The organism is Archangium sp. (genome assembly GCF_036277355.1).
In the GTDB taxonomy this organism is placed as follows: Bacteria; Myxococcota; Myxococcia; order Myxococcales; family Myxococcaceae; genus Archangium.
Genome location: NZ_DASUNC010000191.1, coordinates 1 through 57,671 on the forward strand (window position 1 = coordinate 1; position 57,671 = coordinate 57,671).

The 57,671-nt window shown below is 70.1% G+C and carries 45 protein-coding genes, 3 tRNA genes, 1 pseudogene and 2 riboswitches (1 of these 51 running past the window's edge); of the genes and pseudogenes, 17 read left to right on the top strand and 32 right to left on the bottom strand.

Annotation, left to right across the window (positions count from 1 at the left end; genetic code table 11):
• Positions 1–357, top strand: a pseudogene (locus VFZ09_RS46620) (hypothetical protein); the annotation flags it as partial.
• Positions 358–456: 99 nt separating this feature from the next.
• Positions 457–1,050 carry an immunity 52 family protein gene (locus VFZ09_RS46625; RefSeq protein ID WP_329734367.1) on the top strand — a complete coding sequence of 198 codons (594 nt, stop codon included), beginning with the start codon at positions 457–459 and terminating at the stop codon, positions 1,048–1,050.
• Between the two features lie 441 nt (positions 1,051–1,491).
• Here the strand turns inward: VFZ09_RS46625 and VFZ09_RS46630 are convergent, their stop codons facing one another.
• The 3 genes from VFZ09_RS46630 to VFZ09_RS46640 all read right to left on the bottom strand — a co-directional run bounded on the left by VFZ09_RS46630 (position 1,492) and on the right by VFZ09_RS46640 (position 6,732).
• On the bottom strand, positions 1,492–3,060 hold the full coding sequence (locus VFZ09_RS46630; protein WP_329734311.1) for a mucoidy inhibitor MuiA family protein: 1,569 nt from the start codon (positions 3,058–3,060) through the stop codon (positions 1,492–1,494).
• A 12-nt stretch (positions 3,061–3,072) separates the two neighbouring features.
• Positions 3,073–5,304, bottom strand: a complete 2,232-nt coding sequence (locus tag VFZ09_RS46635) for a mucoidy inhibitor MuiA family protein (protein WP_329734312.1) — start codon at positions 5,302–5,304, stop codon at positions 3,073–3,075.
• A 78-nt stretch (positions 5,305–5,382) separates the two neighbouring features.
• The gene (locus VFZ09_RS46640) at positions 5,383–6,732 is read right to left on the bottom strand and encodes a glycoside hydrolase family 1 protein (RefSeq protein ID WP_329734313.1); all 1,350 of its coding nucleotides are present in this window, start codon (positions 6,730–6,732) and stop codon (positions 5,383–5,385) included.
• Between the two features lie 313 nt (positions 6,733–7,045).
• On the opposite strand from VFZ09_RS46640, the gene sthA reads away from it, so the two are divergent.
• Entirely contained in the window at positions 7,046–8,473 is a 1,428-nt protein-coding gene (sthA, locus tag VFZ09_RS46645; protein WP_329734314.1) for a Si-specific NAD(P)(+) transhydrogenase, read from the top strand.
• Here the strand turns inward: sthA and ahcY are convergent.
• Both ahcY and metK read right to left on the bottom strand, forming a co-directional pair.
• A complete protein-coding gene (gene ahcY / locus VFZ09_RS46650) occupies positions 8,439–9,746 on the bottom strand; it encodes an adenosylhomocysteinase (protein WP_329734315.1) in 1,308 nt (435 codons plus the stop codon). The two genes, sthA and ahcY, sit on opposite strands and share 35 nt — an antisense overlap.
• A gap of 93 nt (positions 9,747–9,839) precedes the next feature.
• Positions 9,840–11,021, bottom strand: a complete 1,182-nt coding sequence (gene metK / locus VFZ09_RS46655; protein WP_329734316.1) for a methionine adenosyltransferase — start codon at positions 11,019–11,021, stop codon at positions 9,840–9,842.
• Positions 11,022–11,265: 244 nt separating this feature from the next.
• On the opposite strand from metK, the gene VFZ09_RS46660 reads away from it, so the two are divergent.
• From VFZ09_RS46660 to VFZ09_RS46705, 10 genes are all read left to right on the top strand, one after another.
• Positions 11,266–11,841: an ABC transporter substrate-binding protein gene (locus VFZ09_RS46660; RefSeq protein ID WP_329734317.1), complete on the top strand. Its 576-nt coding sequence runs from the start codon at positions 11,266–11,268 to the stop codon at positions 11,839–11,841.
• Positions 11,842–11,938: 97 nt separating this feature from the next.
• Positions 11,939–14,038, top strand: coding sequence for a gliding motility protein (locus VFZ09_RS46665; protein ID WP_329734318.1), 2,100 nt, complete (start codon positions 11,939–11,941; stop codon positions 14,036–14,038).
• A 159-nt stretch (positions 14,039–14,197) separates the two neighbouring features.
• Complete coding sequence (locus VFZ09_RS46670; RefSeq protein WP_329734319.1) at positions 14,198–16,855, top strand: efflux RND transporter permease subunit; 2,658 nt, start codon at positions 14,198–14,200, stop codon at positions 16,853–16,855.
• A gap of 122 nt (positions 16,856–16,977) precedes the next feature.
• Complete coding sequence (locus tag VFZ09_RS46675) at positions 16,978–18,591, top strand: FGGY-family carbohydrate kinase (RefSeq protein WP_329734320.1); 1,614 nt, start codon at positions 16,978–16,980, stop codon at positions 18,589–18,591.
• Positions 18,592–18,616: 25 nt separating this feature from the next.
• Positions 18,617–20,143 (top strand): pyridoxal phosphate-dependent decarboxylase family protein, encoded by a 1,527-nt coding sequence (locus VFZ09_RS46680; RefSeq protein WP_329734321.1) that lies wholly within the window; start codon positions 18,617–18,619, stop codon positions 20,141–20,143.
• A 117-nt stretch (positions 20,144–20,260) separates the two neighbouring features.
• Complete coding sequence (locus tag VFZ09_RS46685; RefSeq protein ID WP_329734322.1) at positions 20,261–20,614, top strand: response regulator transcription factor; 354 nt, start codon at positions 20,261–20,263, stop codon at positions 20,612–20,614.
• Positions 20,615–20,720: 106 nt separating this feature from the next.
• Positions 20,721–21,347: a DUF47 domain-containing protein gene (locus VFZ09_RS46690; RefSeq protein WP_329734323.1), complete on the top strand. Its 627-nt coding sequence runs from the start codon at positions 20,721–20,723 to the stop codon at positions 21,345–21,347.
• On the top strand, positions 21,347–22,372 hold the full coding sequence (locus tag VFZ09_RS46695) for an inorganic phosphate transporter (protein ID WP_329734324.1): 1,026 nt from the start codon (positions 21,347–21,349) through the stop codon (positions 22,370–22,372). Before VFZ09_RS46690 ends, VFZ09_RS46695 begins: the two co-directional genes overlap by 1 nt.
• 63 nt (positions 22,373–22,435) lie before the next feature.
• Positions 22,436–23,029: an MXAN_6521/LA_1396 family lipoprotein gene (locus VFZ09_RS46700; RefSeq protein WP_329734325.1), complete on the top strand. Its 594-nt coding sequence runs from the start codon at positions 22,436–22,438 to the stop codon at positions 23,027–23,029.
• A gap of 6 nt (positions 23,030–23,035) precedes the next feature.
• Entirely contained in the window at positions 23,036–23,566 is a 531-nt protein-coding gene (locus VFZ09_RS46705) for an MgtC/SapB family protein (protein ID WP_329734326.1), read from the top strand.
• Positions 23,567–23,617: 51 nt separating this feature from the next.
• Here the strand turns inward: VFZ09_RS46705 and ptsP are convergent, their stop codons facing one another.
• The 9 genes from ptsP to hprK form a co-directional block, all read right to left on the bottom strand.
• Positions 23,618–25,381: a phosphoenolpyruvate--protein phosphotransferase gene (gene ptsP, locus VFZ09_RS46710; RefSeq protein WP_329734327.1), complete on the bottom strand. Its 1,764-nt coding sequence runs from the start codon at positions 25,379–25,381 to the stop codon at positions 23,618–23,620.
• 41 nt (positions 25,382–25,422) lie between these two features.
• Positions 25,423–25,701, bottom strand: coding sequence for an HPr family phosphocarrier protein (locus tag VFZ09_RS46715; protein ID WP_073565448.1), 279 nt, complete (start codon positions 25,699–25,701; stop codon positions 25,423–25,425).
• Between the two features lie 25 nt (positions 25,702–25,726).
• Positions 25,727–26,494, bottom strand: coding sequence for a PTS system mannose/fructose/sorbose family transporter subunit IID (locus tag VFZ09_RS46720; RefSeq protein ID WP_329734328.1), 768 nt, complete (start codon positions 26,492–26,494; stop codon positions 25,727–25,729).
• On the bottom strand, positions 26,491–27,207 hold the full coding sequence (locus VFZ09_RS46725) for a PTS sugar transporter subunit IIC (protein WP_329734329.1): 717 nt from the start codon (positions 27,205–27,207) through the stop codon (positions 26,491–26,493). The genes VFZ09_RS46720 and VFZ09_RS46725 overlap by 4 nt, the downstream gene beginning before the upstream one ends.
• Before the next feature lie 4 nt (positions 27,208–27,211).
• Entirely contained in the window at positions 27,212–27,697 is a 486-nt protein-coding gene (locus tag VFZ09_RS46730; RefSeq protein ID WP_329734330.1) for a PTS sugar transporter subunit IIB, read from the bottom strand.
• 33 nt (positions 27,698–27,730) lie between these two features.
• A complete protein-coding gene (locus VFZ09_RS46735) occupies positions 27,731–28,183 on the bottom strand; it encodes a PTS sugar transporter subunit IIA (RefSeq protein ID WP_329734331.1) in 453 nt (150 codons plus the stop codon).
• A 311-nt stretch (positions 28,184–28,494) separates the two neighbouring features.
• Positions 28,495–31,137, bottom strand: coding sequence for a DUF5916 domain-containing protein (locus VFZ09_RS46740; protein WP_329734332.1), 2,643 nt, complete (start codon positions 31,135–31,137; stop codon positions 28,495–28,497).
• A 114-nt stretch (positions 31,138–31,251) separates the two neighbouring features.
• A complete protein-coding gene (gene rapZ / locus VFZ09_RS46745; RefSeq protein WP_329734333.1) occupies positions 31,252–32,118 on the bottom strand; it encodes an RNase adapter RapZ in 867 nt (288 codons plus the stop codon).
• Positions 32,115–33,080 (bottom strand): HPr(Ser) kinase/phosphatase, encoded by a 966-nt coding sequence (gene hprK, locus VFZ09_RS46750; RefSeq protein WP_329734334.1) that lies wholly within the window; start codon positions 33,078–33,080, stop codon positions 32,115–32,117. Before hprK ends, rapZ begins: the two co-directional genes overlap by 4 nt.
• A gap of 51 nt (positions 33,081–33,131) precedes the next feature.
• Between hprK and VFZ09_RS46755 the strand changes: the two genes are divergently transcribed.
• Positions 33,132–34,595: a hypothetical protein gene (locus tag VFZ09_RS46755; protein ID WP_329734335.1), complete on the top strand. Its 1,464-nt coding sequence runs from the start codon at positions 33,132–33,134 to the stop codon at positions 34,593–34,595.
• Between the two features lie 62 nt (positions 34,596–34,657).
• Entirely contained in the window at positions 34,658–35,002 is a 345-nt protein-coding gene (locus tag VFZ09_RS46760; RefSeq protein WP_329734336.1) for a histidine triad nucleotide-binding protein, read from the top strand.
• 30 nt (positions 35,003–35,032) lie between these two features.
• On the opposite strand, the gene VFZ09_RS46765 is transcribed toward VFZ09_RS46760, so the two are convergent.
• The 3 genes from VFZ09_RS46765 to VFZ09_RS46775 form a co-directional block, all read right to left on the bottom strand.
• A complete protein-coding gene (locus VFZ09_RS46765) occupies positions 35,033–35,911 on the bottom strand; it encodes a hypothetical protein (RefSeq protein ID WP_329734337.1) in 879 nt (292 codons plus the stop codon).
• Positions 35,912–37,137: 1,226 nt separating this feature from the next.
• On the bottom strand, positions 37,138–37,374 hold the full coding sequence (locus VFZ09_RS46770; protein WP_329734338.1) for a hypothetical protein: 237 nt from the start codon (positions 37,372–37,374) through the stop codon (positions 37,138–37,140).
• Between the two features lie 63 nt (positions 37,375–37,437).
• On the bottom strand, positions 37,438–39,489 hold the full coding sequence (locus VFZ09_RS46775) for a chloride channel protein (protein WP_329734339.1): 2,052 nt from the start codon (positions 39,487–39,489) through the stop codon (positions 37,438–37,440).
• A 205-nt stretch (positions 39,490–39,694) separates the two neighbouring features.
• Here VFZ09_RS46775 and VFZ09_RS46780 point away from each other — a divergent pair, with 205 nt between their 5' ends.
• Positions 39,695–40,084, top strand: coding sequence for a hypothetical protein (locus tag VFZ09_RS46780; RefSeq protein ID WP_329734340.1), 390 nt, complete (start codon positions 39,695–39,697; stop codon positions 40,082–40,084).
• Positions 40,085–40,088: 4 nt separating this feature from the next.
• On the opposite strand, the gene VFZ09_RS46785 is transcribed toward VFZ09_RS46780, so the two are convergent.
• The 6 genes from VFZ09_RS46785 to VFZ09_RS46810 form a co-directional block, all read right to left on the bottom strand.
• Positions 40,089–40,883, bottom strand: a complete 795-nt coding sequence (locus VFZ09_RS46785; protein ID WP_329734341.1) for an ABC transporter ATP-binding protein — start codon at positions 40,881–40,883, stop codon at positions 40,089–40,091.
• A gap of 22 nt (positions 40,884–40,905) precedes the next feature.
• Positions 40,906–43,743 (bottom strand): protein kinase domain-containing protein, encoded by a 2,838-nt coding sequence (locus VFZ09_RS46790; protein WP_329734342.1) that lies wholly within the window; start codon positions 43,741–43,743, stop codon positions 40,906–40,908.
• Between the two features lie 105 nt (positions 43,744–43,848).
• Positions 43,849–45,537 (bottom strand): FHA domain-containing protein, encoded by a 1,689-nt coding sequence (locus tag VFZ09_RS46795; RefSeq protein WP_329734343.1) that lies wholly within the window; start codon positions 45,535–45,537, stop codon positions 43,849–43,851.
• 95 nt (positions 45,538–45,632) lie between these two features.
• A complete protein-coding gene (locus VFZ09_RS46800) occupies positions 45,633–46,106 on the bottom strand; it encodes a ubiquinol-cytochrome c reductase iron-sulfur subunit (RefSeq protein WP_329734344.1) in 474 nt (157 codons plus the stop codon).
• Positions 46,107–46,138: 32 nt separating this feature from the next.
• The gene (locus VFZ09_RS46805; protein WP_329734345.1) at positions 46,139–46,828 is read right to left on the bottom strand and encodes a cell surface protein; all 690 of its coding nucleotides are present in this window, start codon (positions 46,826–46,828) and stop codon (positions 46,139–46,141) included.
• A gap of 5 nt (positions 46,829–46,833) precedes the next feature.
• Positions 46,834–48,126: a hypothetical protein gene (locus VFZ09_RS46810; protein ID WP_329734346.1), complete on the bottom strand. Its 1,293-nt coding sequence runs from the start codon at positions 48,124–48,126 to the stop codon at positions 46,834–46,836.
• 140 nt (positions 48,127–48,266) lie between these two features.
• Positions 48,267–48,487, bottom strand: a riboswitch (cobalamin riboswitch).
• Positions 48,488–48,579: 92 nt separating this feature from the next.
• On the opposite strand from VFZ09_RS46810, the gene VFZ09_RS46815 reads away from it, so the two are divergent.
• Positions 48,580–50,955, top strand: a complete 2,376-nt coding sequence (locus VFZ09_RS46815; protein WP_329734347.1) for a hypothetical protein — start codon at positions 48,580–48,582, stop codon at positions 50,953–50,955.
• Position 50,956: 1 nt separating this feature from the next.
• On the opposite strand, the gene VFZ09_RS46820 is transcribed toward VFZ09_RS46815, so the two are convergent.
• The 9 genes from VFZ09_RS46820 to VFZ09_RS46860 form a co-directional block, all read right to left on the bottom strand.
• Positions 50,957–51,031, bottom strand: a tRNA-Leu gene (locus VFZ09_RS46820).
• Between the two features lie 28 nt (positions 51,032–51,059).
• Positions 51,060–51,133: transfer RNA gene (locus tag VFZ09_RS46825), tRNA-Gly, on the bottom strand.
• 97 nt (positions 51,134–51,230) lie between these two features.
• Positions 51,231–51,302 (bottom strand) — tRNA-Glu (locus VFZ09_RS46830).
• 96 nt (positions 51,303–51,398) lie between these two features.
• Entirely contained in the window at positions 51,399–51,548 is a 150-nt protein-coding gene (locus VFZ09_RS46835) for a hypothetical protein (RefSeq protein ID WP_329734348.1), read from the bottom strand.
• 93 nt (positions 51,549–51,641) lie between these two features.
• Positions 51,642–52,706, bottom strand: a complete 1,065-nt coding sequence (locus tag VFZ09_RS46840; RefSeq protein ID WP_329734349.1) for an iron ABC transporter permease — start codon at positions 52,704–52,706, stop codon at positions 51,642–51,644.
• Between the two features lie 16 nt (positions 52,707–52,722).
• On the bottom strand, positions 52,723–53,601 hold the full coding sequence (locus tag VFZ09_RS46845) for a helical backbone metal receptor (protein ID WP_329734350.1): 879 nt from the start codon (positions 53,599–53,601) through the stop codon (positions 52,723–52,725).
• An 8-nt stretch (positions 53,602–53,609) separates the two neighbouring features.
• Positions 53,610–55,211: an MXAN_6577-like cysteine-rich protein gene (locus tag VFZ09_RS46850; protein ID WP_329734351.1), complete on the bottom strand. Its 1,602-nt coding sequence runs from the start codon at positions 55,209–55,211 to the stop codon at positions 53,610–53,612.
• Positions 55,208–57,202 (bottom strand): TonB-dependent receptor, encoded by a 1,995-nt coding sequence (locus VFZ09_RS46855; RefSeq protein WP_329734352.1) that lies wholly within the window; start codon positions 57,200–57,202, stop codon positions 55,208–55,210. Before VFZ09_RS46855 ends, VFZ09_RS46850 begins: the two co-directional genes overlap by 4 nt.
• A 51-nt stretch (positions 57,203–57,253) precedes the next feature.
• Positions 57,254–57,453: riboswitch (cobalamin riboswitch) on the bottom strand.
• 6 nt (positions 57,454–57,459) lie between these two features.
• Positions 57,460–57,671, bottom strand: the 3' portion of a protein-coding gene (locus tag VFZ09_RS46860) for an FHA domain-containing protein (protein WP_329734353.1). The gene runs 355 nt beyond the window's last position; the window shows 212 of its 567 coding nt (coding positions 356–567); its start codon lies beyond the right edge, outside the window; the stop codon is at positions 57,460–57,462.

Genomic DNA, 57,671 nt, shown 5'->3' on the forward strand with positions numbered 1-57,671 from the left:
GAGCACCTCGTGGCGCTGCTGCACTCGGAGGTGCCCTCCGTCTTCAAGGCCACGCCCGAGTCGCTCACGGATGCCGACTTCTACTTCTGGAAGGAGGAATTCCCGAAGAGCCGCCTGCGCGAAGCCATCGACGAGCACGCGATGCCCGCCATTGGCGCGTACCTGGGCGAGGTGCTGGTGCACAACCTGGGCGGCAAATGGATTCCGCGCCAGAAGCTCGAGGAGGCCCAGGTCCTCGTGGGCAACCGCGTGTGGCTTCCCTTCGCCCGGGCCCGCAACTACATGCGGTCGCGACAGTCGCTGCTGGACTGCTCCCTCACCTGGCTCTACCGCGTGGCGGAGCGGCACCGGGACTGAAGGGCGAAACATGAGCCTGCCCCGGTTTTGTGGACACACCTCATAAGTCGGCTACACGGGAGGTAGTGTTCATGGGGCGAAGGAAGAGGCGGAGTTTCACTGCGGAGGAGAAGGCCGCCAGGGCCATCCAACGCCTCTTCAACGAATACGGAAGCGCCCCATCGAGGCCTCCGGCGAGGCCCTCGAGAAGCGGGGCCGGCGAGGCAGGGTCGGCAGTTCGAGGAGCTCGGCTACTCTGTCTGGGCGCGGAATGGCGAGCCCGACCCCTACGACTCGTGTGGCTTCAGCTTCTACTGCGGCGGTTATAGCGAAGGGCAATCCAACTGCTGTGTGGTCAATTTGCCAGCCCGGGGGCCGAATGCGGAGCGGGTGCTGAGCGAGCCCGTTCTCGCCGAGCTGGTACGGAGCATGGTACGGGCCTGGGAGCCCGAGTCCGCCCTCGCCACCTCAACCATGCACCGTGATGCGGTGAGACCGGATGACAACGCGGAGAACTTCGTGGGCTGGATCATGTATTTCCCGCACAGCCAGGGCAGGGTTCCGCCGTTATCCGCGCCCGTGCGCTTGGAGCCGGTGGAGGACAAGGGAACGCTCATCGTCCTCACGCCCGAGCGCCTCATCGCAGAAAGTCCCGAGCACGTCGAGCCTGGCAAGCGTGTTCACGAGCTACTGAACAGGGCCGGCCTCCTGTAGCCCGGAGCGCCCTGAAACCAGCGCCACCGACTTCGTGTTGCGGTGCGGCTCAACTCGGCGAACACAATGCGGGCGCCCTGCGGCTCAGAGCTTGCCGCGCACGAGCACGGAACGGTGTCCCACCAACCCGGTCACCTCGCGTCCACCCCTCTCCGGGCTCGAAGGTGAATGTCACTGTGGGTGGGCTTGACTGGTAGACGCCTACCAGCCATGTAGTTCCGCGTGTGTCAATGTACGCCTTGAGTGGTAGACGTCTACCAGTGCTCCGGTGGTAGACGAGGTGCTGAGCGCGAGGCCGGGCGGGCCCGTGGCCACCGCTCGAGGAGCGGGCAACCGCACTCAGGGCCAGCGCACCCAGTTCCACCGCCACCTGCCGCCACGCCTCGGCGCGGTAGCTCCAGGCGTCCCACACCCGAAGAGAAGTTCGACGGCATCCCGCCCCTACAGCCCCTGCATGTCGTAGCTGGAGGGCACATCCACGTGGAAGGTGAGGTCCACGGAGCGCTGCTCCGAGGGTGCGAGCGTCAGCTTCCAGGTGACGATGCCATCCATCGCCTCGACGGCGTGGCCGGGCGTCGTCTTCTTGGCGTCCAGCTCCACCGTCACGTCGTCGAGCTCGGAGACGGGGATGTGCTCGGCCACCTCCACCACCTCGGGGCGCTGGCGGTAGTTGGCCAGGTTGAAGCGGTAGGCGTAGTGGAAGCGGCGCCGGCCACCGAAGAGGCCCTCGTCGCGGGCGATCTCCTGCACCACCACGCGCTCCACGCGCAGCGACTCCTCGAGGCCGAAGGTGAGCTGGAAGGCACCGCCCTGGGGTACCTGCTCCAACTCCTGGCGGCCAATGAAACCGGAGTCCCGGAACATGTCCACGGGGCCCGGCAGCAACGGGAAGGGCGCGCCGTTGACGAGGCGGGCCACGCGGAACACCACCGGGTGCAGCTTGGGCACGGTGCGCCAGACGAAGGAGGACTTCAGCTTCGTGCGCGCCACGCGCAGCCGCACGGCCGTGCCCTCTCCGGGCACCTGGGCCAGCTCGGGCACCAGCAGCTGCACGGAGATGCCCTGCGAGGCCGCCTGCAGCGCGCCGTCCGTCTCGCCCGGCGTCTGCCCTCCGGCCTGGGCGTGCTGCTGCACCTCGTCGCGGCGGACCAGCACCTTCTTCTCGGCGCGGCGCTCCCAGGCCCTCAGCGTGAGGGGCTTCAGCTCCGGCGGCGTCGCGTTGTCGCGGGGCCGGGCGGTGGAGAGCGCCAGCCGCACCCCGCTCCAATCCTCGCCGGTGGACTGGCTCACGGTGGCGAAGGTGGAGAGCTCCACCTGATGGGCGGCCTCGTCGGCGCGCGCCTCGTACGAGGGCGTCCAGCCCGCGCCCCCCACCACGTACTGGAGCTCCACGCGGGCGCGGCCCTCGGCGGGACAGGCCAGCCGGACCTCCACCCGCCGCTCCATGCGCGCGGCCGAGGCGGAGAGGAATCCCTCCCGGCTGCGCAGCGAGTCCAACTCCCGCTGCACCTCGCGCATGCGGGCGGCCCGGGAGGACAGCTCGGAGGCGGCGCGCAACCGGGCATCCAGCGCGGTGTCGAAGGCCTGGGTCCACGCGCGGGCATCCGGCTTCGGCTCGGTGAGCTCGCGCGCCACCCGCTTCACCGTCACCTCGGTGAGGCTCTCACCGAGCTGCTGCAACGACTGGGCACGGGCGCGGGCGTCTCCCAGCTCCACCAGCTCGCGCTCCAGCGCCTCGCGCTTCTTGCGCAGGGCCTCCAGCTCCGGGCTGAACTCCGCCTGGCGCGTGCGCTCCTCGGCCACGAGACTCTCCACGGTGGCGTCCTCGGAGCGGGCGCGGAAGCTGGAGGGATCGGCGGCGGGCGGAACGGACTCGAAGACGGCGAGCGGGCGGCCGGTGCAGGCCACCGTCTCCACGCGCGTCACCAGGGCGCGGTCCGGGTAGACGACGACGGAGGACACCTTCGCGGGGGCGGCGAGCGCCAGCATCATCAAGGGCAGGCTGTACATGGTGGCTCCTCGCTACTGCGACTGCTCCAGGCGCCAGCCCTTCGGGTGGCGGACGGTGTACAGGAAGGACACCCCCTTCTTCTCCGAGGGTGGCACCGTCAGGCGCCACAAGAGCGTGCCCTTCGCCGGGTCCTGTTCGGCGGAGGGCTCGGTGCGCACCAGCTTCACCTCCACGTCCTCGCTGCGCGACAGCGGCCACTGGTCGTGGAGCTGCACCGGGAGGGGGAAGGGGTACGGGTTGGCCACCTCGAGGGTGACGAGGTACTCGGTGACGTCGTCCTTGCCGATGAGGCCCTTCTCGCTCGTGACGAGCTTCACGTTGCGCACCGGGCGCACCGCGGAGTCGATGCCCAGGGGCAGGGTGAAGGGCTCGCCCGGGGACACGAGGGTGAGCCGGGCCTGGCCGGCGGGGTCCGCGCCGACGAAGAGCTGCGCGTCTCCCCCGGGCATCACCTGGCGCGAGGGGCTGCGCAGCTCCGCCACGAGGAAGGCATTGGGGGTGAGCGCGGGGTACAGCTTGCGCTCCACCTGCACGGGCCACGTCTCGGTGAAGAGGGGCACGCGCCGCTCGCCCTTGCCGCTGAGCACCGTCTCGCGGCGCTGCGAGGGGAAGGCCAGCGCGTAGCCGCCCGCGAGCGAGGCGGGCAGACGTGGATCCACCACGGGCCGCCGCCAGCCCTCGGGCGGCGCGAGGCCCACGGGGACATCCACCTCCACCGCGCCAGGAGCGGACCCGGCGAGGCTCTCGAAGGACCGCGAGGCACCCGCCTTGGCCCCGGGCCGGTTCGTCGCGATGCGCCGGACGTAATCCTGATCGACGCTGACGCCGGCGCTGGTGGCACCCACGTCGACCGTGGGCGGCGCGGCGACGATCGCGAGCTCCTCGGAGAAGGTCTCGGGCAGCAGCTCCACGTTCACCCGGATGGTGCGAGCCTGCCGCAGCTGGATCTCCGAGCGATGGATCGGCTTGAACGACTCCTTGTCGAAGCGCAGGGAATAGAGGCCCGGCGGGAGCTGGGGGAGGCGGTACTGGCCCTGGGCATCCGTCACCACGATCTGCTCGCCCGGGAGGTTGGGCGAGGTGGCCGTGACGACCACGTCCGCCACGGGCCGCTTCGTGTCCGCGGTCACGACGGTGCCGACGATGGTGCTGGTTCCCGCCGAGGCCTGGGACCGCGAGCGCTCGTCCGCGAAGTTCTGCTGCGCCGGTGCGGAGGCCGGCCGCGCGGGCTCGGAGGAAGCATTGCCGATGAGCGAGAGGAGGCGGGCGCGCATCCGCAGGTCCTCGTTGGGCGGCGCGGGCGGCTTGGGAGGAGCGGGAGGCGGGGCGCGCCAGGAGTCGGGGACGGAAGCGGGCGTGGGAATGAAGCGCTCGCGCTGGCCGATCTTCCAGGTGGCGAGCTCCGGCGCGGTGGTGGCGGTGGCGGGCAGGGCGGTGCTGAGCGTGAGCGCCGCGTCCTCCCAGTCCTCGCCGGACTCCTGGCTGACGCGTCCGGAGAAGGCCACCTGCACGCGGTTGGACTCCGGCTCGAGCCTCAGCTCATAGGCGGGGTACCAGCGCGCGTTGCTGGTGACATAGGTGAGGGTGACGGTCGCGGAGCCCTGGCCCGACAGGGTGGGAGCGATCTCGAGGCCCCGGCGCCGGGGCTCACCGCCGAGCCGCCGTGCTTCCTGGACGTTGCGGGACAGCTCCCTGTCCAACGCCTCCTCCCGCTGGGACACGTCGCGCAGCTTCGCCTGGAGGCGGGCGGTGGTCTCCACCACGAAGTCGGTGGCGGCGCGCCAGCCGGAGGCATCGAGCCGCGAGGCACCCTGGGGTACGCCCCTGGCGTTGGGAGGAGGAGCGGAGGACAGCGCCTCGTCCGTGACGGAGGGCCGCACCTTGGCGAGCGCGGTGAGCTGGGCGGAGTAGGCCTCGCGCTCGGCGCGGACCTGGGCGAGCTGATCATCCAGCCGCTCCAGCTCGGTGACGAGCTTGCTGGCCAGGGTGGCGGGGAGGGCCTCGGACTCGACGGAGCGGATGTCCACCCGAGTCACCTCGGCGCCCTGGGCCTCCACGCGGATGGAGGCGGGGTCCACCGAGCCATACAACAGGGGCAACTCCACGCGCTGGGTGCCGGAGAGGGCCACCCGGGCCGTGCGCACCACCCGGGCCCGATCGCTGTAGACGGTGACCGAGGTGACGGGCGCATCCACCGCCGTGAGCCACAGCGAGCTCAGGACGGACAGTCCAATAACGGGCATTCACCCGTTGTAGCGCCCTCGCCTCGGTGCCGTCACCTGCGGACGGCCCGCCTCACGCGGAGTGCGGGTGCCCGCGGCTCAGAAGGCGGCGGAGGACGGGGCCACGGCCGCGATGGGCCGCGCGGACTGCGAGGTCTCGAGCACGCGCCCCGGCTCCACGAGCACGCCGCTCTGGGCGACGCGGCGGAAGTAGTGGCAGGCGGGAGTGGGCCGGCGCTCGAGCGTCTCGAAGTCCACCGAGTAGAGGCCGAAGCGGGGCCCCCAGCCCTCGAGCCACTCGAAGTTGTCCATGAGGGACCAGTAGAGGTAGCCGCGCACGTCGGCGCCCTGGCGGACGGCGCTGAGCATCTGGCTCCAGTGGTTGTAGAGGTACTGGGGCCGCCGGTCGCCCTGGCGATCGTCGATGCCGTTCTCGGTGACCCAGATGGGCTTGCCGTACTTGTGGTGCAGCTCGACGAGCAGCTGGGAGAAGCCCTCGGAGTAGTCCTCCCAGCCGATGTCGGTGAGGCCGCGGCCGTGGACGTCGCGGTACTGGAACTGGAGGAAGGGGGGCTTGGGGATGAAGCGCAGATGGGCACGCGTGTAGTAGTTGATGCCCATGAAGTCCACGCTGTCGCGGGCGCCGTCGATGCGCTGGCGCGTGGAGGCGAGGCCGGGCATCTGGATGCGCAGCTCGCCATCGGTGAGGGCGCGGTGGAAGGCGTGGTTGTAGTTGTCGAAGGCCAGCCGGGAGAGGGCGCGGTCCAGCGGGTGCCACCAGCGGTCCGGCCGGAAGGCGAGCATGTTCTGCGAGATGCCGATCTCACACCGGCCGCACTCGCGCAGAATCTCCTCGCGGGCGGCGACATGCGAGCGGGCGATGTTGCCGAGCGCGAGCATGGCCTGGGTGCCATCCGCGATGCCGGGAGGGATGACGCCCTGGAGGTAGCCGCCGAGCAGCAGCACCATGGGCTCATTGAAGGTGATGACGAGGGCGTCGAGGCCCTCGAGGATGCGCGCGCAGATGCGGGCGTAGCGGCGGAACTCGACGACGGAGGAGGGCTCGTGCCAGGGGGTTTCGCGGTGGAACCACTGGGGGTGGGTGAAGTGGTGGAGGGTGACGACGGGCCGGATGCCGGCGGCCTTCATGCGCAGCAGGCGCTGGCGGTACTGATCGACGGCGGACTCATCCACCTGGCCGCGGACGGGCTCGATGCGGGCCCATTCGAGGGAGATACGGAACGCCCCGCTGCCCACCTCCTTGGCGAGCTGGACGTCATGGTCGAAGAGGTTCCAGTGGTCCACGCCGCGGCCGCAGCGGTGGTTGGGGTCCTTGCACTTCCCCTGACGTTCCCACTCGGACCAGTCGTTCTCGATGTGCCCTTCGACCTGATAAGCGGCGGTGGCCACCCCGAAGGTGAAGCCGCGAGGAAATTCATTGGTGCCCATGAAACACAAGCTAGGGGCCCGACTGACGAGCGGGAAGTGATCGAGCCCGCTGCGTTGACTGGTGAGAAGGCGCGGACAGCGACAGCCCCAGGTCCGTAAAGCTATCCAACAATTCCAGAGCCTGAGAACCACGGAACCCGCCGCTCCCTTGCCCCACTGCGCCCATTTCCCCTCGCCCTCCGGGAGAGGGACGGGGTGAGGGTGCCCGTCCCCGTGCTCCCCCTGCCCGGCGTCCTCTGAAGAACAGTGGGAGGCGGCCCGTCCGCGTTCAGGGCCCTTCCGCGCCACTGGACGGCTCGCGTAGGGTCCGGCCATGGCGCATTTCGACCTCGTGGTGATCGGCTCCGGCCCCGCTGGTGAGAAGGGGGCGGTGCACGCGGCGCTGCATGGCAAGCGGGTGGCGGTGGTGGAGCGGGAGCCCGTGCCCGGCGGCACGGCGGCCAACACGGGCACCATTCCCTCCAAGACGCTGCGAGAGACGTCGCTGTACCTCTCGGGCTTCCGCCAGCGCGGCCTTTACGGGGTGGAGGCGCAACTGCCGCACGAGACCACCGTCTCGGACTTCCTCTACCGGGAGCGGCGGGTGAAGGGCGGTGAGCGCCAGCGGATTCTGGAGGACCTGAAGCGCCACGGGGTGGAGCTCGTGTACGGCCAGGGCAGGCTGGCGGACGCGCACACGGTGGTGGTGAGCCGCGACGGCCAGCCGGAGCGGCGGCTGACGGCGGACGTCATCCTGGTGGCCACGGGCTCCTCGCCCTTCCGCCCGCCGCTGTATCCGTTTGGCGATCCGCGCGTGCACGACTCGGACGAGCTGCTCGACATCCAGCGGTTGCCGCGCGCGCTGGCGGTGGTGGGCGCGGGCGTCATCGGCTCCGAGTACGCCTGCATGTTCGCCGCGCTGAAGATTCCCGTGACGCTGATAGACCCCAAGGCCGAGCTGCTGCCCTTCCTGGACGATGAAGTCTCCGCGCTGCTGAAGCAGCGGATGGAGGCGCTCGGGGTGAAGATGCGGCTGGGGCACACGGTGGAGGCGGTGGAGGTGCCGCCGGACCCGAAGGCGCCCATCCGGCTGACGCTGAAGGACGGCGAGCAACTGGAGGTGGACCAGGTGTTGGTGGCCTCGGGGCGCTCGGCGAACACGGCGGGGCTGGGGCTGGAGGCAGTGGGCGTGAAGCTGGGCGCGCGAGGCCAGGTGGAGGTGGGGCCCGAGTACCAGACGGCGGTGCCCGGCATCTACGCGGTGGGAGACGTCATCGGCTTCCCGGCGCTGGCGTCCACGTCCATGGAGCAGGCGCGCATCGCGGTGATGCACGCGTTCGGGCTGGAAGACCTCAACAACAACAAGCTGTCGCCGGTGCTGCCCTACGGCATCTACACCATCCCCGAGGTGTCCATGGCGGGCGAGACGGAGGAGGCACTCCGGGCCAAGGACATCTCCTACGTGGTGGGCCGGGCCGCCTTCTCCACCAACGCGCGCGGGCAGATCATTGGCGAGCACCACGGACTGCTGAAGCTGCTCTTCCGCAAGGAGGACCTGCGGCTGCTGGGCGTGCACGTGCTGGGCGAGCAGGCCTCGGAGCTGGTGCACGTGGGGCTGCTGGCGCTGATGACGGGCGCCAGCGCCCGGCTCTTCGTGGAGACGTGCTTCAACTACCCCACGCTCTCCGAGGCCTACAAGACGGCCACCTACGACGCGCTGGAGAAGGTCAGGTCCCTTCCTGCCAGGAGCCCAGGTATTTGATCTGCTCGGGGGTGAGCTTGTCGATCTTCACCCCCATGGCCTTGAGCTTCAGCCGGGCGATCTCCTGGTCCAGGTGCTCCGGCACCGCGTAGACCTTCTTCTCCAGCTTGCGGTGGTTCTTCACCATGTACTCGCTGGCGAGCGCCTGGTTGGCGAAGGACATGTCCATCACGCTGGAGGGGTGGCCCTCGGCGGAGGCGAGGTTGATGAGGCGGCCCTCGCCCAGGACGATGATGCGCTTGCCATTCTCGAGGGTGAACTCCTCCACGAACTCGCGGAGGGACGTGCGCCCCTTGGCCATGCGGTGCAGCGTCTTCAGGTCGATCTCCACGTTGAAGTGGCCCGAGTTGGAGACGATGGCGCCGTCCTTCATCTTCTCGAAGTGCTCCTGGCGGATGACGTCGATGTTGCCCGTCACCGTGCAGAAGAAGTCGCCGATGCGGCACGCCTCGCTCATGGGCATGACGCGGAAGCCATCCATCACCGCCTCGAGCGCGGTGGTGGGATCCACCTCGGTGACGACCACGTCGGCGCCCATGCCGCGGGCGCGCATCGCGAGGCCACGGCCGCACCAGCCATAGCCGGCCACCACGAAGACGCTGCCGGCCAGCAGCCGGTTGGTGGCGCGGATGATGCCGTCGATGGTGGACTGGCCCGTGCCGTAGCGGTTGTCGAAGAGGTGCTTCGTCTTCGCGTCGTTGACGGCGATGATCGGGTACTTCAGCACGCCCTCCTTCGCCATGGCGCGCAGGCGCACCACGCCCGTGGTGGTCTCCTCGGTGCCGCCGATGACGTGCTCCAGCAGCTCCGTGCGCTCGTTGTGCAGCACGCCCACCACGTCCGCCCCGTCATCCATGGTGAGCTGGGGCCGCGTGTTCAGCGCCTCGTGGATGTGGCGGTAGTAGGTGTCGTTGTCCTCGCCCTTGATGGCGAAGACGGAGATGGCGTGGTCCACCACCAGCGAGGCCGCCACGTCGTCCTGGGTGGACAGCGGGTTGGAGGCGCACAGGGCCACGTCCGCGCCGCCCTCCTTCAGGGCGAGCACCAGGTTGGCCGTCTCCGCCGTCACGTGCAGACACGCCGCCAGCCGCACGCCCTTCAGCGGCTTCTGCCTCGCGAAGCGCTCGCGGATCTGGTTCAGCACCGGCATGGTGCGGCCAGCCCACTCGATGCGGCCGCGGCCCTTCTCCGCCTGGAGCGGATCCTGGATGTCCGCGTGCACCGGGGCCTGGTTGACCTTCGTCCGCTTCTTGAGGCTCACGACCTTCGCCATGGGAGTCCTTCCGGGGGTGGAGAAAATGAAAACGCGCGTGAGCCTTACCGGGGCTCACGCGCGTTTCAACCACTTGAGACGTTCAGCGTCGAATCAGACGGCCTTCAGCCGGGAGGTGCCGGCCGGGCCCGCCACGGCCTCGCGCAGCGCGTCCTTCTTGTCGGTGCGCTCCCAGGTGAACTCCTTCTCGGAGCGGCCGAAGTGACCGTACGCGGCGGTCTTCTGGTAGATGGGCCGCAGCAGATCCAGGTACTCGGTGATCTCACGGGGCTTGAGGCCGAACGTGTGACGGATGGCCTGCTGGATGCGCTCCTCGGGCACGGTGGCCGTGCCGAAGGTGTCCACCAGCACGCTCACGGGCTCGGCCACGCCGATGGCGTAGGAGACCTGCACCTCGCAGCGGCGAGCCAGGCCCGCGGCCACCACCGTCTTGGCGATGTGCCGGCCCATGTACGCCGCCGAGCGGTCCACCTTGGACGGATCCTTGCCCGAGAAGGCGCCGCCACCGTGACGGCCCATGCCGCCGTAGGTGTCCACGATGATCTTCCGGCCCGTCACGCCCGAGTCGCCCATGGGGCCGCCGATGACGAAGCGCCCGGTGGGGTTGATGTAGATCTTCGTCTTGGCGTCGATGAGCTTCTTGGGCAGCGCCTTGGCGATGACGTCCTCGCGGATGGCCTCGTGGATGCGCTTGTTGGAGACGTCATCCGAGTGCTGAGTGGACACCACCACCGCGTCGATGCGGGCCGGGCGGCCGTTGCGGTACTCGACGGTGACCTGGCTCTTGCCGTCCGGGCGCAGCCAGTCGTGCGTCTTGCGGCGCACGTCGGCCAGGCGCCGGGTGAGCGCGTGGGCGTAGTGGATGGGAGCCGGCATGAGCTCCGGCGTCTCGTCGCAGGCGAAGCCGAACATCATGCCCTGGTCGCCGGCGCCCTGCTCCTTCTTGTTGTCCACGCCCCGGGCGATGTCCTGGCTCTGGCCCTCGATGGCCACCATGACGCCGCAGGTGTTGCCGTCGTAGCCCATGGAGCTGTCGGTGTAGCCGATGCGGCAGATCGTGCTGCGGACGATCTTCGGGATGTCGACGTAGCAGTTGGTGGTCACCTCGCCGGCGACGATGGCCAGGCCCGTCTTCACCAGGGTCTCCACGGCCACGCGGCCCTGGGGATCCTTGGAGAGGATGGCGTCCAGCACGCCGTCGGAGATCTGATCGGCGATCTTGTCCGGGTGCCCTTCAGTGACGGATTCAGAGGTGAACAGGTAGTCGGTCGGCATGTCGTCTTCGGCTTCGGAGGGGGTACGGCCCACGTCAACGGCTTAGAAGAGCGGGGACACTAAACGTTGGGCTCCAGGGGAGTCAAACCCCGAGACAAGCGGAAAATTCGCCCGCATGGCGTGTTTCGAGCACACCGGGCAGGCGGCCTGGCCCCCGGGCCCCACGCCGGGCGCCGCGTGAATTTCGCGCGCTCCCAGCCGTTCCATTGCGCTACAGAGGCAGCCCTCTGAAGGAAGGACCTGAATGAACGCCCGTCTCCGCTCCCTGACCCTGCTGGCCACCCTCGCCTTTGCCCTCCCCGCGCTCGCCGCGCCCAATGAGACCATTGCCAAGCCGGTGAAGACCGTCGTGCAGTCCGTGCGCTACAGCAAGGATGACCTGGCCCTCAAGCAGCTCGCCAACGAGGAGCAGGGCCGCTTCCTCCTCGGCGAGGACTGGGAGAAGGGCACCGACGCCCAGCGCAAGGAGTTCACGAAGCTCTTCAACAGCCTCTTCGCGAAGATCGCCTTCCCCAAGGTGCGCGAGAACTTCAAGAACCTGGCCTCCATCACCTATGACGACCCGGCCGTGGAGGGCGACAAGGCGAACGTGAAGTCCACCGTCGTCATCGAGCACCCGCTGAAGAAGCAGGAGATGAAGCTCCAGTACACCGTGGTGAAGAGCCAGGGCGGCTGGAAGGTGCTGGACGTGGCGGTGCTCGGCGACTCGATGCTCACCGGCATCCGCGATGACCAGGTGCGGCCCATCCTGAAGCAGGGGGGCTGGGACAAGCTGCTGGAGCTGATGCGCGCGAAGGAAGCCGAGCTGAGCAAGAAGTAGAAGTAGTGGTTATTCCACCTCCGGGAGCCGGGCAGCCGGGCGCCCGGAGGTGAAGCCGGTTGTACTCGGGGACAGGTGAAGTAGAGAGGAGGGGCCGATGTCCCGTCCGCTGCCCCAGCCCGTCCCCGTGCGAGAAGGACGCTCCTCCCGCGAGGTGGACGCCTTCTGCGTGCAGTTCGCCCCACGCGCCCCGGGCCACCCGGCCGTGAGGGACCTCCAGCACCTGCTGGCCGATGTACCCACGGAGGGCCTGGAAGCCCGCCTGGAGTGGGTGGAGCGCTGCGTCGCCTGGCTGAGGGACCCCAAGCCCGCGCTCGGCTTGATGGAGCCCGCCGAGCCCGAGGCCCCCGCGGTGGTGACGCGCCTGGCCCTGTTGCTCCGGGTGCTGGAGGCGAGAGCCTCCGCCCGTGAGCCCGTGGCCGCCCTGGTGCGCGAGGTGATGGCCGCGACGAGCGGACTGAAGCTCTTCTCCCAGGTGGGCCTGCCCGCCGGACTGGGTTTCTTCGGCGAGGTGTTGGACCGGCTCGCCCGCCGCCTGTTGCCCTCGCCGCCCGAGGACCATCAGCTCTCGGAGCTGTTGCTGCGGCTGTTTCCGGACCCCGAGGACGCGGACTGGTTGGAGGCCCTGCCGCCCGAGCTGCTGGCGCGGCTCGCCGACCTGTCGCAGGGCGGCACCCTGCCTCCCGTGAGGAGCCCGGCGCTGGTGGTGCGGGCCTCGCTGGTGGATGCCCTGGGCCTGCTCGCCGTGCAGACGGCGGCCCTGGGACTGGCCGAGGACGTGAGGGACCGTTGTCCGGAGGTGTCCTTCCGGGCCTCGCCCTTCCTGAAACTGCGCCGGGTGTGCGAGGGCGTGCTGGCGCGCGACGCCGCGCCGGACTCGCTGCGGGAGCTCGGGGACGTGGTGGAGGAGTGCCGGCAGGTGGTGGCCATCGTCTCCAGCCACCTGGAGCAGTACGGGGTGAGCGTGGACCTGGTGTACCGGTTGGAGCGCATCCGCCGGAGCCTGGAGCGCATGGAGGCCATCGCCCGGGTGCTGGGCGCGGCGCCGGGCGAGGCGCGCTGGCGCGAGGGGCTCGTGCTGGTGGCGGACCTGCTGCGCCGGGCGCACACGGACCGCTCGGTGCGGGCGGTGGTGGCGAGCAACGCGCGGCTGCTGGCTCGCAAGGTCATCGAGCGCGCGGGCCACTCGGGCGAGCACTACATCTCCACCACGCGGGACGAGTACCACCACCTGGTGCACTCGGCGGCGGGAGGCGGGCTCATCACGGCCGTCACCGCCATCCTCAAGCTGTACGCGGCCACGCTCGCGCTGGCGCCCTTCTTCTACGGGCTGGCGCTGGCGGGCACCTACGTGGGCAGCTTCCTGATGATGCAGGTGACGGGCTCCACGCTGGCCACCAAGCAGCCGTCCATGACGGCGGCCACGTTGGGGAGCGCCATCGGCGGCACGGGCGGCACGGGCGGGCGGCTGTCGCACCTGGTGGAGCTGATTCCCCGCATCACGCGCTCGCAGATCGCCACGGCGCTGGCGAACATGGGCACGGTGCTGCCGGCGGCGGTGGGGCTGTCGATACTCTTCGCGTGGTGGAAGGGGCGCCCGCTGCTCAACCCGGCCCAGGCCCACTACGTGGTGGACGCGCTCCACCCGTGGCACAGCGGCACCGTCTTCTACGCGGCGCTCACGGGGGTGCTGCTGTGGCTGTCCAGCCTCGTGGCTGGGTGGGTGGAGAACTGGGCGGTGTACCGGCGCATCCCCGAGGCGCTCGCGCACCACCGGGTGCTGCGGCGGGCGCTGGGCGACACGGGGGCGAAGAAGCTGGCGGGCCTCTTCTCGCGGAACATCGCCGGGCTGGGGGGCAACGTGAGCATCGGCGTGCTGCTGGCGCTGCCTCCGGTGGTGGGCAACTTCTTCGGACTGCCCCTGGACGTGCGGCACGTGACGCTGTCCTTCGGGCAGCTGTGCCTGGCCGGCTACGCGCTGGGGCCCACGGCGGTGCTGCGGCCGGACTTCCTCGCGGCCCTGGGTGGCATTGGAGTGACCCTGGCCATCAACTTCGGGGTGTCCTTCTCGCTGGCCCTCGGCGTGGCCCTGCGGGCGCGGGACGTGCCGGTGCGGGACGTGGTGCGGCTGGTGCGGCTGATGAGCGCGCGCTTCCTGCGAGAGCCCCGCGCCTTCCTGTTGCCCCCCAGGGCCTGAGTCCACCCTGGTTGAAATCCCGGACTCGAAAAACCGGGGAATATTTTGACCGTCACCCCACCCCTCTCCCAGAGGGAGAGGGAGTCGCAGCAGCCGGGCAGCCGAGGGTTCTCACCGTGCTTCTGAACAGGGCGGTTCTCCGGTAGGGTCCGCGACCGCATGAGTGACTCGACCCACAAGACGCCCCGCTTTGCTCTCGCCTACGCCAGATTGATGGTGCGCAGGCCCGGGCTCGTCATCCTCGCGATCCTCGCGCTGACCGGCGCGGCATTGTGGGGAACCACGAAGCTGACCATCAATTCCAACCAGCTCGACCTCATCTCGCAGGACCTGCCCGAGGTGAAGGACGTCAAGCGCGTCATCGACATGGTGGGTGGCAGCGGCTACCTCATCATGGGCCTGCGCGGCGAGGACGAGGCCACGCTCAAGAAGGTCGCCGACGACATCGCGGCCGGGCTGAACGCGGACAAGGAGAACGTCCGCTTCATCACCTACAAGGTGCCCGTCGAGTTCGTGCAGCAGCAGATGGGCCTCTTCATCAAGACGGAGGACCTGGCCGAGGGCAAGCGCCGCATCATGGCGTACCTCAAGGATCAGCTGCGCCGCAACAACCCCTTCTTCATCGAGATCCAGAAGACCGAGCCGGTGAAGCTCGAGATGCAGGACCTCGTCGACAAGTACAGCAGCGTCGGCAAGAAGAGCATCCGGGATGACTACTACATCTCCAAGGACCGGAAGATGATGCTCATCCTCATCAAGCCGATGTGGGACTCCAACCAGCTCGGCAAGACGAAGGTCTACGTGGAGAAGCTGCGCAAGGACCTGGCGGCCTACTCCCAGAGCGAGAAGTCCGGCGGCGTGCAGCTCGTCGAGGACTACGACAAGATGGGCGACAAGACGCTGGTGGCCTACGGCTTCACCGGCTCCTACAAGACGGCGGTGGATGACTCGTACGCCATCGAGGAGTCGCTCGAGCCGGTGTCGCTGCTGGCGTTCGCGGCCATCTTCTTCATCACCATCCTGGCCTTCCGGAAGATCGTGCCCACGCTCATCGTGTCCATCGGCACGGTGATTGGCACCATCATCACCATGGGCTTCACCTACCTCACCGTGGGCGAGCTCAACATGATCACCAGTATCCTGGGCGCGCTGCTGCTGGGGTTCGGCATCGACTACGGCCTGCACTTCATCTTCCGCACGCGGCTGGAGCTGGGCCAGGGCAAGCCGTATGACCAGGCCATCCAGGACGCGATCGTGAACGCGGGCCGGCCGGCGCTGGTGTCCGCGGTGGTGACGTCGGGCTCGTTCTTCGTGCTGATGGTCAGCGAGTTCCGCGGCTTCAGCCAGTTCGGCTTCCTGGCCGGCTGCGGCACCTTCATCATCGGCGTGCTGCTCTTCGCCTGGAGCCCGGCGCTGCTGGCGATCGCCGGCCGCATCAACCCCGAGCTGCCCAAGAAGCTCATCGGCGAGATGAAGCCGCCGGCCACCCAGAGCGCCACCACGGGCAAGGAGCTGCGCATCCCCAAGCCGGGCCTGATGCTCGGCGTCAGCACCGTCATCGTGGCCATCCTGTGCTTCTTCGCCGTCCCGTGGAGCGACGTGGACGTGCCCACGGACAAGCCCGCCTCCTTCGCGGACCGCATCAAGGCCGGCATCCGCTTCAACTACAACAGCCGCGCCCTCATCCCCGAGGGCCAGTCGTCGGTGAAGCTGCAGGATGAGATCAGCCAGCGCTTCGACATGTCCGCCGATCCCATCGCCGTCTACAGCAAGACGCTGGAGGAGGCGAAGGCCATCTACGACGAGCTCGAGGATCCGGAGAAGCGCAAGACGAAGTACTCGGCCATCGATCAGGTGGTGAGCATCTACACCTTCGTGCCACCCCCGGAGCGCGCCGCGGCCAACGCCAAAATCCTCCAGGAGTGGCAGGAGGAGCTGAAGGACATCGACGTGGCGGCGCTGCCTCCGGAGGCGCAGGAGAAGGCGGCCCTCTTCAAGAAGATGCTGGAGGCCCGGCCCTATGACGTGCACGGGGTGCCGGAGATCTACGCCTCGCAGTTCCGCCACCTGCCGGAGACGAAGCCGGAGAACCACGGCTACCTGACGTTCATCTACCCGAGCGTGGACCTGTGGGACGGCAAGAAGATGCTCACGTTCGTGGACCAGACGAACAACATCCCCACCCCCGAGGTGAAGGATGCGCAGGGCCACGTCATCGCCGAGGCCCAGGTGCGCCGCGCGGCGGGCGCGGCCCAGCTCTTCGCGCGGCTGGCGCGCATCGTGCTCGGCGACGGCCAGCTCACCGTGATGCTGGTGACGCTGTGGATCCTCGTCATGCACTACCTGGACTTCCGCAACGTGAAGCTGGCGCTGGCCTCCGTCATCCCGCTCACGGTGGGTCTGGCGATGATGCTCGGCCTGATGACGATGTTCGATCTGCACCTGAACTTCATGAACATCATCATCCTGCCCATCCTGCTGGGCTTCGGCGTGAGTCACGGCCTCTACCTGCTGCACCGCTTCCTGGAGGGCACCTCGCCCGTGGTGGCGCTGCGCAGCGTGGGCGCGGCGGTCGCCTCGTCCACGCTGACGACGGCCGCGGGCTTCGCCGCTCTCCTGATCGCCAGCCACAACGGCCTGAAGTCCATGGGCCTCGTGGCGTGCATCGGCCTCATCACCACGCTGGTGGTGTCCTTCACGGTGCTCGCCGCCGTGATGCAGGTGATGTGGGATCGGCTGCCGCGCAAGGTGCAGGACGGCGTGGCGCATACGCCTTCCCCGTCGCCCTCCAAGGACGACGAGTCCGAGGCGGCCTGAAGCACTCCCGCTGAGACAGGGGCCCGGAAAGTACCGGGTCTCGTGAAGTGAGAAAGAGCCCGGGCTCCGGGGAAGGAGACGCGAAATGTCCCTTCCCGGCCCGGGCTCGTTACATTTGCGGGGTGCCTACTTCCGGGAACCCCTGCATCCTCGCCATCGACCTCGGGACCTCGGCCGTGAAGCTGGCGGCCGTCACCCTCCGCGGCTCCATCGTCGGCGGAGAGGTAGAGCCCCAGGCGGTCCAGCTGCTGCCCGACGGGGGCGCCGAGCAGGACCCCGAGGCATGGTGGTCCGCCATCGTCCGCGCCACCCGCCGCCTGCTCGGCAAGGGAGTCGTCTCCGCGGACGACATCGTCGGCATCAACATCAGCTCCCAGTGGTCCGGCACCGTCGCCGTGGACGAGCGCGGCAAGCCCCTGCATCCCGCCATCATCTGGATGGACTCGCGTGGCGCTCCCCACGTGCGTCGCGCCGCCCACGGCTTCATGCCCGTCGAGGGCTTCGGCCTCGCCCGCCTGCTTACCTGGGTGCGGTTGACCGGCGGCGCGCCTACCCTCTCGGGGAAGGACCCGTTCGGCCACATCCTCTATCTGAAGAGCGAGCACCCCCAGCTCTACCGCGACACCTACAAGTTCCTGGAGCCCAAGGACTGGCTCAACCTGCGGTTGAGCGGCCGCTTCGCCTCCTCCTTCGACACCATCACCCTGCACTGGGTCACCGACAACCGGGACCTCCAGCGCATCCACTACGCCGAGCAGCTGCTCCAGCTCGCGGGCCTGCCGCGCGAGAAGCTGCCCGACCTGGTGCCCGCCGCCAGCGTGCTCGGCCCGCTGCAACCCGAGGCCGCCCGCGCCCTGGGATTGAGCGAGAAGGTCCAGGTCATCACCGGCGCTCCGGACATCCTCGCCGCCGCCGTGGGCTCGGGGGCGGTGCGCGATTTCGAGCCCCACCTGTGCGTCGGCACGTCCTCGTGGATCGCCGCCCACCTGCCCTTCAAGAAGACGGACGTCTTCCACCAGATGGGCACCCTGCCCTCGGCGCTCCCGGGCCGCTACATCCTCACCAACGAGCAGGAGTCCGCCGGCCTCTGTCTGTCCTTCCTCAAGGACAACATCCTCTTCGGCCACGAGGAGCTCGCCCGCCACGGCAACACTGGAGACCCGGGCCAGGCCCCGGCGGACCTCTACCAGGTGCTCGAGAAGGCGGCCGCGAGTGTCCCCGCGGGCAGCGACCAGCTCATCTTCATGCCCTGGCTCAACGGCGAGCGCAGCCCCGTGGATGACCAGTACCTGCGCGGCGGCTTCTTCAACCAGTCCCTCAAGACGACGCGCGGACACATGGTGCGCGCCGTGCTCGAGGGCGTGGCCTACAACTCGCGCTGGCTCTTCACCTACGTGGAGAAGTTCGTTGGCCGCAGGCTGGACTCGCTCCGCATCATTGGCGGCGGAGCGCGCTCCCGGCTGTGGTGTCAGATCATGGCCGACGTGCTGGACCGGCGCATCCAACAGGTGGACGAGCCCGTGCTCGCCAACGCGCGCGGCGCGGCCTTCCAGGCGGCCCTGGCGCTCGGACACCTCACGGTGGACGAGATTCCCTCGCTCGTTCCCGTGGCGAACACCTTCGAGCCCAACCCCCAGAATCGCGGGCTCTATGACGAGCTCTTCGGCGAATTCGTGAACCTCTACAAGTCCAACAAGGCCATCTTCGCGCGGCTCAACCGCGCCCGGAGCGCCTGAGTCGAACACGGGAGCACTGCAACCCATGGATCTACCCGAGCTCGGAACGAACCTCCTCAACCGCGTCCCTCCCCGCCTGCTGTCGGCGGCGGAGCGGTACCTCAAGAACATCCCCCTGCTGCGAGACCGGCTGGAGAAGGAGACGGACTCGATGCTGGCCGACCTGGAGGGCGGACTGAAGCCCTACCGCGGCCAGACGCCCACCTTCGAAGCGCTGCCCGCCAAGGGCCTCTCGCACGAGGAGGTGCTCGAGCAGATGGAGGAGATGCGCGCGAAGGAGGAGGACCGCTGGAAGGACGGCTACGTGTCGGGCGCCGTGTACCACGGGGACTCCAGCCACATCGACTTCCTCAACCGCGTGTATGCGATCAACTCGCAGGCCAACCCGCTGCACGCGGACCTGTGGCCGAGCGCCACCAAGTTCGAGGCCGAGGTGGTGGCCATGACGGCCCACATGCTCGGCGCCGCCGAGGCCAACGCGGGCCGGGCGCCGGACGAGCACATCTGCGGCGCGCTCTCCTCCGGTGGCACCGAGAGCATCATGCTCGCGATGAAGACGTACCGGGATTGGGCTCGCGACACGAAGGGCATCACCCATCCCGAGATGGTGGCGCCCTCGAGCGCGCACCCGGCCTTCGACAAGGCCGCGCACTACTTCGGCATCAAGATGGTGCGCGTGCCGGTGGGGCCGGACTACCGCGCGGACGTGAAGGCCACGCGCAAGGCCATCACCCGCAACACCATCGTGCTCATCGGCTCGGCGCCGGGGTTCCCGCATGGGGTGATCGATCCCATCGAGGAGCTGTCGGAGCTGGCGCGCAAGCGGGGCATCGGCTTCCACACCGACGCGTGCCTGGGCGGCTTCGTGCTGCCGTGGGCGCGCAAGCTGGGCTACCCGGTGCCGGAGTTCGACTTCCGGCTGCCCGGGGTGACGACCATGTCCGCGGACACGCACAAGTTCGGCTACGCGGCCAAGGGCACGTCCGTGGTGCTGTACCGGGGCACCGCGCTGCGCTCGTACCAGTACTTCACCGCCACCGAGTGGCCCGGCGGCATCTACTTCTCCCCCACCTTCTCCGGCAGCCGGCCCGGGGCGCTCATCGCGGCCGCCTGGGCCTCGCTCGTGGCCACCGGTGAGGAGGGCTACCTGGACGCCACCCGCCGCATCCTGGAGACGGCGGACACCCTCAAGCGGGGCATCCGCGCCATCCCGGGCCTGCACGTGCTCGGAGAGCCGCTCTTCGTCATCGCCTTCGGCTCGGACGACGTGAACATCTACAAGGTGATGGAGCACATGGGCGAGAAGGGCTGGAGCCTCAACGGGCTGCACAAGCCGGCCGCGGTGCACCTGTGCGTCACCCAGCGGCACACGCAGCCCGGCGTGGCCGAGCGCTTCCTCGAGGACCTGAAGGCCGGCGTCGAGCACGTGCGCGCCCACCCGGAGGAGAAGGGCACCATGGCGCCCGTCTACGGCATGGCGGGCACCGTGCCCTTCCGCGGGCTCTTGAGCGATCTGCTCAAGAAGTACATGGACCTCATCTACAAGGTCTGATCGCTCGCGGAGCCGCCGGACGCGGCGGCTCGGTGACCCGGGCGGCGAGTGCGGCTCCGCCCCAGGTGTCACAGAAGTGTCACGAGCGCGTGAACCGCGGGCACCTACAGTCCGCGCATGCCGCACATCCTGATCGTCGATGACGAGCCGGACCTGGCGGGGCTGTTGGCGTACAACCTCGGGCGGGCCGGCTTCACCACCACCCAGGCGCATACGGGAGCGGAAGCCCTGGCGCGGGTGCACGAGGCCCTCCCGGACCTGGTCCTGTTGGATCTGATGTTGCCCGACATGGATGGAGCGGAGCTGTACCGCCAGCTCCGGGCCGGCCCGGCCACGCGCCCCCTGCGCGTCCTGGTGATCTCCGCCCGTCCGGATGCCCACGCCCGCCTCCCGGGGGCGGAGGTCATCCTCAAGCCCTTCAAGGTTCAGGAGGTGGTGGCGCGTGTCACAGCGCTGCTACGAACTCCCTGAAGCTCCCACTCATCTTTCATGCTGGTACTTATGCGCAGGTGTTGTAGTCACGCCCTCGCAACGGATGGGTGACTGGACGCGTCGAGTCCGGCCCAGGAGAAGCGCGATGCTCGAGAAGCTGATGCCCAAGTCGGATGAGTTCTTCGACGACTTCGATGCCCAGTGTGCTGTCACGGTGGAAGGCGCCCGCATGCTGCACACCCTGCTGAGCGACTTCCGGGACGTGGGCGCCCGGGTGCAGGCCCTGAAGGACATTGAGCACAAGGGCGACGAGGTGACGCACACCGCCTTCAACCGGCTGCACAAGCAGTTCATCACCCCGTTCGACCGGGCGCAGATCCACACGCTGCTGGGGCGCATCGACGACGTGCTGGACCTGACCAACGCCGCGGCGGCGCGGATCCACTACTACGAGATCCAGACGACCCTGCCGGACGCCACCGAGCTGGCGCGGCTGCTGGTGCTCAGCGCCGAGAAGGTGCAGGAGGTGGTGGCGGCGCTGCGGCTCATCAAGAAGCCCGAGCAGATCCTCGCCGGCTGCAAGGAGATCAAGCGGCTGGAGACGCAGGCGGACGAGGTGCTGCGCGCGGGCCTGGGCCGGCTCTTCAAGAGCGGCGCGGACCCGCTGACGATCATCAAGTGGAAGGAGATCTACGACCTCATCGAGACGGCCACGGACAAGTGTCAGGGAGTGGCGAACGTCATCGAAGGCGTGGTCCTGGAGCACTCGTAATGCTGCTCACGGCGGTTGTCCTCATCGTCGCGGTCGCGCTCGTCTTCGACTTCATCAACGGCTTTCACGACGCGGCCAATTCCATCGCCACGGTGGTGTCCACGCGGGTGCTGTCGCCGAACCTGGCGGTGGCGTGGGCGGCCTTCTTCAACTTCATCGCGGCGTTTGGCGGCGGGGTGAAGGTGGCCAACACCATGGGCAAGGGCATCATCGACTTCGAGATGCTGCGGGCGGCGGGCCCGCAGGCGGTGCTGCTGGTCATCTTCTCCTCGCTGATGGGAGCCATCGCGTGGAACCTGCTGACGTGGTGGTGGGGCCTGCCGTCCTCGTCCTCGCACGCGCTGGCGGGAGGAATGATTGGAGCCACGCTGCCGGTGCTCGGGATGGCGGGGCTGGTGGGCTCGGGCATCGCGAAGATCGCGGCCTTCATCGTGCTCTCGCCGCTCATCGGCATGGTGCTGGGCACGGCGCTGATGGTGGCGAGCACGTGGACGGTGCACAAGCAGACGCCGCTGAAGGTGGACACGTGGTTCCGGCGGCTGCAGCTCGTGTCGTCGGCCATCTTCTCCTACAGCCACGGCACGAATGACGCGCAGAAGGTGATGGGCATCATCGCGGTGGTGCTGTTCGGCACCATCTGGAAGGACCGGCCCTTCCACATCGACTGGTGGATGATCATCTCGTGCCACGCGGCCATCGCGCTGGGCACCTTCTTCGGAGGGTGGCGCATCGTGAAGACGATGGGACACAGCCTCACGAAGCTGGCGCCCATTGGCGGCTTCGCGGCGGAGACGGGCGGAGGCGTCACCATCATCGCGCTGGCGAAGCTGGGCATCCCGGTGTCCACGACGCACACCATCACGGGCGCCATCACGGGCGTGGGCTCGACGAAGGGCTGGCGCGCGGTGAAGTGGGGCACGGCCGGCCGCATCATCTGGGCGTGGGTGTTCACCATCCCCGCCTCGGCGCTCATGGCCGTGCTCGTCTACGGACTGTCCCGGCTCGTCGTGATGGCGGTGGGGTGAGAGTGGTGTAGAAACGGGCGCCCCTCTCCCGTGCCGGGAGCAGGGCCGGAGAGGAAATCGACGATGAACCGACTCGCGCTCGTTCTGGGACTCGTGCTGCTCGCCGGCTGTGCCACCGTGAAGAGCAGCCGCGTCCGCCCCGACTACGAGACCGTGGACAAGACCCAGGTCAAGCGTCTGGCCGTGGTCACCCAGCCGCTCCCCGACGGCAAGCAGGAAGTCGGCGAGTTGTGGAGCCTCATCGCCCGCCGCTACGTCAACCAGAACCGCGACTTCATCGCCAAGGCCAACATCGCCCTCGCCGGCAACCCCGAGGACACCTCCCACAAGGGCCTGTGCGTCGAGGGCATCGAGGGCATCCTCTGGCTCTCCCCCGACGTGAAGCGCTCCACCAGCGGCGTGGAGGCCGCCGTGAAGGCCCAGCTGCTCCGCTGCCGCGACGGCCAGGAGGTCTGGGCCGCCGAGGCCGCCGGAAGCTGGCCCTCCGAGGACGAGCGCTACAAGGAACTCACCGTCCAGTACTCCAGCGAGCTCGGCTCCGAGGTCGCCCCCTACGTCGGCCCCACCTTCCGCCTCCTCAGCGCCACCCTCGACACCCTCCCCCGCCCCACCCTCAATGACGAGGACGTCGTCGAGAAGATCGAGCTCGGAGAATAACCGCCCATGGTGGACCAGAGCACCGCCCTCCTCCGGCTCGGCATCTCCTTCGGGCTCGGGTTCGCGCTCGGCTTCGAGCGCGAGCTGCGCGGGCAGGGCGCGGGGCTGCGCACGCACATCCTCGTCTGCCTCGGCTCCTGTCTCTTCACCCTCACCAGCCTCTTCGCCGAGCAGCCGCTCGGCGCCGAGACGCACCAGGAAGTCCGGGCCGACATCACCCGCATCGCCAGCCAGGTCGTCGTCGGCATCGGCTTCCTCGGCGGTGGCGCCATCCTCCGCCATGGCACCAGCGTCCGGGGCCTCACCACCGCCGCCAACCTGTGGCTCACCGCCTCCGTGGGCCTCGCCGTCGGGATGGGTGTCCCCCTGCTCGCCGTCGCCACCGTGGGGCTCGCCCTCTTCTGCCTCGTCGGCCTGCGCTTCCTCGAGCGCGCCATCCGCCGCTTCCGGAAGAAGTACGGGCTCGTCGCCGATCGCGACCTGTCCTCCCTGGAGCCCACGGAGGACACTCCGGACCCGGGCAAGCTCCTGAAGTAGGCAGACCCTCACCCCAGCCCTCTCCCAAAGGGAGAGGGGCCTCTCACGGGCTCACGGCTGCTCGCCCAGGCGCCGGTCCATCTCCGTGCGGATGAAGCGTTCGATCTCCTCCGCCGTCGTCAGCTCCATCGCCGTCTCGAGCAGCTGCTGCGCATCGGCGCGGCTGGACTCCCGGATGATGCCCTTCACCGTGGGAATCTGCCCCGCCGTCATCGACAGCTCGTCGAAGCCGAGCGCCAGCAGCACCAGCGCGTAGATGGGGTCGCCCGCCATCTCGCCGCACATGGCCACCGGGATGCCCGCGCCCTTGGCCGCCGACACGATGTTCTTCAGCGAGCGCAGCACCGACAGGTGCAGGGGCTTGTACAGGTACGCCACGTCCCGGTTCTGCCGGTCGATGGCCAGCGAGTACTGGATGAGGTCGTTCGTCCCCACCGAGAAGAAGTCCGCCTCCTGCGCCAGCCGGTCGGCGATGAGGGCCGCGCTCGGCGTCTCCACCATGATGCCCACCTGGAAGCGCTTGCCGAGCGGCACGCCCGCGCGCCCCAGCTCCGTGCGGCAGGCCTCCAGCTCGCTCCGGGCCTCGCGCAGCTCGCTCATCCCGCAGATGAGCGGGAACATCATCCGCATGTTCCCGTGCACGCTCGCCCGCAGCAGCGCGCGCAGCTGCACCCGGAACAGCTCCCGGTTGGCCAGGCAGTAGCGGATGGCCCGCAGCCCCATGGCCGGGTTGGGCTCCTTCTCGTGCTTCGTCTTCCCCGGCACCTTGTCCCCGCCCAGGTCCAGCGTGCGGATGGTGACGGGCCGGCCGCCCATCGCCTCCAGCACCTGCCGGTAGGCCCGGTACTGCTCCTCCTCCGTCGGCGGGCTCTTGCGGTCCAGGAACATGAACTCGGTGCGGTACAGGCCAATGCCCTCCGCCCCGTGCGCCAGCAGGGAGGAGATCTCCTCCGGGAACTCGATGTTGCCCACCAGCCGGATGCGGTAGCCATCCGTGCTCTGCGCCGGCAGGTCCTTGGCCTCCAGTGCCCGGGCCTCCATCTCCGCGTGGCGGCGCATCGTCTCGTGGAAGAGCGCCAGCTGTTCCTCCGTGGGGTTGACGAGGATGAGGCCGCGCGAGCCATCCAGCGCCACCAGGTCTCCCGGAGAGATCTGCTCGCTGGCCCTTCCCGCCCCCACCACCGCGGGCGTCGAGCGGGCGCGCGCCACAATCGCCGTGTGGCTCGTCTGGCCGCCCAGGTCCGTGACGAAGCCCGCCACCCTCCCGCTGCGCGCCATCATCGCCGTGTCCGCGGGCGACAGGTCGTGCGCCACCACCACCGCGTGGTCCGGCAGCGACACCTCCTCGTCCACCACCTGCCCCATCAGGTTGCGCACCACCCGGTCCGCCACGTACTCCACGTCCGAGCGCCGCTCCCGGAAGTACTCGTCCGGGATGTTGTCGAAGAGGTGCTTGAGCTTGCGCGCCACCCGCCGCACCGCCCACTCCGCGTTGATGCGGTCCTCGACAATCAGCCGGTTCACCTCGTCCACGAACATCGGGTCGTGGAGCATCAACCGGTGCGCCTCGATGATGAGGCCGTGCTCGGGACCCTCGGAGCGCGTTATCTGCTCCTTGAGCTCGGAGAGCTGGCGGTCGGACAGCTCCAGGGCCGTCTTCATGCGCATGCGCTCGGGGTCGACCTCGGCCTCGGCCAGCCGCAGCTTGGGGGTGCGCACCCGCTTGCGGTCCAGGATGTAGGCGTGGCCCACCGCCACGCCCGGAGAGGCGCCGATGCCCTTCAGACTCAACGTGGGGGTGGCCTGGCTGCTCACGGTCCCTTCTTCGTCTGCGGCGGCTCGCCGCGCGTGTGGCTTCACTGCGACTCGCCGAACCTGTTGGCGATGAGCTTCTGGATGTCCTGGAGACACGCCTCGGCGTCGTCTCCCTTGCACGTCACCGTCACTTCCATGCCCTGCGCCGCCGCCAGCATCAGCACGCCCATGATGGACTTGGCGTTGGCTTTCTGGCCCTCGCACAGGAGCGTCACCTCGCTCTTGTAGCGGTTGGCCACCTGGACCAGCTGCGCCGCCGCCCGGGCATGCAACCCCAGGGCGTTGATGATCTCGAATGTCCCTTCGGCCACGCTCGACATTGCCAGTCCCTGTTCTCCTCTTCTTCTACAAAAAAGCCCCCGCCACACAGGCCAGCCCGGCGGCGAGGTAGAGCACCACGTAGTTCGGAACCCGCCGGGCGACCAGCAGGTAGGACACCACCCCCAGGGCCAGGCAGCCCGCGGACAGCAGGGGCGCGAAGCGGCCCCCCGCGTTGGCCCCGAAGGTGACGGCCAGCCAGGCCGCCAGTCCGCCCGCGCACGCCGCCGCCACCGCCCGCAGCTTCGCTCCCCGGGTGGGGAGATTGGCCCTCGCCACCGCCTCCACCAGCCTGTCCCCCAACGACAATCCCAGCAAGTACAACCGGGCCCGGAGCGTCAGGTGGACGAGGTTGTAGAGGACGAGGAAGAGCACCGCCGCCCACGCCGCCAGGATGGGCACCAGCGCCGCGCACACCGCCCCGGTGGCCGGTTTGAGTGACAGCCAGAAGAAGCCATCCCCCAGCGCCGCCAGCGGGCCCATGAGGGCCGCCTTGAAGGCCACCACCCGGTCCGGCGGCTCCTCGCCCCGGGCGATGCGCTGCTCGTGGTAGAGCACGCCGCCCACGATGGCCGCCGCCACGTACGGGTGGGTGTTGAAGAAGACGAGGTGCCGGCGCACCGCCTCCTCGAGGGCCTGCTTCTCCGGGTAGAGCCGCTCCAGCGCCGGGTAGATGGCGTAGGCCAGCCCCAGGTTCTGCATGCCCTGGGGGTTCCACGAGGCCTGCAGGAAGAGCGAGCGCAGGAAGACGCGCAGCAGCACTCCGCGGGTGAGGGGCGGGCTGACGGCGCTCACGGGCCCCCCCGGAGCAGGACGAGGAGCACGGCCAGGGTGACGAGGCCGGCGCCCAGGCCCGCGAAGAGGGGCGCCCGCCGGGCATGGCTGCCCCGCGCGGCGATGGAGGCCGCCACCGAGGCCATGGCCGGGTAGGCCCACGCCAGGCCCCGCAGCAGCGGCAGCGGCAGCCGCTCCAGCAAGGGCCCGAGGAAGAAGCCCGCCAGCGCGCACGCGGCGGTAATGGCCCCGAAGAGGGCGAAGTGCGGCCACATGCCCCAGAGGTTCTGCTGCATGGCCCGGGTGAGCTGGCCGGCCTCGGCCGAGGCCATGGCCTTGCGCGCCAGGCGCGACGAGTAGCGCTCCAACACCCGGTCCACCAAGAGGCCCACCCGCGCCAGCCCGATGAAGAGGAGGATGGCGATGGACCAGAGGGCCGGCGTGGAGCCCGCGCCGGTGGCGGCGGCCATGGTGGCCGCGGCGGCGGAGGTGCCGGTGGCCGACAGCGTGTCGTTGTCCGGCAGCGAGGCGCCCAGGTTGGCCGTGCCCAGGTGGAAGAGCTCCAGCAGCATGCCGATGAAGAGCCCCGAGGGCACGTCGTTGAGCAGCAGCCCCATGGCGGTGGCCGCCACCAGCGGGCGGGAGAACATGGCCTGCAGGAAGGCCTTGCGCTCCACCGCGACGAGGCCGCCCCAGACGCCGGCGAGCGCGACCTGGGTCCAGCCCACGCTCACGGCCTCATCCCGCCTTTCCCCACCGCTCTTTGAGGTCCGCCAGCTCCACCGGCTTCTCCGCCGGCACCGCCCGCGCCTCCACCTTCACGCCCTCCTCCGCCAGCCGCTGCAGCGCCTGCAGCTCCGACTCGGCGAGGAAGACGGAGGGCGACACCTGCCGCCGGCCCGTCCCAAAGTGCACGTTGCCCAGGTTGAGCTGCTCCACCTTCAGCCCGTGCGCCAGGGCGAAGGGCACCGCCGCCACGTCCCGCAGCAGCACCAGCGTCTTGATGGAGTCCTTGGAGATGCCGGCGAAGTCCACCTGCGCCAGCGGGAAGATCTGCACCTCGATGGCGCTCTGTACCGCCAGGGCCATGGCGGCGCGCACCAACGGGCTGCTGGCCGCCTCGTCGTCAGCGACGACGACGCGCGAGACCTTCAAATGCGGGAGCCAGGCCTCGACGACCTGTCCATGAATGAGGCGGTTGTCGACGCGGACCAGGGAGATCACAGCAGTCTCGAATCGCCCACCCTCGGGGGGCCGTCAAGTTCGCGGCACGGCCGGTTGCGCCTGACGCTGCTGGGCCTCGCGCAACAGGGCTGAAGCACAGGTGATGTTGCGCTGTCCGTAGGACGCCAGCTGGCTGGCCATCTCCGCCAGCGGCAGGTCCTCGGAGCGCAGGGAGTTGGCCTTGAGGAGCATGGGGAGGTTCACGCCCGCGAGCACCTCCAGCTTGCCCGACTGGCAGCGCTCCGAGCACATCATCAGCGACTCCTTGCACGGAGTGCCGCCGAAAAGGTCGGCCATGACGATGACGCCATCGCCCTGGTCCAACTCGGCCACCGCCTGCCGCATCTTCGCCCGGAGATCCTCGACGGAGGTTCCAGGCTCGATGTTGCAGGTCGCCACCGCGGGCAGCTTGCCCACGATCTGCTCAGCGGTCGCTACCAGCTCGTCCGCCAGACGTCCGTGCGATGCCACTACGAGGCCGACCATGATCACCTCTCACCAGCCCCCCCAGGGCTGGACCTGACTACGCCTGAATGGTGCGATGCGCAACCCCCACCGAAAGTTTCCGTTGGCACCCAAGCCACCACCCCACTCCCGCCCACCTTCCCTTCCTGAAGGAAGGTAAGTCAGCTTCCGGTCCCCCGCCCGCAATTTCACCGTCTTTCGGACGAGCCCCTGTCGGCTGCCAGACGAGGAGGCAGGGACGCCCCCCCTCTAGAGGGAGATGCGTGGGAGGGCGTGTGAGCGCGCAGGGGGGCAACGCTCACCCGGCCCTCACCTGGCGGGAGAGGGAGGAGTCAGCCGGCGGGGAACCACCAGCTCAGCTTGAGGGCAAAGGTGTGCCCACCGGGTGAAGTGAGCGCATCACCGAGGAACCGGGGAGACAGCGGGTCGGTCCGGGCCGAGGGGGTGGAGCGGTCCTGCTGCCACACGAGGAAGAGCGTGCTGCCGAGCCGCCACTCCCAGCGCAGCACCACGTTGCTGCGGAAGGAGCGCAGGTTGAAGTCGGGGTCGTCCAGGCGGAGCGAGGCGTCGCCGTCCACCAGCTCCACGCCCCCGTCGGCCGAGCGCGAGAAGGAGCCGTAGCGGCGCAGGGTGCCCCCGGCCCGCTCCAGCTCGCCGAAGCCGCTGAAGGAGCCACTGGAGGCGAAGGGCTCGGCGTAGGCCTCGATGCTCAGGTCCGGGGAGAGGAAGAGGTTGGCGCGCAGCCGCAGCGCCACCTCGCGGCGCTGCACGGAGCCGAAGACGTAGCGCTTGCCGAACGTCCCGGGGCCGCCTCCCTCCAGCGTGTCCACGTACTGCATGCCGTCGGTGTAGAGGAAGACGGCGGGCTCGAGGCCCAGGCGCAGGCGCCGGTGGGGCTGCAGGGTGAGCCCGGCCGACACGAAGCCGCCGTGGCTGCCCTGCTCGAAGGACCAGAGCGCGCCGGTCACGTTCCAACGCGTGGTGTCATTGAAGCTGTTCTCGAGGGAGATCTCCCCGTCCACGCCCTGCGCCGTCCGCATGAGCGGCCCGCCCCGGGTGAGCGAGTCCGACAAGGCCCGCGGCAGGTACGTCACCCGGAACTCGCCCGCCCAGAAGTTGGGGAAGGTGGCCGCGCCGGTCAGCACCAGCTCGCTGGACTGGCGCGTGAGGCCATAGTTCCAGTTGGAGGCGGCGGCCAGGCCCAGCTGCCAGTTGCGCAGCAGGCGGCCCGGGTTCGTCTCGCGGTACGTCAGGCCCAGGCGGGCGTCGAGGTCGTCCGCGGTGTTGAGCCGGCCCACGTCATTGAGCTCGAAGCCCGGGGAGAGCGCGTTGGCGCTGGCGTTCCACAGCCAGTGCTCACCGCTCACCCGCTCCACCTTGGCGCCGAGCGTGTAGCCGGACAGCGCGGTGGCCTCGGGGTCCACGCGCACGTAGGACTGGTCCGGCCGCTGGAAGAAGCGGGCGCTGGACTCCTGGAGCCGGGTGATGGCGGCGGCGTCTCCGCGCACCAGGCTGCCGCCCGCGTAGCCGGAGACGAAGTACTCGCTGCCCACGCGCAGCCGGAAGTCCGCGCCTCCCGAGTACGCCTCGCGGGTCAGCAGCCACGTGAGGCCCTGCCCCCGGCCGATGTGCCGGTACATCGTGGTGGCGGTGGCCCCCACCACCGAGCCGCCGGGGCCCAGCTCCTGCTGCGCGCGCAGCACGCCGAAGCCGGTGCGCGAGTCCAGCTTCACCCGGTCCTGCACCCCGGAGGAGAAGTCATAGGTGTCCGCGAAGGCGTCGCCGGTGAAGGCCCCCAGGGCGCCCAGCGACAGGCCCGAGGACAGCCGCCCGGTGAGCTTCGCCGCGCCCCAGATGGTGCTGGCGCGGGGGGACTCGACGAAGTCCGCGGACGCGGAGAGCCGCGGCGAGCCTCCCACGCGGCGCGAGTAGAAGTAGGCGGGCCCGTAGCCGCTGCTGTTGTTGAGGAGCTGGCTGCCCTCGGTGAAGAAGGGGCGGCGCTCCTGGAGGAAGATCTCGAAGGCGGTGAGGTTCACCTGGGCCGGGTCCGCGTCCACCTGCCCGAAGTCCGGGTTCACCGTGGCGTCCAGGGTGAGGTTGGGCCCGAGGCCAATCTTCGCGTCCAGGCCCGCGCGGCCCGAGTACGGGGCGCGGCTCTCGAAGGGCGTGCCGACGCGCGGGTTGGCCCCCGAGAAGGCCTGGAGGTCCCCGGCGAGGTAGGGCACCACCTCGATGCGGCGCGAGGGCGCCACGCCGCGGATGCCGGTGAGCTCGCCGAAGTGGGAGGACCAGCCGGTGACGTCGCGCGGCACCACCACCCAGAAGGTGTCCTCGTTGCGGCGGGGCATGTAGCGGTTGATGTTGAGGCCCCACACCTGCTGCTCGGCGGCGTTGAAGCGCAGCTGCGAGAAGGGGATGCGCAGCTCTGCCACCCAGCCCTCGGACGTCTGCGTGGTGCGGGCCTCCCAGACGGGGCTGTAGGAGGAGTCGCGGACGTACTCGTGGTCCTGCGGGTGGTACCAGTCCACGCGCACCCCGGCGGCGGTGACGGCGAAGCTGTAGGCGGTGCGCCGGTCCCGGTACGTGTCCAGCGAGATGATGAGGCGCTCGGCCGAGCCGCTCTCGTCGCGCCGGGTCATCACCGTCTCGATGTCCTCGGGCTTGTCGCTGGCCATGCGCGCGCCCACGTAGAGGGCCTCGGCGTCGTAGACGAAGGCCACCTCGGTGCGCAGCGTGGACGGCTTGCCCTGCTCGGGCTCCTTCTGCGTGAAGTCGCTGGTGAAGGGGATGCGGCGCCAGATTTCGTCATCCAGCACGCCATCCACGCGCGGGCCCTGCTCCACGCGCACGGCTTCCAGGCGCCGCCCTTCCCCGGCCGTGGAGGGCTGGGCGTGGGCGGAGAGGCTTCCGAGAAGCAGGACGCTGAGTGCGGCGAGCACGAGGACGGAGCGCGACATGGCGGGGCGAAGAACCATACCCGCACTCCGGATGCGAGTCCGAACGAGATCGCCTGCCTGGGGAGCGCCCCTCGCCGGTTCGCGGGGCGAGCCGCCTCGGAACCCCCCGGAATAAAAGGGAGAGGAGCGCGCCTACTCCTTCTCGACGTCGCGGTCCCACAGCTGCACGCGCGGGTGGTCCCCCACGAGGCGCTTGCGCAGCTCCTCGGCGATGGCCACCGAGCGGTGCTTGCCCCCCGTGCACCCCAGCGCCACCGTGAGGTACGCCTTGCCCTCCTTCTGGTAGCGCGGGAAGAGGAAGCGGCAGAGGTCCACCACCTTCTCCACGAACTGCTGCGTCTCCTCGCGGTCCAGCACGTACGAGGCCACCCGGGGGTCCTTCCCCGTGAGCCCCTTGAGCTCCGGGACGAAGTACGGGTTGGGCAGGAAGCGCACGTCGAACACCAGGTCCGCCTGCGGCGGCACCCCGTGCCGGAAGCCGAAGGACATGACAGACAGCGACGGCCCGCTCGCCGGCTCCGGGTTGAAGCGCGCCTGCACCATGCGCTTCAGGTCGTGCACGTTGAGCACCGACGAGTCGATGACCTGATCGGCCAGCTCGCGCAGATCCTTGAGGGCCTCGCGCTCGGCTTGAATCCCCTCGGACACGCTGCCCGTGGGCGCCAGCGGGTGGCGGCGGCGCGTCTCGCTGAAGCGGCGGATGAGGCTCTCGTCACTGGCGTCCAGGAAGAGCACCTCCACGTGGTGCCCCGCCCGGCGCACCTCGTCGAGCACCCGCGGCGCCTCGTGCAGGAAGATGCCCTCGCGCGCGTCCACCACCAGCGCGAGGTGCTCGAACTGCCCGCCTCCGGCCAGCTCCGTCAGCTTGGGCAGGAGCAACACCGGCAGGTTGTCGATGCAGAAGAAGCCGACATCCTCCAGCGCGCGGATGGCGGTGGACTTGCCCGAGCCAGACATGCCCGAGATGATGACGACGTGCTTGGCCGGGGCCGTGTTCACTCGACTTCCTCACCCATGGAGCGGCGCATCGCCCCTTCGGCGATGGCGCGGTTGAGCCGCTCGGCGAACTCCCTCGCCGAGTGGTGACCCTGCTGCTTGAGCAACTGGTTGCGCGCGGCCACCTCGATGATGGTGGTCATGTTGCGGCCGGGGCGCACCGGCACCACCGACAAAGGGATGTCCACGCCCACGATGTTCATGAACCGGTCCTCCACGCCCAGCCGGTCGTACTCCTGCTGCGGATCCCACTCGTGCAGTTCGATGACGAGCTCGATCTTCTTGCGCTCGCGCACCGAGGCCACGCCGAACAGGTCCTTGATGTTGATGATGCCCAGGCCGCGGATCTCCATGTGGTGGCGGATGACGGGGTTGCCCGCGCCGTACACCACGCCGGGCCGCCGCCGCGTCACGTCCACGATGTCGTCCGCCACCAGCCGGTGGCCCCGCATCACCAGGTCCAGGGCGATCTCACTCTTGCCGATGCCACTCTTGCCCAGCAGCAGGATGCCCACGCCGAACACGTCCATCAACACGCCGTGCAGGCTGCTGGCCTCGGTGAGGGCCTCCTCCAGGAAGGCCTGCACCTGCTGGATGAACTGGCTGGAGAGCAGCGGGGTGCGCATCAGCGTCAGCCCGGCCTTCTCGCACGCCTCCAGCAGGGCCGGGGGCGGGGCGATGTCCTTCGTCACCACCACGCAGGCCAGCTCCTCCTGGAAGAGCGAGTCCAGCACCTCGCGCTGCCGCTCCTCGGGGAGCGTGCGCAGGTAGGACACCTCGGTGTTGCCGAACACCTGTACCCGGTGAGGGTGGAGGTGCTCGGTGAAGCCCGTGAGCGCCAGCCCCGGCTTCTGGATGCGCGAGGAGTTGATACGGCGTTGCACCCCGCGCTCGCCCGCTACCAGGGTGAGCCGGAGATCGTACTCGCGATCCTCGAGGAGTTGTGAGACCCGGATTGAGTTCATCGGCAAGGGTGGAATATCACCCCCGCCGGACTTTTTGCGTGGTGATCCCTCATGTCCGCCTCCCCTCCCTCCCCCGAAACGCCCGCCGAGCGGCTCCTCGCCCGGGCCGTCCTCGTCCTGCTCCTCGGGGTGGGAGCCACACTCCGAGTGTGGTTGGCGCTCACGGATGACGGCGTGGCGTGGCCGGATGAGATCTACCAGAGCCTGGAGCCGGCCCACCGGCTCGTCTTCGGCTACGGGATGCAGGCGTGGGAGTTCCTCGAGGGGGCCCGGAACTGGACCCTGCCCGGGCTGGTGGCCGCCCTGTTCAAGCTGTCGGCGCTGGTGGGCCTGGAGGAGCCGCGGGGGTACCTGGGCCTGACGAGGGCCTTCTTCGGGCTGGTGGGAGCCGCCACGGCCTGGGGGAGTTGGAGGCTGGCCCGGGCATACGGGGCCTCGCCGCTGGCGGCCAGCGCGGGGGCCTCGCTCTTCGCGGTGGCGGCCGTGCCGCTCTACTTCGCCCCCCGGGCCATGAGCGAGAACGCCTCCGCGCTGCCGGTGGTGCTAGGACTGGGACTGGCGCTCGCACCGGGGGCCTCGCGCCGGGCGGGGATGGTGGGGGCCTCGCTGCTGGGGCTCGCCGTGCTGCTGCGCCTGCAGAATGGCGTCTTCTGCGTGGGCCTGCTGGCGGTGCTGGCGGCACGGCGCGACTGGCGGGCCGTCCGCGACGCGCTGGCCGTGCTCGCCGGGTGGGCCTTCCTCTTCGGACTGCTCGACAAGCTCACCTGGGGCCGCTGGTTCCACTCGGCCCTGGTGTACCTGGACTTCAACGTCGTGAAGAACGGGGCCGCCACCTTCGGCGTCGAGCCCTTCAGCTTCTACAACCGCGTCCTGTTCCGGGCCATGGGCGGCGTCACGCTGGTGACGGTGGGGCTGGCGCTGCTCGCGGCGCGGAGGGCCCCGGGCCTGCTCGGAGTGGCCGCCGCCTTCTACCTGCTCCACGCGCTGCAGCCCCACAAGGAGCTGCGCTTCCTGCTGCCCGTGCTGCCCCTGTTCGCCGCGCTCGCCGGCGTGGGGTTGGACGCGGTGCTGCGCCGCCTGCCGCCCTCCCCCGTCCGGATCGCCCTGCCGCTGGCGGTGGTGGCGGTGGCGAGCCTCTCCGGCCTCCGCATGGGAGGGCTCACCTTCCGGGACCTCGGGCAGTACCCGGGGCCCAAGTCCCTGCAGAACGCCTGGGATGACTTCGGCCCCGTCAACCGCCTGCTCATCACCGCCGGCAAGCTCCCGGACGTGTGCGGCCTGAAGGTGGAGCGGCTCCACCTGGCCTGGACGGGCGGCTACAGCTACTTCCACCGCGACGTGCCCCTCTACGCGGACCATGGCCCGGGGCACGAGTCCCGCCTCTACAGCCACGTGCTCACCGTGGGCACCATGCCCGATGGCGAGGTGGTGGCCTCCGAGGGCCCCTTCGTGCTGATGCGCCTGCCGCACGGCCGCTGCACGCCGGATCCGGCCTGGTCCTCGCGCCTTCCGTGAGCCAACGTTTTCCCACCGGGAGCATTTCCCACCGGGCACGCCGCTGCTAAGCCGGGCCGCCTATGTCCGACTGCATCTTCTGCAAGATTCGCGACGGTCACATTCCCGCGAGGCTCGTCCACCGGGATGACCACTGCCTGGCCATCGAGGACATCAACCCCCAGGCCCCCACGCACCTGCTCGTCATCCCGCTCGAGCACATCCCCACGATGAATGATGTCACCGTGGAGCATCGCGAGCTGGTGGGCCACCTGCACCTCACCGCCGCGAAGCTGGCGCGCCAGCGGGGCCTCGCCGACAGCGGCTACCGGCTCGTCCTCAATACGCGCCGCGACGCCGGCCAGACGGTGTTCCACATCCACCTGCACCTGCTCGGTGGACGCCCCATGGAGTGGCCTCCGGGGTAGTGGCGCCGGGCTCGGGTGTCACCGCGGGACTCACATGTCCGGCTCGCACGTCCAGGGGTATTTCTCGGAGTAGCGGTGACACTTGTAATGAGAGCCGCAGGCGTTAGGGACGGCCGGGTCACAGGATTTCCTGCATGCCCCGATGCTGCAGACGAAGCCCTCGGGACAAGACGCGGGGTTCGCCTCGTCACAGGAGAGGATGCACGTCCCCCAGGCTTCGTGCGGGTGGCTGAAGGTGTTCCACATGGAGCACTTCTGCTCCTCGGGACAAGGCGTCTCCTGGCAGTTGTGGCCATGCACCTGCGCACACACCGACACGCCCTTCTCCATGTTGGGCTGGATGCAGACCTGTCCTTCGGGACACGATCGGCCCTCACACGTGGGCAGGCAGGAAGGACCATCGAGGCCCTCGCGGCAGAAGAAACCCTCGGGGCAACTCCCGGGCGCTTCCACCCGGCACGGCCGACCGCACCGGCGCTCCTGGCACAGCAGGCCCCGTTCACAGGCCGCTTCACGCAGGGACGACATGTCCGAGCAGGGCTCGCCCTCCTTGCGCACCCCCACCAGTGTGCACTGGCGGAGCCGGGGCCCCCCCTTCACCGTCTCCAACGTGCGGCACACCATGTCCTCCGCACATTGCTGGTCCGTCATGCACCGGCTGTCGGTGCAGTACCTCCATTTCGAGCGCGCATTGAAAAAACAGGCCAGCGGTGGGTCGCAATCCTTGCGGCCCGAGCAGGGGCGCTCATAGGACATCAGGCTCTGGCGCTCTCCGGGCGAGAGCATGGGAACGAGCGTCGCCGCAGGAACCGGCCGCAGACCTCCCAGCATGGCCGTATGGAGGGCCCAGGCCAGCGGTAGGAGCAGGAGAAGGCCCAGCAGTGAGGCCATGAGGGGGCGCCAACGCATCACGGGTTGGTCCTGGACTGACACTCATGAGGGCACCCTTTGCTCTCCCACAACTCAGGGGGAACTTCACATTTCTCCAACCACTCCTCCTCGCTCAAGGGGCAGTCGTGCCGGTGCATCTCCTCCGCGAGGTCCTTCGCCATCGCCCGATCGATGGTGCCGCCCTTCCCGCCAGGTCTCCGGGCACGCCGTCCCCACAGCCATCACCACCGTGAACGCGAACACCCGTCGCCAGCGCATGTGTCCTTCTCCTCGAAGAGGCAACACCCTGGTGTGTCCCGGCATCATATACCCCGCCCATCCCCACCTCACGACGAGGAAGCTCCGGCGCCAGGACTCCGTGGCCCGGTCTGCTCACAGGTCCGGCTCGCACGTCCAGGGCTCTTTCTCGGAGTAGCGGTGACACTTGTAATGGGGTCCGCAGGCATCGGGAACGGCCGGGTCACAGGACTTCCTGCAGTAACTCATCTGGCAGACGAAGCCCTCGGGGCAGGAAGCCGTGTCCTCCTCAACACACGGGATGAGACACGTGCCCCAGGCTTCGCGCGGGTGGTCGAAGGAGCTCTGGACGAAACACTCCTGACCTTCAGGACAGGGCGTCCGCTGGCAGCTCTGCCCATGCACCTGCGCACACACCGATACGCCCTCATCGAATCGGACGCAGTCCTGCCCCTCGGGACACGCGCGGCCCTCACACGTGGGTAGACAAGAAGGACCATCGAGGCCATCGCGACAGAAGAAGCCCACCGGACAGCTCCCGGGCTCTTCCACCCGGCACGGCCGTCCGCAGTGGTCCGCCTGACACAAGAGCCCCCGTTCACATGCCGCTTCGCGCGAAGTCATCATGTCCGCGCAGGGCTCGCCCTCCTTGCGCACCCCCACCAGCGTGCACTGACGAAGTCGGGGTCCGCCCTTCACCGTCTCCACCGTGCGGCACACCATGTCCTCCGTGCAATGCTGGTCCGTCATGCACCGGCTATCGGTGCAGTACATCCACATCGAGCGTGGGTTGAAGAAGCAGGCGAGCGGTGGCTCACAATCCTTGCGGCCCTTGCAGGGACGCTCGTAGCTCAGCAGGCTCTGGCGCTCTCCTGGAGAGAGCATCGGGACGGCCTTTGCTTCGGGTGCCGGACGCAATCCTCTCAGCATGGCCGTATGGAGGGCCCAGGCCAGCGGCAGAAGCAGGATGAGGCCCAGCAGCGGTGCCAGGAGCGCACGCCAACGCATCACGGCTCGGCCCTGAACTGACATGCATGGGGGCACCGTTGCTGCTCCCACTCAACGGGCTCTCGGCACTTGCGCACCCACTCCTCCTTGCTCAAGGGGCAGTCATGCTGGTGCAACTCCTCCTCGAGGTCCTTCGCCATCGCCCGGTCGATGGTGCCGCCTTCCCGCCAGGTCTCCGGGCACCCCGTCCCCACCGCCATCACCACCGTGAACGCGAACACCTGTCGCCAGCGCATGTGTCCTTCCCATGGAAGAGGCATCGGTCCCACGCGCTGGCAGCATAGCCTTTCGCTCCACCCCTAACGCGGAATCTCCGTCGCGGAGACCGCGGGCTCCACGTGCAGCTTGCGCTGCTCCCGCCGCAGGAAACGCTCGAGCCCCACGCGCGTCACCACCCCCACCTGCCCATCCCCCTGCACCGGCAGAGCGTCCACGAGCTGGATGTCCATGGCCGCGAGCGCCTCGCCCACCGTCGTATCCACTGACACCGCGGGCGCCTGGTCCGCCAGCGCCACCACCGTGGACCCGTCCCCCACCTGCCTCCAGCGCTCGCCCAGCGTGCTCGCCGTCACCACGCCCACCAACCGCCCGCCCTCGTCCTTCACCGGCAGGGCCGCCACCGGCGCCGTGAGCAGCCGCTCGCGCAACGCCGAGGCCGGCAGCTCCGGCCCCACCGGCTCCATCCACACCACCCACTCCCTCACCGGCGCGCGCCGCAGCGTGTGCGGATCCACTCCCGCCTTCCGCTCCACCAGCGTGTGGCACAGCGCCGAGGCCAATGTGCACGTCACCATCAGCGGCAGGATGATGGAGTAGTTGCCGCTCAGCTCGTACACCATCATCAACCCCGTGAGCGGCCCGCGCGTGAGCGCCGCCACCGCACCGCCCATGCCCACCATCGCGTAGGCCCCGCTCGGCGCGGTGATGCCCGGCATGGCCGCGTGCAGCACCTCCCCGAACGCGCCTCCCGCCAGCGCCCCCATCACCGTCATGGGGAAGAACGTCCCTCCCGAGCCTCCCGAGCCCAACGTCAACGCCGTGGCCACCAGCTTGAGCGCGAAGCCCGAGGCCAGCATCACCAGCGGCAGCGACCGCAGCGCCGCCTCGTTGATGGACTCGTGCCCCGTGCCCCACACCACCGGGTGCACCAGCGCCAGGCACCCCACCAGCAGTCCTCCCAGTCCCGCCCTCAGCGGCAGCGGCTGCCGTCCCAGCAAGGCACTCAGCCGTCCCCGCTTCCTCCCCTGGAAGAAGTCCTCCACCCCGTGCAGCAGCCGGATGAAGGCATACGCCAGCAGCCCCGTCACCAATCCCAACACCGCGTAGAAGACGATCTCCCAGCCACTCACCATGCTGTAGCCCACGCGCTGAATCATCGCCGCGTTGCCCATGACGCCCCGGCCCACCATGGTGGCCGTGACGCTGGCGAGGATGATGGGAGAGAAGACGCGCAGCTGGAACTCGCGCAGGATGATCTCCATCGCGAAGATGGCGCCAGCGATGGGCGCGTTGAAGGAGGCGGCAATGCCCGCGCCCGCGCCGCTCGCCAGGAGGATGGCCAGCTCGCGCCGGGTGAAGCCCAGCGTGCGCCCCACCGCCGATCCGAACGCCGCGCCTCCGAATACGATGGGCCCCTCGCGCCCCGCCGAGCCTCCCGTGCCGATGGTGATGGCGCTCGCCACCAGCTTCAGCACTCCATCCCTCCCGGACAGCCAGCCCTCGCGCTCCACCGCCCTCACCACCTCGGGCACGCCGTGGCCATGGGTCTCGGGCCGGTTGCGCAGCACGTGCCCCACCACCAGTCCGCCCACCATGGGCAGCAGTGGCACCAGCCAGGGCCGCAACTGCTGGATGCTCCGTCCCATGTCGTGCATGTGGCCCAGCACCGAGTTCACCGCCGCCAGCGCCACCAGCGGGTAGTAGAGCGACAGCGCCCCCAACACCAGCAACCCCAGCACCTGCAGCCGCCGCTTCACCTCGTCCCGGGGCCCCCCGGGCAGGATGAACCGCGCGAGCACCAGCGCGCCCATCCCCAGCGGCACGCCGGCGATGAGGTACTCGAAATGCCAGCGCGCCTCGGAGAAGGCCCGGGTCAGCGCCTCGTTCGTGCCGGACTCCGGCAGGAACGCGTTCAGCACCCGGGGGAAGCCCAGGGCCAGCCCGCTGACGAGCGCGATGAGGTTGGCGAACAGGCCCGCAGCCAGCCCGCTGTAGAGGCCCACCACCGCGCCCGCCACGGGCAACACCGAGGGCCCTGGCAAGCGGAGGCGGTTGGTGGCCGCCAACAGCTTCAACAGCTGGCGCTCCACCCCGCCGCGCACCGTCCTGCCCGATTGCGTAGAAGAGTCCATCTCCGCGACGCCCACCTTGGAGTCAACGCGCTCAGCGTCGCACGCCCCTCCACCCCCGACACCTGTTCCGGCATCCCGGTGTGGAGTCTCCGACTTCAGACAGAACGGGCAGGCGGGCGGGCCCTCCTCCCCGGTGTGCTCGCTCCCCGCTCCGTCCCTACCTTCGAGTCACAACAGGACACGCAGGTCCGTCAGGAGGGCGACGATGAAGCGCTGGATGGGATGGACGATCGTTCTGGGGCTGGGAGGGGCGCTCGCCACCGGTTGCGTCTCCCGTCAGGAGGAGAACGCGCAGCAGGCGAGCAAGCCCTACGAGCCCATCAACCAGAAGAACAAGAGCCCCTCGGCCTCGGAGGCGGAGAGCTCGGGCGGCACGGGTGGAGCGGGCGGCGCGGGAAGCACCGGCGAACGGGGCGTCGCCATGCCCGAGAACTGGAGGGATCACCCGGCCAGCATGGACCGCGAGGACCAGGGGCCCTACCTGTTCGGCGGGCCGCAGACCGTTCCCCGTGAGCGCCGGCCCGCCCCCTTCGGCGTGGGCGGTGGCCCGGACAACGCCCGGAAGCAGGCCGAGGAACAGCTCAAGACGGAATGAGGCGCTAACGCCCCTCGGCCGTCCACCGCGCACGCGGGGCGAACAGGCGCGCTCCCGAGGGCGCGCTCGCCATCTCCATGGGCACACCATAGAGGGCCTCGAGCCGCTCGCGCTGGAGCACCTCCGGCGCGGGCCCCCGGGCCAGCACGTGCCCGTCGCGCAGCAGCAACACGTGCGTGGCGAAGGCCGCCGCCAGGTTGACGTCGTGGAGCACCGCCACCGCGCCCAGGCCCGCGTCCACCCGCGCGCGCACCCGCTCCAACGCGCCCACCTGGTGCGCCACGTCCAGGAACGCCGTGGGCTCGTCCAGCAACAGCAGCCTCGGTTGCTGCACCAACCCGCGCGCCAGCAACAGCATCCGGCGCTCGCCTCCCGACATCGCCTCGCAGGAGCGCTCCGCCAGGTACGCCACCCCGAGCTCCTCCAACACCGCGCGCGCCACCGCCTCGTCGCTCGCCGAGGTGAGGCCCCACAGGCCCAGGTGCGGACTGCGGCCCATCAACACCAGCTCCAACCCGCTGAAGCCCTCGGCGGGCTCGAAGCTCTGCGGCACCCACGCCACGTTCCGGGCGAGCGCCCGCGCGTCCCACTCGCTCCGCTCGCGCTCCAACAGGCGGATGCGGCCCCGCGTCCACGGCATGGCCCCCAGCACGCTCTTCAGCAGCGTGCTCTTGCCGGTGCCATTGGGGCCGAGCACCACCCACAGCTCTCCGGCCCGCACCACGCAGTCCACGTCGCGCAGCACCGGAGCCGGCCCGTAACCGGCGCTCAGTCCCTGGATGTCGAGGAGCGTGTCCACGGCGCGTCGCGGGGGCCCCGCCTCAGGAGCCCTTCTTCCTTCTCTGGATTTCCCGCTGCAGCGCCCGCACCTTGCCGAGCAGCTCGGGGCTCTCGACGTCTCCCATGTCCATCACCTCGGACTCGAGGTCCTCGTAGCGGCTGCACAGCAGATCGAGGCTCTCGCACGCGTAGATGCGTGTGAGCGCCTTGTAGGCCGTGCGCGTGCGGACCCACTCCTTCTGCAGCATCGACTGGGTGCGCGAGGACGTGCGCTTGCGCTGGACCTGGCGCTTGCTCGCGGCGGAGGCCGTGGCGTTGGACGGAGCCGCGAGCGGGGCGAGCAGGGACTGATCCGCGGACAGCTCGCCCTCGGGAGAAGCCGTGTCGCCGGTGGGAGCCGCGCCAGGCGCGGCAGCAGGAGCAGCGCCCGGGACGGGAGCGGGCGCCACCGTGCCGGGGTTCTCCGTGTTCGCGGATGCCGTCTGCGCGGACTCGGCGGCGGTGGGGGGCTCACCAGCGGCGGGAGACTCCCCAGCGGCGGGAGCCGGAGCCTGGGCCGCCTTCTTGCCCTGGAGGATCGGACGCGCGGGCGGCGGCTCCGTTGGCGCCTCCTGGTGAGGCGCATCCAGGAAGACGGCGGCGCTCAGGCCACCGCCCACCAGCAGCAGGAGGACCACCACGGCGGCCCATCCCCACGGGAAGGGCCGTGCCGGCACGGACGTGAGGCGGGTGCTCTCCGGCCGGACCGGCGGCTCCGCTTCCTCCGCGTACCGGCTTTTCGGGGCCTCGCGCTCCTCGTGGCTCCGGACGGTGGCGGCCGACAGCCGCGGAGCGGAGGCCGTCGAGCGCGGGGACGCCACGGGAATGCCCGTCGACGTCACGCGGCGGCGGGGCCGCTTCGTCCTGCCTCCTTGAGACAGCTCCTCGTCCGAGTCGCGGGTCAGCGACTCATCGAGCACCACGCGCGGCTGCGTGTCCTGGCGATACACGTCCTGGAGGACCACGCGCGGCTGGGTGTCCTCGTGACCCGAGGGCACCTGCATGCGCGGATTCGTGTCCGCCAGGCCGATGTCCTCCTCGTTCCCGAGCGCCACTTCGCTCCCGGAGGCGGACACGCCCTCCTCGTCCTGCTGGGAGGACGCGTCCGGTTCCTGCCCGGAGACTTCCCACCCGGGCTGGGACTCCCACGCGCCCTCCCCCTGCTCGCCCGACTCGTAGGGCAAGGGAGGTGCCGGGCGGGAGTCCCGCGACGGCTCGATGGCGCTCAGGTCCTCGTCCGAGCGGAGCGGCTCGGACCACATGGGCGTGTCCTCGATGGGCACCGGCCCGAGAGGCTCCGGAGGCATCTGCTCCGCCATGGGCACGGCGTGCGGCGCGCCCGGTGCCGAGCCCGGCCCGGAGGACACCACCAGCTCGCGCGTCGGGGCCATGGAGCCGGAGACCGGCAGGGCCGGAGTGAGCGGAACACGCGGCGCGGACGGCATCGCCGCCGGCTGCGGGGCGGGACGGGAAGACGCGCCCGCGGCCCGGAGCGCACCCGAGCCCGGCTCCGGGGACAGTGCCGGAGAGGCCGCGGGAGCACGGGAAGGAACCGGAGCGGGCGCGGGACTCCGGGGCGCGACCGGGGCCGTGAGTCCCGAGATGTCCACCGTGGGCGAGCCTCCCGGTGGTGACAGCCGCTCCTTGCGCGACTCCTCGATGGCCTCCACGGCGACGGCGGGCCGGGTGGGCTCGTCCAGGGACGAGGAGGGCACGGCCGGGCGCGTCTCGCCGTCATCGCGCACGGGAGCCCCCTCGCGCGTGCGCGGCGTGGGCCGGAAGGAGAGCGGCTCGAAGGAGCCCTCCGGCGCGCCCCCGGACTCCGGCTCGGGCGGACGCGCCGCTTCCCGGAGGCTCGCCAGCAACCGCCGCTCCCCCTGGTACTCCGGGCCGAACAGCTCGTGCATGTACCGGCTGACGCGCTCCGGGCCCGAGGAGGGATCCAACTCCAGCAGGCACGCGTTCAGCTTGCCGCGCAGCTCCTCCGCCGTCTGGAAGCGCTGCGCGGGGTCCACCGCCAGCGCCTTCATCACCAGCTGCGTCACCGCGGGCGGCGCGGACGGCACCACCTCGCCCAGCGGCTGCACGGTGGGCTGGGCCACCGCCGACATCAGCTCGCCCGGGGGCAGCAGATCGAAGGGGTTCCTCCCGGAGATGAGCTCGTACAGACACAGGCCCACCGCGTACAGGTCGCTGCGGCGATCCACCGGCTGGTGCCGCGCCTGCTCCGGCGACATGTAGAGGAACTTGCCGAGGATGATGCTCGGGTTCGTCTTCGCCGCGCTCAGCCGGCTCTTGGCCAGGCCGAAGTCGATGACCTTCACCTCCCCCTCGTAGGAGATGAGGATGTTCTGCGGCGAGATGTCCCGGTGCACGAGGTTCAGCTCGCCCTCGTCATCGCCCTTCTTGCGGTGCGCGTAGGCGAGCGCGTCCAGCACCCGGCCCATCACGAACAGCACGAAGGTGAGCGGCAGCGGCTTCTGCCTGTCCCGCGCCCGCGCCGCCACCTTGCGCAGGTCCTTGCCGTCCACGTACTCGAGGGCCATGTACGCATCGCCCTCGTGCAGCCCCATGTCCAGCACCTGCGCGATGGAGCCGTGCGACAGCTTCACCAGCGTGCGCGCCTCGCCCACGAAGCGCTCGACGAACTCCGGATCCGCCGCCAGCTGCGGCAATATCTTCTTGATGACGCACAGCTTCTCGAAGCCCTGCGCGCCCTCCAGCCGTGCGAGGAAGATTTCGCCCATGCCGCCGGTGGCGAGCTGGGACAGCAGCGTGTAGCGGCCGAACGGCACGGGCCGGAACGGACGCAGTCGAGCGGTCGAGGACGACGGATTCATGCCGGACGCTGGGCGCTCATGCTCGCGAGGGGGGCGCCCATGCTCGCATTGTTCCGGGGCCGAGTGCGAGCCTCCGCCCCACCTTTTTCAGCACAGCATCCCACCTCAGCGCACACCGGGATGGGTGAGCTGGGGGATGTCCTCGTCCATGACCTCGAAGGCGGCGACCTTGTCGCGAGGGGCGCGGATGAGGCGCTCGCCGAGGGGGACGACGTCGAAGCGGGCGCCGATCACCGCGAGCGTCTTGCCGGTGATGAGCACCTGGCCGGGCATGCCGGTGGCGGCGAGCCACGAGGCGATGTTGACGCCCTCGCCCACGGCGGAGAAGGAGGGGCGGGACTCGGGGCCCACGAAGCCGGCCAGGACGCGGGCGGTGTTGATGCCGATGCGCAGCTCGCAGCGCTCCTCCACGGGGCGGCGGGCCATGTGGCGATCCCAATCCTCGCGCAGGGCGAGCGCGGCCCGCACGGCGCGCACGGCATCGTCCGGCTTGGAGGCGGAAGTGCCGAAATGGGCGCGCAGCGACTCGCCGAAGAAGGTCTCCAGGACGCCCTCGAAGCTGAAGACGAGCCCGCCCAGACGCGCGTGGAAGTCGTTGAGCAGCTCGTTGGCGCGCGCGGCGCCGAGCTTCGTGCTCAGCGCGCCGAAGCCGACGAGCTCGGCGTGGACGATGGTGAGGTTGCGCTCCTCCAACCCGGGCAGCTTGCCGCCGGTGCGCTGGGCCTCGGCCGCGCGCCGCTCGGCCACCTCGGGCCCGAGGAAGCGCTCCAGGTGGTGGCGCAGCGGAGGCGCGCCGCTGCCCGAGGCGGCGGAGAACTTCTGCACGCCGGAGGCCACCAGGTGCGCCACGGCGGTGCAGGTGTCGAGCATGATCTCCAGCTCGGTGTCGTTCTTCGCGGAGGTGTTGACGTAGAGGACGCCGGAGAAGGGGGGCTCGAGCCCGATGGGGATGCAGAGCACCCGGTCCACGCCATAGAGGATGACGCTCTCGCGGCCGGCGAAGCGGCGGTCGTCGCGCACGTCACCCACCACGAGCGCGCGGCCCTCGCCGAGGGCCTGCTCGATGATGCCATCGGAGACGGGCACCTCGCCCTTGGCGAGCTTGCCGCGGTGGCGCACGGCGGCGGGCACGAAGACGCCGGTGGGGTGGCGCAACAGCACCACGGCGGTGGTGGCGTCGATGCGCTCGAGCACCCGGTCCATGGTGGCCTCGAGGAAGGCCGTCAGGGTGGCGGAGGTGGCGAGCGCCTCGGCGGTGTGGAAGAGGAGGAGGAGCGTCTCGTAGGCGCCGCGGGGAGCCTGGGGAGCCACGGGCGCGATGGGGGCGGCGGTGGCGGGAGCGCCGTCGAAGGGGCTGGAGAAGTTGTCGAGCGCCCGCAGCAGGTCCACGTTCTTGATGTTCTTGGCGAGGATGACGGAGGGCCCCACGTCCTCGCCGTGGCCGAAGCGGCGCACCCCACCGGCGCCCAGGTCCACCATCTCGGTGGCGGCGTTCTCCACCTGGTTGGGCTGCCGCACCGAGAGTGTGTTCTCCCCCAGGGAGATGGTGTCGCCGGGGTGCAGGTCGATGCTGCCCTGCAGGGGCGTACCATTGACGCGGCTGCCGTTGCGGCTGCCGAGATCCTCGATGCGCAGGCTGTCCCCATCGGCCACGAGCCGGGCATGCCGGCGCGAGACGAGATCACCGCCGAGGACGATGTCGTTCTCATCCGCGCGGCCGAGGTGCGTGACGCCCTCGGGAAGCTCGTAGGCAGTGTCGAAGTAACCCGGGCCGTTGATGATGATCTGCCACATCGCGGCGGGGAGATTACACGACCCGGCCGATCCATTCGCCTGGAGGCGGCGATTGATACCCGGAGTCAAATCCGCCCCAGGGTGGGGTCACGCCGTCAGCGGGGCCGGTGGATCCACACCGAGTCATCCACCCGCGCCACCCGGAAGCTCTGCAAGGGACGGGTGGCGGGACCGAGCAGGACCCGGCCATCCTCGCCGAAGCGCGAGCCGTGGCAGGGGCACTCCAGGAGAGCCTGCCCGGGCACGTGGGTGACGTGGCAGTCACCATGGGTGCAGATGTGCCAGACGGCGGAGAAGCAGCCCGACGCGGTGTGGATGACCACCACGTCGAGCAGGGCCTCGGGGACGCGCACCACCGCCGAGCCCCCCAGCTTCCTCAGCGCCGGGTACTCGGTGAGCTTCACCTCCACCCAGCCCTCCTCGGGACGGCCGGGGGTGACGCCGCAGTCCTCGGCGTCGGAGAACGAGAGCACGGTGGCCTCCCGCCACTCGGGACCACAGCCGGTACAGAGCGCGGCGAGGGCACAGGTGCCGTGCAGCAGCGAGCCGAGCACGGTGCGCCGGTCCATTCCGGGGGTCTCGGGAGGCGGGGGCGTGGGCATCACTTCCACTCGCAGAGGGGAGAGCCGTTCACCACCGCGACGGCGTCCAGGTCGAAACCGCCGGAGGTGAAGCCGTAGCCATTCAGCCCGCTGTCCCGGATGCGGATGAAGCGGGCCCGGGCCACACCGAGCGTGGACAGGTCGAAGCCGTCGCCCCCCGCCACGGACGGGTCCGTGGGGCTGATGCCGTTGTCCGGCGTGGAGAACACGTGCTTCACGCCCGCGCAGCCGGGGTAGCCGTGGGCCGCATCCGCGGGGTCACAGGAGAACTCCCGCCACGTCTGGCCGTCCTCGCTCACCGCCACGAAGGCCGTCTCCGCGTAGCCGCCGAAGGGGTTCTCGAAGACGAGCAGGTCCACGCCGGGACCGTCCACCACGCCGAGGTCGGTGAGCTCGAGGACGATCTCCCCCCGCTCGCCGAGCGAGAGCACGTCCAGCGAGCCCATGCCGGAACCGCCGCCGCGGGGCGGTCCGAGCACGATGGTGGGGTAGCCGTCCTGGCCGAAGCCGGCGGAGTCGCCGGGCGTGAAGGAGACCACCTTGTCGGCGAACGGGTTGTTCTCACTCGCGCAGGCCACCGGGGCCACGGGGTCCTCCTTCTCCTCCTCGGAGGGAGCCCCGCAGCCCGCGGCGAGCAGGCACATGACGAGACAGGCGCGCCAGCGCGCCAGGGTGCCGTGCATCCTCATGGCGCTCAGCGCTGCTGCAGACGGACGAGCCGGCGGCCGCTCTTGTCCTTCACGCCGACGAGCAGATCCTCACCCATGGGAGCCATCACCACCACGTTGGTGCAGGTGTTGCTGGTGGTGAGCACCGGCGTGAGGTCACCCGCGGTCACGGTGCTGGGGGTGATGCCACCCAGCGTGAGCTCGATGCGCGAGACCTCCTTCGTGGCCGTGAAGGTACCGCGGTGCAGGGCCACGCCCTTGCCGAAGCCCGCGACGCCCTGGAGATCGTTCTTCCCGTAGATCTCGATCGCGTTGGGGTTGGTGAGCGAGAAGGCCGTCCCGCCCGTGATGGCCGGCGAGTAGACCGCGGGAGCCACGGCGGTCAGGTAGTTGAGGGTGTCCCACGGATCCGGGGTCGAGGTATCGGAGGTCGCGTATCCGAGCACGGCCACGTTGTCGCTCGTGACGGCCGAGTAGCCGCTGAAGGCACCCGAGACCGGGAAGGTCGCCAGCTTCGAGCCCTGGAAGGGCCTGGTGTCCGTCCGCAACGCGTAGATGGCGGTGTCACTCCCGGTCACGCCCTCGATGCCCACGCCGTTGATGAGGAAGGCGCCGGGGACGGCCGCGGCGGAGAAGTTGCCGGCGGCGGAGACGTAGCGGGTGTCGGCCGGAGTGACCGTGTCGTAGAGGAGAACCTTGCCGGGGAAGCCGGCCTCGCCCTTGGTGTAGCCGGTCAGCAGCCGGGTGCCGTCGTTGGCGAGGAACCCGCTCGGGAACGCGCCCATGTCCGCCTCGGGGATGATGGCCTGGAGGGGCGTCGTGCTGGAGGCGATGGCCGGCCAGGTACCGAGCGCGTAGAGGCTGTCGTCGGCGCCATTGAAGCCGTACAGCTTGAAGTCGCTGCCACTGCGCACGGCCGTCACCGCGCCGATGCCATCGGGGAGCGTCACGGACTCGGCGGCGACGAAGCCCGTCTGGAGTTGCAGCGTGCCGAGCTTCGCGTCATGCGGCAGGTCCGCGCACGTGACGCCCGCGTCGGTGCCGGCATCCGTGCCAGCATCCGTACCCGCGTCGGTGCCCGCGTCCGTCCCGGCATCATTGCCGGCATCGGTGCCCGCGTCGGCGATGTCCCGCTGCACGCAGCGGTTGTCCACGCACTCGTAGCGCTTGCCCTCGGCGGGAGCGCCCTGCTTGTTCGCGCAGTCGGTCTGGTCGACGCACTCCTCTTCGCAGCCCGTGACCAGCAACCCCAGCGACAACGCACCCATCACCACCACGAAGCGGCCGAACCGCCCCGAGCCCATCGTTCCCGTCTTCATTCGCGTCCTGCTCCTCGCCCCCTCGGGCGGAATGCCTGCGCGAGGAGCGGAAGCGGGATGCGGACCGGACACGGCCTGACGAGGACGCACACGGCGGCGCACCCGCTGCCTCCCCTCGGAGGCCTCGGTGTTGTCCGTGCCACCGGCACGGGTCCTCGGCAGGTTTTCGGACTTACGGGCAGTGTGGCCTCGCGCGGAGGACACCTCGCCTACTGGCCGTCGCTTCCCAGCCCTCGGGAGAGGACCAGTGCATCCTGACGGTTTTCGTTCCCGTTCACCGCTGCGGGGCAGTCCCGGACTCGCACCGGATTCCCTCGAGTCCCCACCGGCAGGTGGAGGAACCGAAGACGGTGGGCGGGATATGGCGGCGGGGCATCCCTTGTCAACTGCGAGTACCGCGGGCGCGATTGACAAAACCGCCTGCCCCCAATACCGCTCGCGCAGGGAGGTCCCTTGCCGCAGCGTCCGCCGCTCTTCGTCCTTCGTGCTTCTCCAACGTGGATTACCCTGCTCGTCACGTGGTCGCTCCTCGGTGACGAGGTCCGGGCGCAGGCCCCCGTCGCGCAGACCACCGTCGTGCAGGCGCCCATCGGAGGCCAGCTCCTGCTCCTTCCCAACCGGGTCGTCTGCGGCCCGGCGTCGGAGGGCTGGACGGTGGGCGAGGATTCACGCTCCGTCCGCCCGCCCCGGGCTGGCAGTGGACGCGTGGGCCAGCCGGTGACGCTCCAGGTGGCACCCGCCGCGAGCGGCTGCACGGGCCCGCAGGAGACACTCACGCTCGTGGCGACAGGCGCCTTCCCCGAGGTCGAGCCGGCGAGCGTGCTGCTGGCCGCGGACGAGGGGCGGCTCGAGCTGCGCGGGCGGGGACTGGCGGGAGCGCAGGTGTTCTGGCCGGGCCCCAATCGCGACGAGCGGATGGAGCACGAGGCCTGTCTCGACACCGGGCCCTCGGAGACTCCGCAACCGTGCGTGTTGCCGGTGCGCCGTGGTGTGCCGGCGAACGTGCCGCTCTTCCTGCTGCCAGCGGGGGCGCGCTTCGGAGAGGGCGTCCTCACGTTCAACGCCTCGGGCCGGCGGCTCGAGTCCTCGGAGCTGCAGTTGAGCCCGAGCCGCGTCCTCCTGTCCTCGGTGCTGCCGGGAGTGCCCGCCCTGGATCTCTCCACGGGAGAAGGGCGTCTGGCGCTGCCGCACCCCGAGGCCATCGCGTCCGTCGACTGTGGCCCCGCCCGCTGCGAGCTGAACGAGGGCGGAATCTCCGTGCGCGCCGTACCGGGCCTCGTCTCGAGTCTGGGCCTCCGGGTGCGCCTGGTGCCCCGGGTGTTCGTCTCGAAAGGAGAAGCACTCGAGACCACCGCCTCCGCGGTGCTGCAGCTGCTGCACTGTCCGGTGGAGCTCGTGTCGGGGCCGCCGCTGAGGAGCGCGGAGGACATGCGGGTGGTGGTGCGGGTGGACCCGCGCTGCGCGGCCGAGGCGCGCTCCTTCTACTGGCGCGCCAACGGCGAGCCCGTCGACGTGGCCCAGGTGGTCCGGGAGGAAGAGGCGGCCTTCGTGCTGCTGCGGGTGGGACGCCTGGGCGCGGACCGGCTGACCCTCACGGCCACCCGCTCCGAGGTGGACCCGACCGTGATCGCCACCACCGCGGCGGACACCGTCACGGCCCCCTACCCTCGCGCGAGCCTCCAGCTTCCCGGTTTCGGCAAGATCGACTTCATCCCCACCAACCGGGAGGCGGAGCTCTCGGTGGCGTCTCCGGGGGAGCGCACGAGGCTCGTGCCGCTGCCCGTCGAGGGGGCCTACTCGGTGCGGACCGAGCAGGGACGCTTCCGGGTGCGCGGCGATGAGAACAACAGCGGCTTCGTCCCGCTGCGCTTCGGCTACCGCTTCGAGGGGTTGCCACAGGCCCTGCGCGCGGTGGACCTCGCCGTCGTGTACGAGCGGACCCAGCGGGCGCTCCGGGAGGCCTCGGTGCCCGCGCCGCTCGGCGCGTCGGCCGAGTCCGAGGAGCCGATCATCGAGTTCCTGTGCGCCGACAAGGAGGGGAACCCCCAGCGCATCCAGCCCGGCAAGCCGGCACGCATCCCCTTCGAGGCGCGCGACAGCTGCCGGATCATCATCCACCGGGAGCGGCTGCGGCCCGAGGATGGCCTGCAGGAGATCATCCTCGAGGTGGACGTCACCACCGCCGGTGGCACCTCGCGAGAAGCCGCGCGGGTGAACGAGCGCATGGTGCTCCAGCCCGGCGGCGAGCCCCGGACGTTCTGGCTCAAGAACGTGCTGGAGCAGTTCGATCGCATCGTCGTGCGCGTCAGCCACGTGGTGGACGAGTCGCGCTACCTGCTGGCGGCTCCATCGTCCCGGGCCAGCCTGCCCTCGGTGCAGTGGTCGGCGACCGTCGAGGGCTCGCGGCTGCGCCTGTACGCCACCGCCACCATCCCCAGCGGCCTCTACCGGCTGAATCAGCCGACGGGGCAGCTCACGCTGAACTTCGGCCTGCTGTCCCGGCTCACGTTGTTGGATGAGCAGGGCAAGGAGGGGCTGTTCGGACTGGAGCTGGGGTTGATGGGCGTGGGGCTCGTGCAGACGGGAGGCCTGCTGAACGACTATCCCCCCACGCTGGCCGCCGTCGCGGGACTGGGCATCCGCGTTCCCCTGGGTGGGGGCACCGCGGGCGGACAGGCCGCCTTGAGCATCCACGTCTGGGGAGCCTACGAGTTCCGCGAGGCCTACTTCACCAGGCCCACGGATGGCACACCGGGCAAGGAAGTGGGCCGCTGGGCGCTCATCTTCGGGCCCAGCATCTCGCTGGGAAACATCGGCATGAATCTCTGAGTACCGCGGGCGGGAGTCGAACCCGCAACCTCTGCGTTCTGAATGCAGCGCCTCTACCAGGTTGGGCTACCGCGGCATGTGCTTCCACTGCTGGGACTGCGAAGAGCGGCCGGCGGGATTCGAACCCGCGTACACCTGAGTGGCGCTCAGGGGCCTCGTGCCTCTCGGCCACGGCCGCGTGTGTTGCTGGAGCGCTCCTGCAGGGAATCGAACCCTGTTCACACGGTAGACGGCCGTGCTGCGATCCAATCGCATCCAAGAGCTTGTGTTGCGTGTACCCCGTACGGGAGTCGAACCCGTCTTTCCGCATTGAGAGCGCGGTGTCCTCGCCGATAGACGAACAGGGCAGGAGAACGGGACCCGGAAAGACAAGAGGCCGGGTCCCTTTCTGGGAGCCCGGCCTCCGAGTCCCACGCCTCGTCTGGGACGAGGTCGCGGAAGCTTCAGAGTCCGGGCGATAGACCCCGCTCCAACTCCAGGCCGGGGAGGTCCAGGGCGGCATCCAGACCGGGACGCGTCAGCGCGTCGATGCCAGCGTCAGTGTCGTTGAGGTGCTTGAGGTTCATCGGGCTGTTCGTCGTCACCGTCGTCATGGTCACCGCTCCTTTCATCGAGAAAAGACGCGGCGGAAATCCGTTCCTGACAACGCCCATGCACGCGGGGACATGGCGGAGCCCGCCTGCCCCTCAGCCCGCGGTGAGCCGTCCGCTGCGGTACAGGAGCGCCAGGAACAACGGTCCGCCGAGCAGCGCGGTGACGGCGCCCACGGGAATGCCCTGGTTGAACACGGGGTAGAGCAGCCGCGCCAGCAGGTCCGCGAGCGTGAGGAACACCGCGCCCCCGATGGCCGAGAGCGGAACGAGGAGGCGCTGGTCGGGCCCGAGGATGAGCCGGAGCAGGTGGGGCACGACGAGCCCCACGAAGCCGACGAGCCCCGCGAGCGTCACGACCCCCGCCACGCTGGCGCTCGCCGCGAGGAGCAACCACCGCCGCGTCCGGGCCACGGGCACGCCGAGCGAGGCCGCGTCCTCATCCCCCAGGGTCAGCAGGTTGAGCCGCCCCGAGAGCGCGATCATCACCCCGATGGCCACGGCCTGGAGCAGCGCGGACAGGACGATGGTCCCGGGCTGCTCCGTGCCGAGGTCCCCGGCGAGCCAGGAGAGGATCGCATCCAGCCTGTCACGGCCGGCGAGGGTCTTGATGAGGGTGATGGCCGCGGCGGCGAAGGTGTTGAAGATGACGCCCGTGAGGAGCACGGCATGGGGCGCACGGCCCCCGTGCCCACGGCTGATGGCGAGCACGAGGACCATGGACGCCACGGCACCGAGAAAGGCGAACAGGGCGGGCGCGGAGAGGCGCGCCAGTCCGCCCGTGAGCCCCGGGGCCACCTCCTCCACGTGAGCCAGACCCAGGGCGAGGGCCAGGGTGGCTCCGAGCGCCGCGCCTCCCGAGACACCGAGGATGAAGGGATCCGCCAGGGGATTGCGCAGCACGCCCTGGAGCGTGGAGCCGGAGGCGGCGAGCCCCGCCCCCACGATGGACGCCAGCAGCACATGGGGCAGCCGGACGGACCAGACGACATGGCTGTCCGTGGAACCGGGGTGGAGGAAGGCCTTCAAGAGGGACGCGGGCCATTCCCCGTAGGTGACGGCCGGCATGTACGAGACGAGCAGCAGGACGAGGAACGCACCGCACAGCCCGAGCACCCGGGCGGGAGTGAACCCCTTTCTCGCGATGTGACGGTGGCCCATGCCTCGTCCTCCACGCTCAGCGCGGGGTGCCCGCATCCGGCTTCGCCGCTGGATGCAGCAGCTCGAACAGCTCATCCAGCCCGCGCCCCAGCGAGGGCCCCGGCTGTAGCAGCGCCATGGACGGTACCTCGACCCACCGGGCCTGGGAGATCAACGGGAGCGAGGCCACCTTGTCCTTGCCCACGTCCACATCCGCGGCATCCACCACCACGTCCGGCCGCGAGCCCACCGCATGCTCGAGCGAATAGGTGGCGTACGCCGAGCCCGCATGGGCGGCGACGTTGATGGCTCCCGCATCGCGCAACAGCTCGTCCGCGAAGGAGCCCGGCCCGGCGACGACGAGCGGCTCGAAGCCGTAGACGAACAGGACGCGAGGCGCCTTGAAGCCCTTGGCCCGCTCACGGATGCGGGCCCGGGTGGACTCGATGCCCTGGACGAGAGCCTCGGCCTCCTTCTGCTTCCCCAGCGCCTTGCCCACCGCACGCATCGCCGCCAGGGTGTCCGCGACGGTATGGAGCGGCAGCAGCAGGATGGGCACCCCCACCCGGGCCATCGTCTCCACCGCGCGCTGATTGCCAGGTCCCGGCTGGACGAGCACGAGGTCCGGCTCGAGGCCCACCACCCGCTCGATGGAGGGGTTCACGAACCCTCCCACGCGGGGAAGGCCGGCCACCTCCTTCGCCTCATCGAAGCTCGAGACGCCCACCAGCGTGCTCCCGGCGCCCAGGGCAATCACCGTCTCCGTGAGCGAGGGAACGAGCGTCACCACGCGCTTCACCTTCTCGGGAGGCTTGGGGCCCAGGAAGCGGGGCCCTCCCTGGGGAGGAGCCGCGTGCACGGCGGTGACGAGGCACAGCGCGGCGAGCAGGACGAAGGGAGCGAGTCGGGTCTTCATGGGGAGGCTCAAGGAATCGCGACGACATCACCGACGAGGGAGGGCCCACGGCTGCGCGGGCAGGCGAGGATGGGGGGCTCGGCACCGGGGCCCAGCCCGCGCCGCTCCACGAGCGAGTCGTCCACCACCTCGACGACGAAGACGCGGCCCGCGTTGTTGTCGCCCACGTAGGCGCGGCTGCCCACCACGGAGAAACGGCCGGCGGAGGGCAGCGGGCACGACGTCGCCTCCGGGCACCGCAGCGCGAGTGAGGCCACCACGCGGCCGTCCGTGCCGAGCAACACCAGGCCCGTGCCCTGCACGTCGATGAGGTTGAAGTTGCGGTCATAGGTCGCCGCGCCGCCGCAGCTCACGAGCAGCCGCTCGCCCACGGGAGCGAGCCAGAACGGGTTGAGGCAGCCCGTGCCGAGCTCGACGAGCTCCACCGCGCCGCTGCCGGGGTCGATGCGGGCCAGAAACCCGGGGCCTCCGACGGAGTAGTCCCGGGGATCCAGGTTGCCGAGCGCGGCATACACCCGGCCCTGGTGCACGGCGATGCCCGCGGGCGTGGGCACGGTGGTGCGGCCCGGGAAGGGCTTCAGGGCCTCGCCCGTGGGCAATTGGAAGGTGCCCGTAATGGTGGGCGCGGTGGGATCCGCCACCGAGACCCGGACCACCTTGCCGCCCGCGGATGCGTCCGTCTGCAGGTTGCCCAGCAGCGTGACGTACGCGTCCGAGCCCTCCAGCACGAAGCCATACGGGTTGGTGTTCGCGCCGAAGTTCACACTGCCCACGTCGGTGAGCGGGATGCCATCGGGGGAGCGAGGGCCGCGCCGGAGCACCTGCAGCGTGTTGCTCGTGGAGTTGAGGACGAAGACGTAGGGCTCGCGCACGAGGAGGTGGTTGGGAACCAGACCGGTGGCGTTCCAGGCGGGCAGCTCGCCGTAGTCGGAGAGCCGGGCCTGACGCAGCCGCATGGACGCATCCAGCACCAGCAGCACGTCCTGCATGCGCGCGACGGTCTGGGGACTGGTCCCCACCGCCACCGAGGGCCCCTTCACGTCCGGCCCGGCCTGGATGCCCACCACCTGCCCGGTGTTGAAGCACGCGGCGATGACGTCATAGGTGCAGGTGCCGCCCCGGCAGCTCCGCGAGTCCGCGCACACGGTGCCGCAAGCGCCGCAGTGGAAGGCATCCGTGTCCAGGTCCACGCACGAGCGGTCACAGCGCTCCGAGGACGCCAGGGTGCAGGCGGCCTTGCACTGCCCCTGCTCGCACACATGGTCCGGAGCGCAGGCCGTGCCGCCCTCGCCCGCGCAACCGCCACAGTGGGCCGGGTCCGACGTGGTGACGACGCACTCGCCTCCGCACAACGTGGCGCCCGAGCGGCACTGACAGCCCCCCTCGACACACACCTCGGTGGAGGAGCAGACCACGCCACAGGCCCCACAATGGGCCGCGGTGCCGGAAAGGTCCACGCACGTCTCACCGCAGCGGGTCTGTCCCTCGGGGCACAGAGCCCCTTCGTCCGGGCACCCCATCAGACACAGGGACAGTGTCACCAGGAGCAGCGCCGTGTATGCCCCCTCTCCCCCTGGGAGAGGGCTGGGGTGAGGGTCGTTCCTGATCATGGGATCTCCGTCCCGGAGAAAGCCCCGGACACCGACAGGTAGACAGCGCGTCCGGGGAGCGGATAGCCAACGAAGTCCTCGGCACGCGCGTCGAAGAGGTTCTTCACCTCGCACGAAACCGTGAGCTCCGGACGCGAGCCGAGGGTGCTGGACACTCCCGCATGCACGAAGGCGCGCCCCGGCAGCGACATCGAGCCATCCCGGGTGAGGGCATGGGCCGACTGCGCCACCACCTCCACGCGCCCGGTGAGCCACCGGGGTCCCCCCATCACCCGCGCCGCCAGCTTGTGCCGGGGCCGGTAGGGCAGCTCGCGCAGGTAGAAGCGCTCGTCCCGCCGCAGGTCGCTCGACACGGTGAGCGTGTAGCTGAAGGTACCGGAGAGCAGCGGATGCGGACGCCACTCGCCCTCGGCCTCGAGCCCCAGCACCCGCGCGTTGGCGAAGTTGTACGGCCGGGCCGCGCCGGGCGGATAGGCCTCGTAGGAGATGAGGTCCTCGTAGAGGCTCGCGAAGCCGCCCACCGAGGCGAAGGACTCGTCCGAGCGGTGCACCACCGCCGCGTCCGCGTACAGGGCGCTCTCGGGGCGCAGGTCCGGGTTGGGCAGCAGCGTGCCCTGGCGCACGTACAGCTCCAGGAAGGAGGGCGCGCGATGGGCCCGGCCGGCGTTGGCGCGCAGCTCGAAGTCCGCGGGCAGCTCCACGGTGACGCCCACCTTCGGAGACAGCAGCGTGTACGGGCCCGCGCGATCCACGCGCAGCGAGGGCGCGACGGTGAGCTGCCCATCCCACAGCAGCACCTCGTCCATGGCCATCACGCTCGCGCGCAGCCACGCCGGGTCTCCCCCAGCGGCCTCGTTCGTGTCCGCGGCGGTCACGGACTCACCGCCCACGCTCACCAGCGCGGACAGCGCGTGCCACCCGCCCAGCCGCACCTGTCCCTCCAGCTCCACCCCACCCAACTGCTGCACCTGCGGCTCCGGCTGGCTCCAGAGTCCTCCCGCCAGCGAGATCCGGTCCCGGCGGTAGTACGCGCGCGCGTTCGTCCGCACGCCGCCCGGCAGCGAGCCCATCACCCGCAGGCTCGCCGAGCCGCGTCCTCCCGACTGCCGCGCGTCCGTGCTCGGGTTCTGCGCGGTGCCCGCGAGGCCCCGCTCGTCGAAGGACAGCTCCCCCAACAGGTCCGCGGAGAAACCCCCGCCCAGCTCGCGCCGCAACCGCAGCAGGCCCCCTGCCCCATGCGCGTCATTGTTGGTGCGCCGCTGCTCCACGAGCGCATCACCGGGCAGCGTGGGGCTTGGATCAAAGAGGTACGGGAAGCGCCCGCTGGAGGTGCCTCCGTGGACGAGCACCAGCGCCTCGCCGCCCGCGAGCGGCCCCGAGGCCGACAGCCACCCGAGCGCCGTGTCCCAGCTCCCGTACGAGAGCTCACCCGCCACGCGCGCGTCCTTGCCGGGACGGCGGGTGATGATGTTGACGACACCGCCCAGTCCTCCCGAGCCGTAGCGTGCGCCCGCGCCACCGCGCAGCACCTCGAAGCGCTCGGCCATCGCCGCGGGCACGCGCGACAGGTCCGCGATGCCACCGGGCCCATTGAGGGGAATCCCATCGAGCAGCACCAGCGTCGCGTTGGAGGACGCGCCCCGCACCACGAGGCTCTTGCTCTGCCCGTAGCCGCCCACGTCCTGCAGCGTGACGCCCGGCGCCGTGGACAGCATCGCCGCGGTGTCCCGGGCCGCGCCGCCGAACTCGTCCACGCGGATGACGGTGAGGGCACCGCTCGGATCCCTCCGCGACGCGGAGTCCGGGGGCGCGGGGGCCTCGGCCGTCTCCACCACCTGCACGGTGGGCACGCGGAAGGGCTCGCCCTCGGGCGCATCCGGGGCCGGTGCGGCCGGAGTCTCCTGGGGAGGCGGCGCCTGCTGCGCGAGCGCGGTACCACTCGTGATGAGCGCCAGGCAGAGCCACCGCCCGGCGAGGTGCGACCGCCGCATGTCCCCGCCTTCCGCTCTCTCCGTCGAAGAGAGAAGGCCAACGCGGGCAGCTCGCGCCCACACCCCTGGGCAGGTCTCCTGGCTGTCGGACTCTGGCCGAGACGCACGCCGCGTCTCCCAGAAGGGCTCCTCCACCGAGGACCCCTGCCCTGACCTCAGGGCTGCCCGATCACAGTGGCGGGACCGCGCCGGACTCGCACCGGCTTCCCTCTTGAAGGCCCGGCATGGGCACCCAAGGGCAGGCCCTTCCTAGGGGCTCAACCCCCGCGCGTCAAGCCACCGTCGGTGACGTGCGCCGCCGCCCGGGCCCCGCGCGAGTGGCGCGCCAGCCAGTCGAGGATGAACTGATTGAAGGCCGAGAAGTCGACGAAGGTGGCCAGCACGTCCCCGAAGCGCAGCGAGGCCCGGTCGAACAGCGGCGTGGGCCGCCCGGGAATCAACAGCGTGCCGTTGTGCCACGTGCCGTTGT

Excerpts from the sequence above, each read along its gene's own strand:
- VFZ09_RS46630 (WP_329734311.1), bottom strand. The coding sequence starts at position 3,060 with ATGTACAGCCTGCCCTTGATGATGCTGGCGCTCGCCGCCCCCGCGAAG.
- VFZ09_RS46635 (WP_329734312.1), bottom strand. The coding sequence starts at position 5,304 with ATGCCCGTTATTGGACTGTCCGTCCTGAGCTCGCTGTGGCTCACGGCG.
- VFZ09_RS46640 (WP_329734313.1), bottom strand. The coding sequence starts at position 6,732 with ATGGGCACCAATGAATTTCCTCGCGGCTTCACCTTCGGGGTGGCCACC.
- sthA (WP_329734314.1), top strand. The coding sequence starts at position 7,046 with ATGGCGCATTTCGACCTCGTGGTGATCGGCTCCGGCCCCGCTGGTGAG.
- ahcY (WP_329734315.1), bottom strand. The coding sequence starts at position 9,746 with ATGGCGAAGGTCGTGAGCCTCAAGAAGCGGACGAAGGTCAACCAGGCC.
- metK (WP_329734316.1), bottom strand. The coding sequence starts at position 11,021 with ATGCCGACCGACTACCTGTTCACCTCTGAATCCGTCACTGAAGGGCAC.
- VFZ09_RS46660 (WP_329734317.1), top strand. The coding sequence starts at position 11,266 with ATGAACGCCCGTCTCCGCTCCCTGACCCTGCTGGCCACCCTCGCCTTT.
- VFZ09_RS46665 (WP_329734318.1), top strand. The coding sequence starts at position 11,939 with ATGTCCCGTCCGCTGCCCCAGCCCGTCCCCGTGCGAGAAGGACGCTCC.
- VFZ09_RS46670 (WP_329734319.1), top strand. The coding sequence starts at position 14,198 with ATGAGTGACTCGACCCACAAGACGCCCCGCTTTGCTCTCGCCTACGCC.
- VFZ09_RS46680 (WP_329734321.1), top strand. The coding sequence starts at position 18,617 with ATGGATCTACCCGAGCTCGGAACGAACCTCCTCAACCGCGTCCCTCCC.
- VFZ09_RS46685 (WP_329734322.1), top strand. The coding sequence starts at position 20,261 with ATGCCGCACATCCTGATCGTCGATGACGAGCCGGACCTGGCGGGGCTG.
- VFZ09_RS46690 (WP_329734323.1), top strand. The coding sequence starts at position 20,721 with ATGCTCGAGAAGCTGATGCCCAAGTCGGATGAGTTCTTCGACGACTTC.
- VFZ09_RS46695 (WP_329734324.1), top strand. The coding sequence starts at position 21,347 with ATGCTGCTCACGGCGGTTGTCCTCATCGTCGCGGTCGCGCTCGTCTTC.
- VFZ09_RS46700 (WP_329734325.1), top strand. The coding sequence starts at position 22,436 with ATGAACCGACTCGCGCTCGTTCTGGGACTCGTGCTGCTCGCCGGCTGT.
- VFZ09_RS46705 (WP_329734326.1), top strand. The coding sequence starts at position 23,036 with ATGGTGGACCAGAGCACCGCCCTCCTCCGGCTCGGCATCTCCTTCGGG.
- VFZ09_RS46715 (WP_073565448.1), bottom strand. The coding sequence starts at position 25,701 with ATGTCGAGCGTGGCCGAAGGGACATTCGAGATCATCAACGCCCTGGGG.
- VFZ09_RS46735 (WP_329734331.1), bottom strand. The coding sequence starts at position 28,183 with ATGGTCGGCCTCGTAGTGGCATCGCACGGACGTCTGGCGGACGAGCTG.
- VFZ09_RS46740 (WP_329734332.1), bottom strand. The coding sequence starts at position 31,137 with ATGGTTCTTCGCCCCGCCATGTCGCGCTCCGTCCTCGTGCTCGCCGCA.
- hprK (WP_329734334.1), bottom strand. The coding sequence starts at position 33,080 with ATGAACTCAATCCGGGTCTCACAACTCCTCGAGGATCGCGAGTACGAT.
- VFZ09_RS46755 (WP_329734335.1), top strand. The coding sequence starts at position 33,132 with ATGTCCGCCTCCCCTCCCTCCCCCGAAACGCCCGCCGAGCGGCTCCTC.
- VFZ09_RS46760 (WP_329734336.1), top strand. The coding sequence starts at position 34,658 with ATGTCCGACTGCATCTTCTGCAAGATTCGCGACGGTCACATTCCCGCG.
- VFZ09_RS46765 (WP_329734337.1), bottom strand. The coding sequence starts at position 35,911 with ATGCGTTGGCGCCCCCTCATGGCCTCACTGCTGGGCCTTCTCCTGCTC.
- VFZ09_RS46770 (WP_329734338.1), bottom strand. The coding sequence starts at position 37,374 with ATGCGCTGGCGACAGGTGTTCGCGTTCACGGTGGTGATGGCGGTGGGG.
- VFZ09_RS46775 (WP_329734339.1), bottom strand. The coding sequence starts at position 39,489 with ATGGACTCTTCTACGCAATCGGGCAGGACGGTGCGCGGCGGGGTGGAG.
- VFZ09_RS46780 (WP_329734340.1), top strand. The coding sequence starts at position 39,695 with ATGAAGCGCTGGATGGGATGGACGATCGTTCTGGGGCTGGGAGGGGCG.
- VFZ09_RS46790 (WP_329734342.1), bottom strand. The coding sequence starts at position 43,743 with ATGAATCCGTCGTCCTCGACCGCTCGACTGCGTCCGTTCCGGCCCGTG.
- VFZ09_RS46795 (WP_329734343.1), bottom strand. The coding sequence starts at position 45,537 with ATGTGGCAGATCATCATCAACGGCCCGGGTTACTTCGACACTGCCTAC.
- VFZ09_RS46800 (WP_329734344.1), bottom strand. The coding sequence starts at position 46,106 with ATGGACCGGCGCACCGTGCTCGGCTCGCTGCTGCACGGCACCTGTGCC.
- VFZ09_RS46805 (WP_329734345.1), bottom strand. The coding sequence starts at position 46,828 with ATGAGGATGCACGGCACCCTGGCGCGCTGGCGCGCCTGTCTCGTCATG.
- VFZ09_RS46810 (WP_329734346.1), bottom strand. The coding sequence starts at position 48,126 with ATGAAGACGGGAACGATGGGCTCGGGGCGGTTCGGCCGCTTCGTGGTG.
- VFZ09_RS46835 (WP_329734348.1), bottom strand. The coding sequence starts at position 51,548 with ATGACGACGGTGACGACGAACAGCCCGATGAACCTCAAGCACCTCAAC.
- VFZ09_RS46840 (WP_329734349.1), bottom strand. The coding sequence starts at position 52,706 with ATGGGCCACCGTCACATCGCGAGAAAGGGGTTCACTCCCGCCCGGGTG.
- VFZ09_RS46845 (WP_329734350.1), bottom strand. The coding sequence starts at position 53,601 with ATGAAGACCCGACTCGCTCCCTTCGTCCTGCTCGCCGCGCTGTGCCTC.
- VFZ09_RS46850 (WP_329734351.1), bottom strand. The coding sequence starts at position 55,211 with ATGATCAGGAACGACCCTCACCCCAGCCCTCTCCCAGGGGGAGAGGGG.
- VFZ09_RS46855 (WP_329734352.1), bottom strand. The coding sequence starts at position 57,202 with ATGCGGCGGTCGCACCTCGCCGGGCGGTGGCTCTGCCTGGCGCTCATC.